The organism is Acinetobacter sp. Q186-3, from assembly GCF_013420655.1.
In the GTDB taxonomy this organism is placed as follows: Bacteria; Pseudomonadota; Gammaproteobacteria; order Pseudomonadales; family Moraxellaceae; genus Acinetobacter; species Acinetobacter indicus.
In genome coordinates this window covers 1-57,671 of record NZ_VOXS01000013.1, presented here as the reverse complement: position 1 = coordinate 57,671, position 57,671 = coordinate 1, and the positions used below count along the sequence as shown (strand labels likewise).

The following is a 57,671-nucleotide window of genomic DNA, read 5'->3' as shown; positions in this document are numbered from 1 at the left end:
CTAACCAGACCGATGGATATTGCGCCAGTTTTTCAGCCAGTACTGGTGCAACATCACCCTGTTTGCTGCCAGAAGTGTAGTCATAAAAACCTTTACCGGTTTTACGGCCCAGTTGCTTGGCAATAAAACGCTGACGGGTAATTACGCTTGGACGGTAACGTGCTTCTTCATAATACTGATGATAAATCGACTCACTGACCGGATGCGATACATCCATGCCGGTTAGATCGCCCAGCTCGAATGGTCCCATCTTAAAACCGATCCCATCACGGTAAATCCGGTCAATGTCATAAAATGGCGTGACATTTTCATTCAGGATAGCATAGGCTTCACTGCCAAAGGCACGGCCGGCATGGTTAATAATAAATCCTGGAGTATCTTTGGCTTTCACTGGACGATGGCCCATCTTGATCGAGAGTTGAGTCAAGGCATCCAGAATATCGGCACGGGTATTAAAGCCTTCAATCACTTCCACCACTTTCATTAGCGGTACCGGATTAAAGAAATGATAGCCTGCAATACGTTCTGGTTGACTGCAGTTGGCTGCAATGGCACTGATCGACAATGAAGACGTATTCGACGCCAGAATTGCTTCCGGTTTGACAATCGCTTCCAGTTGTTGCATCAGCTTCTGTTTGATTTCCAGATTTTCAATAATGGCCTCTACCACCAGATCACAATCTTTTAAATCTTCCAGTTGCTCGGCAATTGAAAGACGGGCAAGATCTTCAGCGGCTTTTTCATGACTGAATTTGCCTTTATCTGCCAGGGTATTCAGGGTTTTGGCCAGTTTTTCCTGAGCCTGCTCTGCAGCGCCAGCTTTGGCATCAAACAGGACCACATCATGGCCAGACTGAATGGCAATTTGGGCAATTCCGGCACCCATGGTACCGACACCAATAATCCCGATTTTCTGAATATGTACAGTCATGCTTATCGTCCCTGATAATTTGGTTTACGTTTTTCAATAAAGGCCTGCATGCCTTCTTTCTGGTCTTCAGAAGCAAACAGCATCTGGAATGATTTGCGTTCCAGGCTTAGCCCCGCATTCAACGGTACATCTTCTGCCAGTAAGGCCACTTCTTTAATCTGTTCCAGGGCAATTGGTGGCAGTTTTGCCAGACCTTCAGCCATCTTGATGGCCGTGGCAATGGTTTCGCTGTCTTCAGTTACTTGAGAGACCAGACCAATTTGATAGGCTTCTGGTGCCGGCACCAGACAGCCGGTCATGATGATGCGCATGGCATGGAATTTCCCCACGGCACGGAACAGGCGCTGTGTACCACCGGCGCCTGGCATGACCCCAACTTTGACTTCAGGCTGACCAAAGGTCGCGCTCTTGCCGGCAATAATAATATCGGCGTGCATGGCCAGTTCACAGCCACCACCTAAGGCATAACCATTAACCGCGGCAATGACCGGTTTGGCGCATTGTGCAATCGCCTGCCAGTAACGCTCAGTACGACGCTGCATCATTTGAATGGTTTCTGCATTGGCCAGCTCTTTCAGGTCGGCACCTGCAGCAAAATCCTGCTCTCCGCCGGTCAGTACAATGGCGCGAATATTGACATCATCATTCAGTTGACGAAAAGCTTCAGCCAGTTTCTGGCGTACTTCAGTATTTAAGGCGTTTTTTGCTTCAGGTCGATGGATTTTCACCAGTGCGACATGAGCATTGATTTGTTCTACTTGAACGACCTGTTCCATGTAAATCTCCATTTATTTTGTATAGCGAAAATTTATTTTGTATAAAAATTAAGGTTTATTCCCCCGGAATGCAAGTTTTTTTGCGGATAAAGCGTAAAAAAGATATTTTTATTAAAAAATAGACAAAAGATCTTGTTATAAACTGTGTTTTATGATTAATTGATTTCGTATAACGAAATTACACGAGATTATTTAATTTTTCTTGAAAATTTTGGCTTGTAGCTGGCTTAGCTTGCAATTGGCTTATCTATAAATAAGACATTGTTTTATATTGATTTAGTTTTTATATCCTGAAACCAGATCAAGATAAACAGAGCATTGAGGTTATAAGCTGGATGGAATTTTACAAGTGAATTGAACCATTCATATAGAAGTAAGTGTTGAGAAACGAAATATTAGTTCATTTGAATAATAAGTATGTATCACAAATGACATAGTTGTTATTTAAATGACGCGATAGCAGACACAACAGGTTCAATCAGGATGTTTGAGCGGTGCTGTTAAAAGAGCGTGTTCTCAAGCCCGAATAAATCAGAAGTCATGCATACATGACTTTGTTAGGCGGTAGCACAGGAGTGCTGCTTTATAAAGTAGAGGATATAACAATGACAACCGAAACAATCGAAACCAGAGAGAATAGGCAACCCATCTCTGCTGAGGAACCAATCAAACAGGCACCCAAACGTCTGTGGGTTACAGCCTTTATCTTTGCGTTCCTGATCTTGCTTTGTGACGGTGCCGATATTGGTATTTTGGCCTTCAGTCTCACCAGTCTGAAAGCAGAATGGGGATTAACCTCAATGCAGGCCGGTGCTTTGGGGAGCTGGTCGTTATTTGGTATGGGAATTGGCGGATTTATTGGCGGCTGGGCCTGTGACCGCTTTGGCCGTGTCCGGGTAATTGTTGTGGCAACAATTTCCTTCTCCATCCTTTCAGCTTATTCAGGTTTTGCACAGTCTTATACTGAATTTGCAATTTTACGTACCCTCTCATGTTTAGGTTTGGGCTGTTTATATATTGCCTGTAATACCTTGATGTCAGAGTATGTCCCAACCAAATATCGTACTACGGTACTGGCTACCCTGATGACTGGTTTTACCCTGGGTTCACTGGTTATCACCATGCTGTCTGGCTGGATTATTCCTGAATACGGCTGGCGTATGCTGTACTGGATCACCATTGCGCCATTGGCTTTAGGTATTCTAATGCACTTCCTGGTTCCTGAGCCTGAGTCTTGGAAGCGCGTGCGTGAAATGAAACGTACTGGCCAGCTTGTGGACACTACCGCGAAAAAAGGTAATCCGTACATCACCATTCTGAAAGACAAGACCCACGGCAAGATGTTTATCTTATGGTCATTTAGTTCTGGTTTCCTGCTGTTCGGTTACTTCGGTGTGAGTAACTGGTTGCCAACCTACCTGGAAGCAGAATTAGGCATTAAATTCAAGGAAATGGCGCTGTACATGATTGGTACCTTCCTGACCATGATTTTCGCCAAAGTCATTGCCGGATATGTGGCAGATAAAATTGGTCGCCGTATTGTGTTCGCTTTCGGCACCATGGGAACTGCGCTGTTTATTCCAGTGGTGGTGTATATGCATACCCCTGAAAATATCGGTGTTTTAATGCTGATCTTTGGTTTCCTGTACGGTATTCCATACGCAATTAATGCAACTTATCTGACCGAGAGTTTCCCAACAACGGTGCGTGGTACAGCGGTTGGTGGTGCATTCAACATTGGCCGTGTAGGTGCCGTATTTGCTCCAATCACCATCGGTTATTTGGCCATGAATGGTTCTATTGGTACCGGCCTGATGGTTATGGGTGCAGCGTACTTCCTGTGCGGTTTAATTCCTGCCCTGTTTATTAAAGACCGCTTATACGATCCTCAAAAGGCAGAATAAGTCCCGGTCTGGAGGGTGAGCATTTATGGTCGCCCTCCCCATTCCATCTTCACGTTCAACAATCATCTTGATTTAAAAATTGCTGCAACCGAAAGGCACATCACCTTTCATTATTTGAAAAAATTTCTTTAGGGATTAAGAAATGAAAAAATTAGTTTTAGCCACTTTATGCGGTATCGCTTCAGGTCAGGTGTTTTCAGCAGAGGTGTCTGAAGATCGTATCCAGTTTTTAGAATCTCAGTTAAAGCAGATTCAGGCCGAACTGGAACAGCAAAAAGCCACTCAATTAGATTTAAAGGCCAAGCAGGAAGAAACCAAAGCCAAGGATGCTAAAACCCTCAGCGCGATGCTGGATAATGTGGATGTCTATGGCCTGATTCGCCTGGATGGTGCAGTTGATTTTGAAAGCACCACAAAATCACGCGGTCGTACCATTAACCAGATTAATCAGGAACTGCATGAGCCAGATTCAGTACGCTCAGCCTTTACACTGGCGGCTAGCCGGGTCGGTTTTCTAGCCAAAGATATTGGCGGTAATCCGAATATTTCTGCACGTGTAGAGGCCGATTTCTGGACCAATGGGGGTAAAGGTGATGGTGGTTTCCGCATCCGTCATGCACATTTTAAATACTATAACTGGACCTTTGGTCAGGCCTGGTCATTAATGTCTACCCCTGAAATCAGCACCGATGCGGTCGACTATAGCTTGTTGCTGGGTGGTTCGGTTTTGCGTACCCCGCAAATCAGTTATGCCTGGAAACTGGATCCGGAAAACACCTGGAATATCGGTCTGGAATATATGGCAAGTGGAGATCGCTCTTCGGCTTTACCAGCTCTTACCACCAAATATGTGCATCAATCTGGACCATTGCATCTGCTGGCACAGGGCTTCGTCAATGAAAAACAAGCCCAGACTGAAACCGGTGATATTAATAAAGTCGGTTGGGGTGTAGGTGTCGGCGGGCGCTATCATCTTGATGATAAAAACTCGATTCAGGGCAACTATTTTCATATGGTCGGTGACCAGCGCATTGCTTCGTTTTTAGTTCAAGGTTCGACTGTCGATGGTGCTGCTTTGGGGGGTGACTATTCTGTCGATACGGAAAATGATGAATTATTGCTGAACTCCTTCGATAGCTTGAATATTGGTTATACCCACAAGTTCACACCAAAATGGCGCAGCAGTATTGCTGCCAGTCTGGTCGAGTTTGATGACTCCAGTGACTATGCCAAAGCCAACCCAACCACCAATAAACGCTTAACCGATTATGTGGCCAATGTGATTTATTCTCCAGTACCACATATTAATTTAGGTGCAGAATACCATCATGGTAAACAGGAAAAATTTAATGGCCAAGAAGCCGATATTTCCCGTGTGAATTTATCTGCCACCTATCGCTTCTAATACTTGAGGAGACACGGATGTCAGCTCAAGGGCAACAACCCTCACGCCGTTTTATGTTTATGATGGCCATGACCTGCGCACTTTGCGCAGGTTGTAATTATTTTAACCAGCCTTTAATTTATTCAATTGCCCAGGACTTGAATATTAGTCTAGAGCAATCGGGCTGGACAGTGGTATTGACACAGATCGGTTATGCAGCCGGTCTGTTTTTATTTGTGCCGTTGGGCGATTTATTTGAAAAGCGTCTGTATATCTGTAGCCTGATGCTATGTACCGGTCTGGCCCTGATTGGACTGTCTGTCAGCGATAATCTCCAGATGCTGTATGGCTTTACCCTATTGGCCTCGTTCTGTTCCATTACCACCCAGATTCTGATTCCTTTTGCTGCAAACCTGAGCCAACGGGAAAAAAGTGCCGAAGTGGTTGGCCTGCTCATGAGTGGCGTACTGGTCGGTATTTTATTTGCACGTACCGTGGCCGGATTAATTTCAACTTTATGGTCCTGGCATGCGGTGTATCTGTTGAGTGGCTGTTCAATTTTACTGCTCAGCATTGCCATGTGGTATCAATTGCCCACGGCCAGAAGTCAGCTAAAAATGAGTATTCTGCAGATTTACCGCTCTTTATTTACCTTCGCCAAAACAGAACCGATGTTGATGCGCCGCAGCTTAATTGGTGGTTTGGCTTTTGGGATGCTCAGTATTATTTTTACCACCATGACCTTTATTCTGGCGGAAGCCCCCTACCATTTTAATGATTTTGAGATTGGGTTGATGGGGATTGTGGGCGTGGTCGGAATCTGGTCATCGCAATGGACCGGGAAGATGATTGGCCGCCACCGGGAAAAATGGCTGGCGCAGCTGGCAACCAGCGGGCTAATTTTAGCCTGGATTCCCCTGTTTTTTGCCCAAGACCGTTTAGAGCTGTATATTTTAGGCTTGATTATTGCCTATTTTGGTATTTCATCTTTACACGTATTAAACCAGAATCTGGTGTATCGCCTTTCAGTTCAAGCGCGTTCGCGTATTAATGCCATTTATATGACCTGCTATTTTTCCGGTGCTGGCCTGGGCGCATTTTTATCTTTAAATTTATGGAAGATGTATGGCTGGTCGGCTTGTGTGCTGTTGGGATGTGCCTTCGCCCTCCTGATTTTTGCGGTAAACCGCTATGATTTAAGCCGGGAAAAGAATTTAATTAATATTCAGCCACAACCCTAATCCAGACCGTCTAGTCATTCTGTCCTTTATACATCGGCTTTAGGACTGATCTTTTCAGACTGCTGTTTTGCGCTTAGCAAGACCGAAGTCTGAACTACTTTAAAGTCGATTCCTAAATAAAAGCTTCACCTCTTAGCGCTTTCACCGCCTCATTTCACCCGCGGAAACGAGATGATCTGGAATCATATCTTTAGGTTTTAAAACTCATGGCACTGGTTTTAGGGTTTTTATTATTAATCTTTTAAAACTTGAGCCCAGCAAGAGTCCTTTTATCCTAGCTTTGATTTCTGCTCGCAATACTAAAATAAGAAATGCAATGTAGAGAATAAAACAAAAAATTTCTCTCCCTTGGTCGGAAATGAGCAGTGCTGCGACCAAGAAAGAAGGTGTGATCCATCTTCATCCTGAGCCATATCTGATACAAGAGATGGCGTTTTTAATCTTCTTTTAAATATGAATAAAACGAATATTTTGTGATTGATCAAAGAGATTTAATAATTTCAATATAAAAAATCGCAGCCGAAGCTGCGATTTTTTAATTACCTAAAGAAGAAATGAGATGATTTTAAGCCACCTGACGCGCATCAATCAGTTTACAACCAGTTTGCTGCTGCAGTTCGTCAAAGCTCAGCCCATCTACCATTTCAAGTACGAAAGCCTGATTGTCTTTCAGCTCAATTACGCATAAATCGGTATAAATACGGTTAACACAGTGTTTACCGGTAATTGGATAAGTCAGTTCATCCACAATTTTAGCTTCGCCATTTTTGGTGACATGCTCCATACAAACATAGACACAGCGCGCACCGACCGCCAGATCCATGGCACCGCCGACGGCTGGCACCGCATCGGAAGCACCAGTATGCCAGTTGGCCAGATCTCCATTAATTGCCACCTGAAATGCACCCATAATACAGATGTCTAAATGTCCGCCGCGCATAATATCGAAGGAATCAGCAGAATTCATAAAGCTGCCGCCTTCAAGCATACTGACCAGCTCTTTTCCTGCATTAATCAGGTCATTGTCTGGCTGTTCATCTGCACCCAAGGCGGTAAAACCCAAGACACCATTTTCAGAATGTAAAATGACTTCCTGCTCCGGTTTTAAATAGCCTGCCACGCGTGTTGGCAAACCAATTCCTAAATTGACAAAAGAGCCGGTTGGAATGTCTTGTGCGACGCGTTGTACAATCTGTTCACGTGTACGTTTTTGAATATTCATTATTTAATATCTCCAACCTGAACCACATGCTGTACAAAAATGCCCGGCGTTACAATAATTTCAGGATCCAGCTCACCCAGCTCGACAATTTCATGCACCTGGGCAATGGTCGTTTTGGCCGCCTTGGCCATAATCGGACCAAAGTTACGTGCGGCCTTGCGGTAGGTTAAATTACCCCAGCGATCAGCCTGATTGGCATAGATCAAGGCATAATCGGCATGAATCGGATATTCCAGCACATAGTCTTTACCGTTAATGTGGCGGGTTTCTTTGCCTTCTGCGATTTTGGTCCCAAAGCCGGTTGGTGTGAAAATGGCGCCTAGTCCTGCACCGGCGGCCTGAATACGACAAGCCAGATTTCCTTGTGGTACCAGTTCCAGTTCAACTTTTCCGGCTTTATACAAATCTTCAAATACAGTGGAATTATTGGCGCGCGGGAAAGAACAGATCATTTTCTTGACCAGTCCAGACAACAGCAAATTGGTCAGTCCACGATCGCCAGACGCTGCATTATTATTGATAATGGTTAATTCTTTCGGACCAAGATCAATTAATGCTTCAATCAGCTCAATCGGTTGCCCTGCCAGACCAAAACCACTGGTCATAATGTGCGCACCATCAGGAATCTGTTTCAGTATTGCTTCGATATCCTGTGTGATTTTATTCATCATCTTGCTTCCTAGCATCTTTTCTATGTTGCGATATACAGATTAATCTGCTTTTTGTGGGTCAAATAAACGATCTTTAATAAAGAGCGCGGGAATCAGACCACAAAGAAAATAGGCAACGCCCATAATCAGTAAACCGGTACCAATTGATCCACCTTGAGCAAAGTAACCAATGGTTAATGGCGCGAAAACTGCACCTAAACGGCCCACGTTGTAGGCACCACCCACCGCGGTCCCACGAACTTTGGTCGAGAAACTTTCCGTCATATAGGTCGCGTTAATACCGTATGGGATGCCATACAGGAAACCGAAGAACAGCATCAACCAAAGGATATTGTCTGGGGTATTGCCAAATACAATAACTGGAATAAAGATCGCGGTGCCCATGGTCCCGAAGGCAAATACAGCACGACGGCCAATACGGTCAGCAATATAACCGGCAATGACTTTGGTACACATCATGATCAGGAATGTGCCAATCATGTACATGGTCATTTCTTTAAACTTGATGCCCAGATCAGATTCTAAATAAGCCGGCAGCCAGTTACTTACACCGTAATAACCAAACTGTAAAAATGCGGTACTGAATGACCAGAGAATGAACATGCGACGGCTTAAGGCATCTTCAAACACCATTTTGAAGGTATTTTTTGGCTTTTCCTGAACAATACCGCTGGCTTTTGCTTCTTGGCGTGCTTTACGCGCATCGAGCCAAGCCTGTGGTTCTGGCACCAAAAAGTGCATCACTACAGCCAATACAATTGGAATAATGGCGATGTAATACAGATAACGCCAGCCATATTCTGGCAATAACCAGCCTGCTAGCGCCGTGGCCACCACCGAACCTAAGGTCCAGCCGGTCATTAAAGCCGCCAGTACCGTCGAGCGATGCTTGGTTGGCACGTATTCTGCCATGAGCGTGTTACAGGCAATATATAAAGCCCCTAAGCCAATTGCAGAGATAAAACGTAACCACTTGAATTGATCATAGCTTTCTGCGAATCCTAACCAGCAGGTTAAGGTTGAAAAGAGCGCAATAGCAATCACAATCACGCGAACTCGCCCAAAGCGGTCACAAGCCCAACCACCAAAAAAGCCACCAATGGCCATTCCAGCAAGTGTCCAGCTACCTAAGGCACCCGCCTGCATATTCGTTAATGAGAATTCCTGTTTAAGACTGGTCAGACTATAGGCCAATAAGGCAATATCTGCCCCATCCACCAATAATGCTAAAAACGAGAAAATAAAGGCTAAAATCCAGACTTTTTTCTTTGGTCTGTTTTCACCTTCCAGCTGGTGTTGTTGGGAACTGATTGTGTTCATAGCGTCCTTAATATTTCTTTAGCATTCCTGTGCCTGCAGAACTTTTGAGATAACTTATCATCCTGTGATGAGATGATGACTGTTATTCAAACCCTGATTCTGGCTTGGAAAATAATTAAAAACATCCAGTTTTTATTTCCATTTTCCGACTTCATTTTTTGGTATTTACTCTTGCCAGATGAAGTTAAATCATGGTCAAAGTCCATAAAACAGCAGGAGTTCTAGCCAGCAAATGCCGGCTAGAGAGGATCAATTTTTTAGTTAACAAACGCAGCAATTCCGGTCTGTGCACGGCCCAGAATTAAGGCATGTACGTCATGGGTACCCTCATAGGTATTCACTACTTCCAGATTCACCAGATGACGCGCTACACCAAATTCATCAGAAATGCCGTTACCACCCATCATGTCACGGGCCAAACGGGCAATATCCAGTGCCTTGCCACAGTTATTACGCTTGATTAAAGATGTTCCTTCAATCGAGGCAATACCTTCATCTTTCATGCGGCCAAAACGTAATGCTGCCTGCAAGCCAAGAGCAATTTCAGTCTGCATATCGGCCAGTTTTTTCTGGATTAACTGATTGGCAGCCAAAGGACGACCAAACTGTTTACGGTCCATGGTGTACTGATGTGCGGTATGCCAGCAGAACTCTGCCGCGCCCATCGCACCCCAGGCAATGCCGTAACGGGCACTGTTCAGACAGGTAAATGGACCTTTTAAGCCACGGACTTCCGGGAAAGCATTTTCTTCTGGGACAAATACGTTATCCATCACAATTTCACCGGTGATGGAAGCACGTAAACCGACCTTACCGTGAATCGCCGGGGCAGACAGCCCTTCCCAGCCTTTTTCCAGAATAAAGCCGCGAATGTCACCGACATTGCCTTCAGGTGAAACCTCTTTGGCCCAAACCACAAATACATCGGCAATTGGACTGTTGGTAATCCACATTTTTGCGCCCGTTAAGCAATAACCGCCATCGACTTTTTTGGCACGGGTAATCATGCTGCCCGGGTCAGAACCATGATCCGGCTCAGTCAGACCAAAACAGCCAATATATTCACCTGTGGCTAATTTTGGTAAATACTTCTGTTTTTGCTCTTCCGAGCCAAATTCATTAATCGGTACCATCACCAGCGAACTTTGTACACTGGCCATAGAGCGGTAACCTGAATCGACGCGTTCGACTTCACGGGCAATCAGACCATAGCTGACATAATTTAAACCGGCACCGCCGTACTGTTCAGGAATGGTTGGGCCTAGTAAGCCTAGCTCGCCCATTTCACGGAAAATGGTCGGATCGGTTTTTTCATGACGAAACTGTTCCAGTACACGTGGCATCAGCTTGTCCTGACAATAGGCCGCAGCAGTATCACGGATCATGCGTTCTTCTGCAGTCAGCTGCTGCTCCAGCAGGAATGGGTCTTGCCAGTCAAATCTAATTTTTGTCATGTCTATCATCCCTTCTTATTTCGATTAAGCAGTCGCTTGTTTAATCATTTCACGTGCAATGATAATTTGCTGAATCTGGGTCGTTCCTTCATATAAACGGAATAAACGCACATCACGATAGAAACGTTCAATTGAATATTCGCTGATATAGCCGGCACCACCATGAATCTGCAAGCAGCGGTCAGCAACGCGGCCACACATTTCAGTGGCAAACATTTTGGCACATGAGGCTTCAACCGTGACATTCTGACCGGCATCACGCTTACGTGCTGCATCTAGCACCATACATTTGGCTGCATAAATTTCAGCTTTTGAGTCGGCTAACATACCCTGAATCAGCTGGAAATTTGCAATTGGCTGACCAAACTGTTTACGTTCCACCGCATAATTTAAGGCATCTTCCAGCATACGTTCTGCCATACCGACGCTATAGCCTGCAATATGCAAACGACCTTTGTCGAGTACACGCATGGCTGTCTTAAAGCCAACGCCTTCAACTCCACCAATCAGCTGATCTTTATGAACGCGGCAATTATCAAAAATTACGTCACAGGTATATGAACCATGCTGACCCATTTTTTTATCAATTTTGCCCAGACTTAAACCTGGCGTACCCGCTTCAACCAAGAAAGCTGAAATACCGCTGGCGCCTTTAATTTCCGGATTGGTACGCGCCATGACCGTGAAAGTGGTGGCACGTGGTGCATTGGTAATAAAACGTTTGGTTCCATTTAAAACGTAGTAATCACCATCTTTTACCGCACTGGTTTTTAAAGATGCTGCATCTGAACCAGAATCTGGCTCAGTCAAACAGAACGAGCCAATGATTTCACCCGTTGCATAACGTGGTAAATACTTTTGCTTTTGCTCTTCTGTACCATCAATTACGATACCGCTTGAACCAATACCATTGTTGGTACCAATTAAAGAGCGGAAAGCAGCAGAAGTCCGGCCCAGCTCCATCGCCACCAGAATTTCTTCTTCCATGGTAATGCCTAAACCGCCGTATTCTTCAGGAATGGTCAGACCGAACAGCCCCAGTTCTTTCATCTGATCAACAATGTGTTCAGGAATGGCATTATTTTCTTCTACTTCATGCTCGAGTGGAACGAGCTCGTTTTTCACAAAATCGCGAATCGTTGATAGAAGTTGATCAAGCATTTCTGGATCACGAATCATAGGAATCTCCGTTTTATCTGGTTTGGGTAAATTCCTTCACCCTTATTTTCATTTCGCAATACGAAATAAATAATCACAAAATTAAGATTTCAGCAAGAAATTTTATGAAAAAATTTATTTTTTCTATAAATAAGCAAATTTTTACTGAATTTCTGTTTTGATTAATATAGAATAAAATTTCATAATACGAAATTATTTCTTTAAAAATTTAAATTTAAGGATGAATATTAATCAGAAATGATTAAGGGACCATAAAATTAGGCACTAAACGATAAAATTCATTGCTTTATTGGAGGTTTTACTCTAAAAGTACAAACGTTACTTTTATCGTGTTATAAAAATTTATCGCAACCTGTTTGGCCGCGATACAGAATAAAAATCATTTATTTTTTGTGCAATTTATCAATAATTTATGTGTTTTATTTTGTATCGTGAAACTAAGTTGCTATCATATTCATTAATTTACTCTATTTATGCTGAACATGACAAAAAATAAAACAGGTGAAATCCCTAACTTTGATGAAATTCGCTTGGATCCGATTTCGCATATTCACCGCGAAAATAATCCGCAGTTCATTGCCTCTATTGCACGTGGACTTGAGATTTTAAGATGCTTCTCGGCGACCAATCAGTTGTTAGGTAATCAGGAAATTGCGCAAATGACCAATTTGCCCAAACCGACCGTGGCGCGTATTACCAGCACCCTGGTTTCTCTGGGCTATTTAAAACAGTTGCCAAATACGACCAAATATCTACTTGATGTAGGCGTACTGGCATTGGGTTATTCGGCATTAAGCAATATTTCTGCGCGAACGCAGGCTCATCCGTTCATGGAAGAAATGTCACGCTATGCCCAGGCGCCGGTCGCCATGGCCACCCGTGACCGTCTGAATATGATTTATCTGGAAGTAGTCCATACTGACACGACCCTGACCATGCGCCGTTCGGTCGGTTCAACATTACCGATTCATTCCAGTGCCATGGGACGTGCCTGCCTAGCCGCTATGGACGTGAAAGAACGTGAATATCTGTTTGACGCGATCAAGAAAAGACACGAAGAGCAATGGACGACCATTAAACGTAATCTGGAACGTGCGATCCGCGACTATCAGGATTATGGCTACTGTCTGTCTTTAGGTGACTGGGCCAAAGATGTCAACTCTGTGGCGGTGCCATTGATTCATCCTAAACATGGTATTTTGACCTTTAACTGCGGCGCGCCTAGTTATCTGTTAAATCAGGAAAAACTGGAAAACGAGATTGGCCCGCGTCTGATTCATATGGTCAACAATATTGCGATGAATCTCAATAATATCTAAGCACATCATAATCAGGGCGACACAGGTCGCTCTTTTTATTTCGTTCGATATAACCTAATTCCAACACCGCCCTTCCCATGCAAAGCAGCTTTTCTCCTGCGCAACAAAGCTCACAAATCTAAACGTTGAATACAGTCCTATTTCAAATAAAAAGTTAAAAAATAAACTTCAAAACCGATTTATATAATGATATAAATATCGTATAGCGAAACAGGATTTCTTATTATGGAAGATATTAACCGAGAAGCCATGGAGTTTGACGTAGTTATCGTAGGTGCTGGCCCTGCGGGTCTGTCTGCGGCGATTAAAATCCGTCAACTTGCAATTGAAAATAACCTGAATGATCTGTCCGTTTGTGTCGTAGAAAAAGGCTCCGAAGTCGGTGCGCACATCTTGTCAGGTGCGGTGCTGGAACCACGTGCCATCAATGAGCTGTTCCCGAACTGGAAAGAAGAAGGTGCACCTTTAAATGTACCGGTGACAGAAGACAAAACTTTCTTCCTGCTGTCTGAAACCACTTCGAAAGAAGCACCACACTGGATGGTGCCAAAAACCATGCACAACGATGGCAACTATGTCATTTCACTCGGCAACGTGGTGCGCTGGTTAGGCCAGAAAGCCGAAGAACTGGAAGTGTCGATTTTCCCGGGCTTTGCGGCATCTGAAATTCTGTACCGTGAAGATGGCACCGTAAAAGGCATTCAAACTGGTGATATGGGTATTGGTAAAGATGGCGAGCCGACCCATAACTTTGCCCCAGGTTATGAACTGCATGCCAAATACACCCTGTTTGCTGAAGGCTGTCGTGGTCACTTAGGCAAACGCCTGATTCAGAAATTTAACTTGGACAAAGATGCCGATCCACAGCACTACGGCATCGGCATTAAAGAACTGTGGGAAATTGATCCGGCCAAACACAAACCAGGTCTGGTGATGCACGGTGCCGGCTGGCCATTGTCTGAAACCGGTTCTTCCGGCGGCTGGTGGCTCTACCACGCGGAAAACAACCAGGTCACGCTGGGGATGATCGTCGATCTGTCTTATGAAAACCCGCACATGTATCCATTTATGGAAATGCAGCGCTGGAAAACTCATCCTCTGATTAAACAGTATCTGGAAGGTGGTAAGCGTATTTCTTATGGCGCACGTGCCGTGACCAAAGGTGGCTTTAACTCGCTGCCGAAATTCACTTTCCCGGGTGGTTCTTTAATTGGTGATGATGCAGGCTTCCTGAACTTTGCCAAAATCAAAGGCTCTCATACCGCAATGAAATCCGGCATGCTTTGTGGTGAGGCAGTCTTTGAAGCAATTGCTGCCGGTGTCGAAAAAGGTGGTGATCTGGCGATTGCCCGCGTGACTGAGGGTGAAGATTTCTTTACAAAAGAATTAACGTCTTATACCGAGAAGTTCAACAACAGCTGGCTGAAAGAAGAGCTCTACAACGCGCGTAACTTTGGCCCGGCAATGCATAAGTTTGGTCAATGGTTTGGTGGTGCGTTTAACTTCATCGACCAGAACATCTTTAAAGTGCCGTTTACTCTGCATGATTTAGTGCCTGACTTCAGTGCGCTGAAAACCGTAGATGCGGTGAGCTTTAAACCGAACTATCCAAAACCGGATGGCAAGCTGACCTTTGACCGTTTATCTTCAGTATTCGTTTCCAACACCGTACATGAAGAAAACCAGCCTGCACACTTGAAGCTAACCAATGCGTCGATTCCAGTCGATGTGAACTTGCCTAAATGGGATGAGCCGGCACAGCGCTACTGCCCTGCGGGTGTGTATGAAATTATGGAAAATGATGATGGTTCCAAGCGCTTCCAGATTAACGCAGCCAACTGCGTACACTGTAAGACTTGCGACATTAAGGATCCATCACAGAACATCACCTGGGTAACACCGGAAGGTGGTGGTGGTCCGAATTACCCGAATATGTAAGGTAATTACGATGAATCAGAACGAAGCTTCTGGCTCATTTACCCAATCCTGAAGACGTTATGAATAACTCTTCACTTTAATTTTGTAGGTAATCCCAGTTCCTTCGGGAGCTGGGATTAATACATTTTAAGCGCGGATTTCATCATCAAAATGGGGCTGTATTGAAACGACAATCGCTGAGCCAAGTGACTCTGATTTTATAATCAGTCCAGCATTTAAAAATCACTGATTTAATTTAAACACTAAACATCAACGCCAAAGACAACAGCAAGCATAAAAATAACATAGCTGAAACCGCCTGCCAGAATCTAACAGGATTTTTATCCAGCAAGGAAGAATGAACCGGCTTTAAAAAATACCGGTTAGGATGCTTAAGGTCATACAGAAATTCTGACAATACCTCATAACGTTCATTTGGCATCAGGGCCAAGGCCTTATGCAAGGCTCCATCAATCCACACCGGAATATCTGGCCGATATTCTAAAATTGAATGATAACGCACCGTTTTTAGCTGTTTTAACGTCTGACAACGCGCCAGTTCGGTGCCATAGGGTAACTGTTTGCTGAGTACATAATACAGTACCACGGCCAGTGAAAACTGGTCTGAACGGGTGGAAACCGGCCGCGAGCAAAAATATTCCGGCGCCATAAAGGCCAAGGTGCCCAAAGCCGCGGCATGTTGCGGCTGTGATTCGGAAATCCCCTTGACCAGGGTCGCACCAAAATCAATCAGTTTTAGCTCTAACTGTGCATTCAGCATGATATTTTCAGGGCGAATATCCTGATGCAGCATGTCCAGCCGGTGAAAAGCCTGCAAGCCTTTAATGATCTGTTCCGTAATCTGGATGGCGGTTTCAAGCGCAATCGGCTGGCGTTGCTGATGCAACCATGTATTTAAGGTCTGGCCAGATAAATATTCATAGGTTTGAAAATAATAAGATTTACTGCGCTGATGCGGATAGGCCGCTAAAACTTGTGGATGCTGAATCCGTTTCGCCACCCACTCTTCCAGCAAAAAACGCTCCAGTGCCTGCGCATCCTGGGTTAAATCCAGTGACGGAATTTTAATGACCAGTTGCTGCTGCCGCGTCTCATCCCAAGCCAGATATAAACGGCTACGATGGTTCTGGTGCAGTACATTTTGAATCCGGTAGCCTTCAAACTGCTGACCTATGCTTAAATCCGGGGCCAGACTTAGCTGGTTGTGACTTGGCTGAAATTGTGACTGGGCCTGCTGTGGCAGCTGCTGTACCTGTACAATTTGCAGGGTTAAATTGTCAGGACTGCCCTGTGCATCAGCCAGATGGACTAGCATTTCTGCTACCTGATCAAGATCTAAAGTTTCGGAATCGTGGAGCGCATCAATGATTTGACTATCCGACAGATATTCATATACACCATCGGTCATCAACAGGAAAATATCATCCTGTGCCAACGGCAGACTTAAATAATCCACCTCTACTTTCTGCGCCACGCCCAAAGCCCGGCTTAAATAGCTTTCCCGGGAAGATAACCAGACCCGATGGTCAACACTGAGCTGTTCCAGCTGCTGCTCACGCAAGCGGTAAATACGGGCATCACCAATATGAAACAGATGTACAGTTTCATGTTTGAATACCAGCGCGCTAAAAGTGCAGACATAGCCGCGGTCTTTATCGACACGGCCCTGACTTTGCTGGGTCTGGGCATAGAGCCAGGAATTGGTGGCACGAATCACCCGATCGACCGAAGTTTTGACACTCCAGGAATCGGGCGTCGAAAAGTAATCGGCCAGAAAACTGGACACTGCGGTTTCACTGGCGATATGACTGACATTGCTGCTGCTGATACCATCGGCAATGGCACAGGCAATGCCCTTTTGCTGTGCCAGATAGCCCTCCGGAACGGCCGCGCCGTGAAAATCCTGATTGCTCTCTTTGCGGCCGGCAGCACTATATTGCCCAAGCCGAATTTGAAGTGAAGTCTGGTGTGAAGATGGCAAAGTGGACATGCACTGTTCTCAACTGGCTGGAATCTTCCCTGATTCCTGAATTCATCCTGTGTGCTTAAAACTTAGAACTCGCGTTTTGGTGCAGTGCGGACATGCGTGGTATAAAGCGCAAGACCAGTTAAAGCCAAACCACCTACGAGGTTCCCCAGCGCTACCGGTAACTCATTCCAGATAAAGTAGTCCATCACCGAGAAATCGCCGCCCATCATCATCGCGAACGGGAACAGGAACATATTCACCACCGAGTGTTCAAAGCCCATGGCAAAGAACAGCATGATCGGCATCCACATCGCAATAAACTTACCACTAACGGTGGTCGACATCATCGCGCCAATCACGCCAAGCGACACCATCCAGTTACACAACATGCCGCGAATAAAAATCGTGATCCAGCCAGCTACGCCATATTCTTTGTAGCCTAGCGTCCGGTCTTCACCAATATGTGCAATCGCCAGACCGACCTTGTTTGGTTCGGTCGAAAAGCCGTAGGTATAGACCGCTGCCATCATCACCGCCACAATCAGCGCACCAGTGAAGTTACCGACAAAGACCACGCCCCAGTTTTTCAGGATTCTGGCCCAGGTCACGCCCGGACGTTTATCCAGCCAGGCCAATGGCGTCAGGACAAATACCCCGGTCAGCAGGTCATAGCCCAGCAGATACAGCATACAAAAGCCCACCGGGAATAATAATGCACCAATTAAAGGCACGCCGGTTTGCACTGCAATGGTGACTGCAAAAACCGCTGCCAGCGCCAGAATAGCCCCGGCCATGGTGGCGCGGATCAGCACATCACGGTTTGCCATATGTAGTTTCGATTCACCGGCATCCACAACTTTGGTTGCAAATTCGGAAGGTGCAAGATAAGCCATTGCGAGTACCCCTCAACGATTGAAATTTAGCGGTGAGATGATTTGCAAATAAAAAGCGCCCAAGACGACTTTCACGTCTTAGGCGCCATTGCCTGAATCATCTAACATGTTTTAAAAATTTATGGCGTCATTGCCATCAGTTCAGTGGAGATACAGCAAGGAACGTACCAACTTTTGGTGAAAGATGAATTTACGCCATGGTCAGATTCAAGATCTGAGCTGATTTTAAGCTGGCATACATTGTGCTTTTCCCTTCTCAGTGTTTTAGCCATAAGCAGTTGAGGAAATAGATATGATTAGCCACCGCCAACAAGTGACAGACATGATTTTATCTGCCAAGGTACTGAACAATATTCAGTGGTCCAGTGTGGCGCAGGAAATTGGTTTATCCAAAGAATGGGTGACGGCAGCCTGTTTGGGGCAAATGGCCTTGAATAAGGAACAGGCCGAAAAAATTGGTCAGATATTTAACCTGAGTGATGAAGCCGTGGCCTGGTTACAGATTGTGCCGTATAAAGGCTCTCTGCCAACCAGCGTTCCGACCGATCCTTTAATTTACCGCTGGTATGAAGTGGTGAATGTCTATGGTTCTACCATTAAAGAGCTGATTCATGAAGAATTTGGCGACGGGATTATGAGCGCAATTGATTTTAGTATAGATATTCAACGGGAAAGCCATGAAAATGGCGACCGGGTAAATGTGGTGCTATCCGGGAAATTTTTGCCGTATAAATCCTATTAAGATGAGTTTGTGTTGAGCTTAAAACTCTAAGCAATCACAAAAATCTGCGCTTACCTTATTCATAAAGATGATCAAGTAAAGATCAAAACCACATTCATTCCCCCATAAAAATAGGCTTAATCTTCCCGGACAAAAACGATTGCTGTTTTATCCGGTCAGATTAAGCCTATGTTTTTTAGCAAGCTGTACTAGTCCGAGGTAAAGCGTCCATAACGGTCGCGTTTACGCGTGCTGGAAGATGAGCTGCGGCCACGGCGATCGTCATCATCATCGTCATCGCGGTTGCGACCACGGCGATTGTCATCGTTTATATGACTTCTGGCGCCGGCACGGCGTGCTTCTTCTGACGTAAACTCATGCGCATTGCCGCTGGCATGGGCTGCGCGCCCACCACGACTGGCAATTTCTCTTTGTTCATCTGGATCCATACTCGCAAATCCACGATTTGAAGTACCCTCATTACGTGTATTGGCCATGATTCACCCTTCCTGTTATTTATTTTGATTGTCTATGTTGCGACTCTTTTAAGATAAGAGTGAAAATTAAGATAAACAGCCGCGCTTTGTTTCAGATCATTGGAATGTAGCAGGTCTTTTTTATTTTAAAAAATTAACAGGCTGTATTTAAAATAGTAAAATTTTATTCTTTTAAATATCTTTTTTAATTTTTTACCATCTTTATATTTCAGCTGTTTTTATTTACAAAATGAAATAATAGACGCGTTAAGATGAAGTGGTTTATTTTCTTAATAATAAAAAATATTTAAATAGAGTCCATAATTTTTAAATATATTCTTTAGTCCCTTGATTTCACTTTCATTGTCTTATGAATTGCGGCTTAAATATAAAAAAAGCCAGTCAGTGAGCGCTGACTGGCGAAAAGGAAGACACAGATAAGTAGCTGAATGTCCGATTTAGTCGACCTGGGTAAAGCGGTTTAAGACAGCAATCGACAGCAGCAATAAGGCCACCAGCGCAAAGACGGTGCTCAGGCCAATGGCTTCACTTAAGAAACCGACCAGCGCCGGGCCACTTAATGAACCGCTATAGGCAATGGTCGATACCAGCGATAAAGCAGCCGCTTTAGGCATAATGTTCTGACGGCCAACACGGGAGAACATCACCGGCACAATATTGGAACAGCCAAAACCGAGTAAGGCATAGCCCAGCAGGACTACTGCCCAGTGCGGCGCCATCACAATAATCCCTAGACCCAAGGCCGCACACAGCGCGCTATAGGTGATGATGTTTTTCTCGCCCCACATTCTTAGTAAGCGACGTCCAGAAAAACGGCCGATGGTCATGGTAATGGCAAAGAAGGTATAGGCCAGACCGGCAAAAGAAGCGTCCATCCCAAAGTTGCTGACCAGATAAATCCCGCTCCAGTCCATTGCTGAGCCTTCTGATAAAAAGGCAATAAAACAGACCAAACCAATTAACAGAATCATCGGGCTTGGGCGAAATTTCTGCTTCGCTGATGGTGCGGTGTCTTCTGGGGCTGTGTCTGATTTTTTCTCAATTTCAGACAGGCTGTTGGGAACGGCCAGAATGGCAATAAAGGCCAGCACCGCGCTCATGATTAAAGCGCTCATTAGCGGTGAAACACCCAATGACAGCAGCACAGTCACAGTCAGCACACCAAGTAAACCGCCCAGACTGCACATACCATGGAAGCTGGACATCATATTTTTCAGGCTGTTCTTTTCAACAATCACCGCCTGTAAATTAATGGCCACCCCAAATGCACCCACCGCGGTCCCAAAGATAAACAGCACAATTGCCATGCTTAAGGCAGTACCAAATACCGTCAGTAACGGCAAAATGATCATCGCTGCAACCAGCGCAATCCCGATTAAAATACGGCAGCCAATACGCTGGATTAACAGACCGGCCGCAGGCATGGCCAGCATCGATCCAATCCCCATACAGAGTAGCAACAGGCCAAAGTCTGCATGGTTTAAAGAAAGACGTTGTTGTGCAAATGGAATGAGCGGTGCCCAAGATGCCGTACTTAAACCCAGACCAAAAAAGCTGAGTTTGGTTGCCAGACCTTGTGCATTGAGCTGGGCAGATGCATCGACGACTGTGGTTTTGGAAAACAACATGTATGTGCCACCTTCTAAAAACAGGGCATCCCATTCCAAAAAATTGTCCATAGAAAAACCCCTGCACACTTATAGAAAAATCTATAAACTTGCAGGGGCTTTTGTTGGCGGAATTATACACAATTCACAGCACTGTACAGCCCTTTTTTGTCTATTTTACAAACAATTTTGTAATGACAAAAAGTACTTCATTTTTCTCATTTTTTTGAAAAATTCCAGCTGCAATATTTTTATATAATCATTTAAAAACAAATGCTTAATAGGTTGATTGTTTTATTCAATCAGTTTAATGAGTTTTAGTGATTGCCTGAAAATTGGCTTACATACAGATACACAGCCCTGCCCTTTCAGTTTTGATTATTCCGACCGCTCAACCAGCTAGCTGTTTCAGGATTAAGCGTTTAAACCAATAAGTAGCTAGAGATCTTCTGTAGTTTATAATTTTTATTTAAAAATAATAAAATTAGATTTATAAATATATGATTTTTGATTATCTCAACTCATCTATTTCAATATAACAATAGCTTTAATTATTTAAATTTAGCCTCAATCATTTAGATATTTCATAATGTGTAATATATATCTGCATGTAGTGAATTGTTATACTCTATGGCGGAGTTGTTTCGATTTTAAATAAAGCTATTTTTATCTCTTTGAGGCGTTTAAATTAAATAGAGATATTTATTTCATCTGAATTGGAGTAATAAAAATGGCTGATATTAATTTAAATAACATTCAGAAACATAGCGAAGTTATTGCCTCATGCGGCACCCATGTCGGTACGGTCGATCATCTGGAAGGCAGCGATAAAATCAAACTGACCAAGCAGGATTCTGGCGATGGGATGCACCATTACATTCCGATCTCTTGGGTGGAAGAAATTCGTGGCAACCAGATTATCCTGAACAAGAATTCTGAAGAAGTCACCCGTCAGTGGGAAGCGGTATAACTTCTAAAAAGCACGATCTGCCCAGACTCGTGCTTTTTTATCGCTAACGATTTCATCTGATTGAGCAAAACAATAAATCGACCCTAAAATTTGGAGAACTCCATGAATCATTATCCTGACAGCCCATCTCCGCAAGAGAAACAGGAGCATCAGCCCGGTGTGCAATATAAAATGACGCCCGAACCTGAAATTATTAAAAGCAATTATCAGGGCAGTCAAAAACTCAAAGACAAGGTGGCCTTAATTACCGGCGGTGATAGCGGCATCGGCCGCTCCGTGGCAGTGCTGTTTGCCCGCGAAGGTGCCAATATTATTATTCCCTATTTAGAAGAAGATCAGGATGCGCAAGACACCAAGCGACTGGTTGAGCAGGAAGGTCGTCAATGTCTGCTGATTCAGTGTGACATGCGCCAACATGCGGCAGTGCAGCAGATGGTCGATCTGGCTTTGCAGCAGTTTCCGCATATTAATATTCTGGTCAATAATGCTGCTGTGCAATATCCACAAAAAACCATTGAAGATATTAATCCCGAACAGCTGCATAAAACCTTTGAAACCAACCTCTACCCGCTGTTTTATGTGACCCAGCTGCTGATTCCTCAAATGCAGGCCGGTGACAGTATTATCAATACCACCAGTATCACCAGCTATCAGGGCCATAATGAGCTGATTGATTATGCCAGCACCAAAGGGGCAATTACCGCTTTTACCCGTAGCCTGTCGACCAACCTGCTAAAAAATAAAACCGGGATTCGGGTGAATGGTGTCGCACCCGGCCCAATCTGGACGCCGTTAATTCCAAGCAGTTTTGATGAAGAACAGCTAAAAGGTTTTGGTGAAGATACCCCCATGGGCCGCATGGGTCAGCCAAGTGAAGTTGCGCCGGCTTATCTGTTTTTAGCCTCCGATGAAGCCAGCTATATTTCCGGTCAGGTGATTCATGTCAATGGCGGTACTATTGTCAATGGTTAACGGCATTTAAAGGCACACAAGCAATGTAGATAACATTTTGAGTTTTATTGAAACATGCAGATCTATACAGGAGTGAAACTGATGTCTAGAGGTGATAAGTCGGCCTATACCGACAAGCAGAAACGTCAGGCCCGCCATATTATTGAATCGGAAAAAGAGCGAGGCCATTCCGAAGAAGAAGCAGAACGCATTGGCTGGTCTACCGTCAATAAACAGGATGGCGGCGGTAAAAAGAAATCTCACTAAATGCCCTTCTGTTCTGCTGGAACCCTTTTAAACTTCTATAAAAATGCCAATCCTTAGGATTAGCATTTTGTTAGGTGATGACAAGTAGATCATCAGATTTTATTGAATCTGCTGCAGCGCCTGCGGGAATAAAAACTGGGTCAGTTGACGCGTGGCCCATAAACCAGTGGGATTATGATGCTGATGCGGCGCCAAGTAAGGCAACAGCAGATTGATTTTTTCTTCCGCGTTACGCGCCAGCTTCAGTTGTTGCTGCAAGGCCTGCTGTTCGCTGGAATTGAAATAATCGACAATATAATCATCGGCCTGCTGCACTGGCGTTATGGCTTTGAACGGCGCACGGCGTTCGGTATAGGCTTGAGCAATCCAGTCATAAATAATCTGCTGTTCAGCGACTGAAAATACACCGAACATTTTGCCTTCTTCATTGTGAATCAGCTGCCAGAAGCGGCTTTCACTCGGATGCTGGCCGCGTTTAATCCACTGTTTATCCTGTAATACCTGAAGGAACTCGACCACTTTCTGGTCATTGCTGAGCCATTCATTCACCGATGCTTGAGCAAAGCGGCAGCGGTTATTATGAATCAGCTTGCCGACTACAGCTTTTTTCTTGAAAATCTTTTCAATTAGCGGGGTTAAATCACTGTTTTTAATAATTTCCGTAGAGCCTAGGCCAACATCATTCAGGGCATAGCCACGTTTCAGTTTTTCAATAAACTCTGTTTTATTGGCGGCCTGACTATAGGCATATTCCAGCGCAGCGACTGAACGATGCGCGTGACCATTGTCCAGGTTATCAATGGTAATGTGCACATTAAAATACTGATGATCCAGCCCCAGCTCGGCCAGTTCATAATTACTGATCAGCAAATGCAACGGCAACTGTTCATAGCCTAAATTAAAACCAATCACTTCCGGCAGATATTGCTGCGGCGCATAGGCCAGCGCCAGTTGTACCACGGGCTGATAATAGTATTCATCTTCCAGTCCTTCGACCAGATCTTGCAGATTCAGACTGCTGAGCAATTGCTGATACATCGACACGTGATTGGCTTTGGCTGAACCGAGGCCCAGCTCTTCCAGATAAATCATAATCAGATGCTGAAAATTCGGATCAGACCAATGTTTTAAGGTGCTATACAGCCAGGAACCATCGACATATTTTACTGGCGCGACTTTCACCAGAAAGTCATAGGCTGCTGCTACATGCTGAAAGTATTCACGCTGACCACCAGCCTGACGCCGGCTTAAATACTGCTGATAGCGTTCACAATTCTGCATATTCTGCTGAAAAAGCCAGTCTTTGATCTGGACTGGCTCATCGGGTAAAGGAATAGATGGGGGATCTATCTGGTGAAGCTCGCGCTGTAAAAGCTGGGCCGAAAGCTTTTCTTTTTCTGGTGCTGGCGTGCTTTCATCCAGAAAGAAATGAAACAGCTCCCGATAGCTTTTTTGTCGTTCGAGTTTTAAGGGGCGATAACTGTTCTGAGAGACAACTGACATCTTGTTATTTTCCATTATTTTTCACTCAAACCAGCTTAGGAGATTCGCCAAAATCACCATAGTTCAGTTTTGTTAAACCACGTTAACTTGCCAGCTGCTCAAAAATAAAGCGCAGAGATATCAGAAACTTATAAAGATAATTCAGTTACATAATCGGCAAGACCGGGCGTTTTTCTGTAAAAATAGCTCATGCTCCTGTAGCGCTGTTGCACTCAAGTTTGAGTCTTGAGTAAAAAATGCAGCAGTTATGCAAAATAAAAAAGACCAAAAGACATCTTATCTTCTGGTCTTATAAAAGCTGGCTAAAATCTGCTGTTACCGGAATTTGGCTTTCAGCTGGGCCAGACAGGTACGAATCAGGTGACCGCCCTGCCCGATTTTGTCCTGCCAGTGATTTGGCACCGAACACTTGGCCAGACGCACCCAGACACTGGAAAACTGCTGGATAAAATTGGCTTCATTATAATGAATACCATATTCTGCACACAGCGCTTTAATTTTTGGCGCTACTTCGGCATAACGGTTGGCCGGCATATCCGGAAATAAATGGTGCTCAATCTGATGGCTTAAATTTCCACTTAAAATATGCAGCCACTGGGTGCCACTAAAATTACTCGAACCGCGAATCTGGCGGATATACCATTCAGCCCGGCTTTCATTTTCGGTGTTGTCGGCTTCAAAATTTTCCGCATCTTCAGTGAAATGGCCGTTAAAGATCACCGCGGATGCCCACAGGCTGCGAATCACATTGGCGACAGCATTGCCGGCAAAAACCGGAATGGCATTTGGCCCGGCAAGCAGCGGGAAAAAGACATAATCTTTGACCACCTGACGGCGCATTTTCTTTCTTAAACCGGCCGCTTCATCCCAGACCTGTTTCCAGGTTTTGGTTTTATAAACCAGTACATCTTCTAAATGCAGACGTTGCAGCCCCACATACCATTCAAAAAATACCATCAGCTGAATGGCCAGCGGAATATTCATCAAAAAACGCGGTTCCCATTTTTGTGCTTCGCTAACCCGTAGCAAGCCATAGCCGACATCGTGGTCTTTGTCGACAATATTGGTATAGGTGTGATGAATATAGTTATGGGTATATTTCCAGTCGTCTCCGGTGGCAATGGTGTCCCAGTCATAACTGGCACCGTTCAGGGTCGGATCATTCATCCAGTCAAACTGGCCATGCATGACGTTATGACCCAGCTCCATATTTTCAACAATTTTGGATAATCCGAGTAAACCAGTCCCCAATAACCATACTGGCGGAATCCAGCCGCCAAACATCAGCATCCCACGTGAGGCAATTTCACTATAGCGGACAAAATTACGGATTTTATAAATATACTGGGCATCTTTTTCCCCCAGATTGTCCATGACTTCACGGCGGATGGCTTCCACTTTGGCACCAAATTCCTGAATCTGAGCCTCGGTTAAATATTTTGACTTGCTGTTCGGATGTAACGCGGCAGGCATATTCATGTGATGTTCCCTCCAGATTATAAGTTAATCACGACAGGACTGATTGCCTGCGTCACACAAAGTTTGATTTGGGTATTATGGTTATGGTTAATTTCACCGGTCAGCAGATTACGCACGCTGCCGCTGACTTTGGTACAGGAACAGGTATTGCAAATACCCATGCGACAGCCATGGGCCGGTCTTAACCCGGCGGCTTCGGCACTGTCCAGCAAATTACTGTTGGCCTGAAAATCCTGCTGCGAGCGCAAGAACTGCACCGGCTGCGCCTCCAGAGTTTCATCTGCGGTCATTTGAAAATACTCGGAATGAAACTGCTCGCTTAAATCCAGCTGCTGACAAATCTGCTGGGCGGCCTGCATCATCGAGGCTGAACCACAAGCATAAATATGTCGCTCACCCAGTTGCTCGACCGTGTTTTGCAGTAAGCTCAAAGACAGATGCTGATGCTGTTCTACGGTATTAAAATGATGATATTTAAAATGCGGATACATCAGCGCCAGGGTTTTAATTTCGGCATGGAAGGCATCATCCCGGGTGAAATACAGCAGGTCTATCGGCTGGGTCGAGCTGACCACGGCTTTTTGTAATAAGGAATAAATGGCGGTAATCCCACTGCCCGATGCAATAAAACATAAAGATGGAACTTGTGTCGGCAGCACAAAATTGCCCTGCGGCTGGGACAGCTCCACCACAGCCCCTGCCGGTAACCGGGTCAAGGCATTGGACATTTTGCCTTGCCGTTTGATGGCCAGAATCACATCGCCGTTATCGAGCAAAGTGACAATGGAATAGCTGCGCTGCTGGCGGACCCCATTCATCGCCAGCGTGATCAGAATACTTTGTCCGGCCTGAAAACGCTGTGCCTGAAAATTCTGGTTGGGACGTAAATGAATTTTATAAAAGTCTGGACTTAATGCCTGAATTTCAACAACGCAGGCTTTGACTTTTTTCAATGCCCAGACTGGATTTATTTTTTCTGCAATAAAATCAATAAAATCTTCTCGAATCCACTCGGGTTTATACTCTACAGAAGTGCTCATAGCGGCCTCATGATTTTTTCAGTGAACGGATGTTCTTTTTTTAATGTTCATGCCCACTATATAGATTCATGATCTCGATTCCATGTGAATGCAGGACAAAACTTGTCTTTTCCTTATGTTTTAGCTGGTTTTGTCTGACAAGATTCTGCACTTTTTCGGTCCCAACTTCGATGGGAGAAGTTTTATTGTTCTGATTTGCTTTTGTGCAGGCGCAGGATTTTTCATGAAAATGTCGTATGCTTTTGTCAGACTCGGTGAAAATGCCTGATATTTTTGCTGTAATTGTCCCCCACATTAGACTTAAGTCCAAAAAAGTCTAAAAACAAAAAAGCCAGAAGTGTCCTTCCGGCTTTTTTAATCTATAGCGTGTAATTAGAAGTTATAGATGGCCACCATATTAATACGGTTGTCTTCACCTGTTTTGCTGCCATTGGCCGCAGGGACTACTGCTTCACGCTCACCATAGACATATTCCAGACCTAAGCTAACTGGCTTGATCGGGCTATAGAAGACATTGGCCCATGCCTGCCATAAGTCTTTGTTAACGCCAGTTCGTTTATCTGCTGGAGTCGCTGCCAGATAATCAGCATCCTGATCAAAGCTCATATAGCCATAACCCACTGTGCCGCGAAGTTTTTCATTAAACTTCTGGGTCAGACCGACAGTAATCGAATCAAACTCGCTTTGCTCCAGACCATTCGCCCCCTGGATGGTGCCGGTATTGGCAAAAGACACAAAACTGCTATCACCCTTCACATGGTAGTAGTCTGCTTTTAAAGTCGTGCTTGGGGTCACATCATATTTAGCACCCAAGCCCACACCCCACGCCATTTCTTCATCAGAATTGATGCGTTTTTCATGGCCCATGGCACGTGCGCTCACGCTCATGTTATCGGCGAACTGATGATTTAAGCGCGCAGTTAAAGCCGGTAAACGCTGGGTGATGCTGTTATCTTTTGGGTCTTCAGCAGCCACCACCAGATTGGTTTGCGGGCTGAATTTCGCGGTATAACGCACTTGCGGGGTACGTTTAACTGCGCCACCGGCATAGGCCAAAGCATCGACTGTTTCCGGCATATAATCCGGTACCGCAAAGTTTGACCAAGTTTGACCAATTAACCAGTTGCCATAATTTAAGTAAGCATGACGAATACGTAAGTTATCAAAATTTGAACCGCCCAAGAAGTCGACTTCAATTTTACCTTTTACGTCTTGATCACCCACAGGGCTTTTGAAATCCAAACCTAAACGTGTAGCAGAAAGCGTTGATCTTAAACGATCACTACTTTCATTATTGCCTTCTAACGCTACGGCATTAATATGGTTATATGGCAAATCTCGGCTACTGCCCTCAACCTGATAAGAACCATCCATACGGACGTTTCCATACAGGTTAAATTCAGCATTACCCAGCGTCATACCCAAGCCGCGCTTTTCAGTGCTGGCTTTTTGTGCAACAGGTGGTTGTACCGCAGTATTGGCAAGTTGGTTTAAATTCGCTTGAACCGTTTGATTTTGTTGAGCATATTGATGAACAAGTGCTTTCAGTTGTTGCACTTCCTGACGAAGCTGCTCAACTTCCTGGCTGCTTTGCGCATTGGCCATTACACTCATTGTTAAACCGACAGCAATTACTAAAGGTTTGATCATCATTGTTTTCATGGGCACACTTATCCTGTGACTATCCGTTTTTGTCGTTCCTGACAAAGTTTCATTGTTTTAAAGTTTGGCTAGCCTGAAGAACTCAAGCTAGCGGTTTGCTCAGAGATTAATGTGCAGAGCTTTTGACTGCTTTGACATTGCTGTTGGCGAAGCTTTCCTGCTTGGCTTTGGCACCATCTACCGAGACTTTCAGATTTACCATAAAGATCGCTACGGCTGCAATTAGACCAGGGATGGCAATCATCATGAAATTCATCTGGTGTGGCAGGTTTAAAGTCAGCAGTGCACCAGTCAGCACAGGCCCGACAATCGCGCCGATCCGGCCAATTCCAGAGGCCCAACCCATACCGGTTGAACGTACTGTAGTCGGGTAAAACTGTGCGACGAAAGTATATAGTAAAATTTGTGATCCAATGGTGGCTGCACCGGCAATGGCAATTAAGGTATACAGCACTGGCTGTGGACTGTTAAAGCCAAGCAGGATTAGCGCAATTGCCCCCACGGTGAACATAATGGTCAATACCGGTTTCAGATGGAAACGATCTGACAAGGCACCGCCACCAATTGCACCGACCATACCGCCAATATTCAGCGCGAACAGGAACAGCATACTTGCACCGAGTGAATAACCGGCCTGAATCATCAGTTTTGGTAACCAGCTGCCCAATGCATAGACCATTAACAGACACATGAAGAACGCAACCCAGAACATTAAGGTACTGAAGGTACGACCTTGCTGGAACAGTGCACGTAATGGGGCTTCATCACCGGCCATCACTTCATTCAGCACAAACTGGGTATTTGGCGCAATATTCTGTTCTGGAGCAATTTTTTGTACAAAGGTGCGGACCTGTTCTGTTTCACCTTTTTTAGTGAGGAACATCAGGGATTCTGGCAAGAATTTCCACAGCAGCGGTAACAGCAATAATGGTGTACCGGCTAGGTAGAACATGATTTTCCAGCCATAATCTGCCACCAGCCATGCACCTAACAAGGCAGAGGTCATCCCGCCAATGGCATAGCCACTGAACATCACGGCAACCAGAGTACTCCGAATCCGTTTTGGTGCGTATTCGGTCATCAGTGCCACCACGTTTGGCATCACGCCGCCAATACCTAAACCGGCAAGGAAACGTAAAATACCAAACTCAATCGGGTTACTGGCAAAAGCGCCCAGGAAGGTAAAGCCACTGAAAATGGCCACACAGATCATAATGGTCTTTTTTCGGCCCAGTTTATCGGAGAGCGTTCCGAAACTCATGGCACCGAACATCATCCCGAACAGCGCGGTACTGGCCAATAGCCCTGCCTCTACCGCACCAAGTGACCATTCCTGCATCAATAGTGGTAAAGCCACCCCGTAAATAACCAGGTCATAGCCGTCGAAGATAATAATTAATAAACACCATAAAAGTACGCCCCAGTGAAATGGCGTAAATTTCGCGTTATCAACCACCGTATTGATGTTTACTGAATCTGTTGTATTCACGATAAGCCTCCTGCTTGTGAAACCGTCCAAATTTTTGTAAACAATGACCCAATGCGTTATTTTTGTCCAAAACCGATTGCATATATATTCATACCTAAAAAGTTAGGCGAAAAAATTAGTTTTATAAACAATTGTTTATGTTTTAAACAATCTATCTTTATGTAAGAAATATAAATTAAAGTTTATTTTTAAGCTGTGAAACATAAAAAAAGGTCTGAACAAAAGCGCGCCGTTCAGACCTGTTGCAACTTTATCTATATAAAGGATGGAAAGAGCTAAACTTCAACGCCCTTAAATTACAGTACGATCATATTTAATCGCTTCCAGATCATAGACCTGATAAATACTGTCAAACAGCGAGCGGATATCTTCGCTTTCATCCATACTGCGAATCGCCAGGAAAATCGGGCTTTTAGCAGCATCATCGAGTAAAGGAATATAGTTCAAATGCGGCAACTGTATGGTACGCGCGCTTTCCGGGACTATACACATACCTTCGCCGGCAGCTACCAGCCCCAAAGCCAGCTGAATTTCACGCACTTCTTTTAAACTGCGCGGCTCCAGACTGTATTCGGAAAACAGGCCGCGCACTTGGGTCGAAAAATTCGGTTTGGGATGGTTTGGATAGAGAAAAATATTTTCTTCGACAATATCTGAAAGGTATATACCCTGCCGCTTTGTTGCAAATAGATGACTGTCATGCACCGCCACCATGAGCGGTTCTTCACGCAATAAAATACGTCGAATGGCCGGATCGGAAATGCGTAAACGGCCAAATCCGACATCTATACGACCTTCCTTTAAGGCCTGAATCTGGTTGGTGGTGGTCATTTCAACCAGTTCTATCTTTAAATTAGGATGTTGTTGGCGGAATAAATAGACTATTCTGGGGAGTAAACCATAAAGTAAAGAGCCCACAAAACCAATGGTCACGGTTTTCTCGACCATTCCCACCCGCTTGGTCATGGTTTTGATCTCTTCCGCATTAGACAAAAGTTTTACGGCATGCTGATAGAAAAATTGGCCTGCCGGAGTGGTCTGTAATGGGCGGCTACCGCGCTCAAATAGCTGAATTCCAAGCTCACTTTCCAGATTTTGGATCTGACGGCTTAAAGGTGGTTGCGCAATAAACAGTTTTTCAGCTGCTTTGGTAAAACTCTGTTCTTCTACCACAGCAACAAAGTATCTGAGATGTCTAAGTTCCATACCCTTTCCATACCTTTAGAATATAATAAAATGCCAAAATGATCTTCGACAGTGCGTTTCTATTCTTTTAAGGTATATCACATCAGATACACAACGCAAGATTGCGAAGAGTAAAGTGATGTATAAATCCATTGAAACCATGCTTGTCGAGATTCCGACCATTCGTCCACACAAAATGGCGGTGGCGACAATGCAGACGCAAACCCTGGTATTGGTAAAGATCTCCACAGACGATGGTTTTGTGGGCTGGGGCGAAGCAACCACAATTGGTGGATTAGGCTACGGTGAAGAAAGCCCAGAAAGCGTAAAAACCAATATTGATACTTACTTCGCACCTTTACTAAAAACATTGGCTGGTTTGAACTTTGCACAAACCATGCGCGCCCTGAAAAAGAATATTAACGGCAACCGTTTTGCCAAATGTGCCATCCAGACTGCTTTACTGGACATTCAGGCACAGCGCCTCGGTTTACCACTGAGTGAAATTCTTGGTGGCCGTTTACGTGACAGCGTTCCTGTTCTTTGGGTATTGGCTTCAGGCAATACTGAAAAAGACATCGCTGAAGCGCAGAAGATGATTGAAATCAAACGTCACAATGTGTTCAAGCTGAAAATCGGTTCTCGTCCGGTTGAAGAAGATGTTGAACACGTGCTGGCAATCAAAAAAGCATTAGGCAAAGACGTTTCTATTCGTGTTGACGTCAACCGTGCCTGGTCAGAGCTTGAAGCCATTAAAGGTATTCAGCTGCTGCAAGATGGCGGTGTTGACCTGATTGAACAGCCATGCGGCATTGAAAACCTCGATGCGATGCGTCGCCTCACCCGCCGTTTCGATATTGCCATTATGGCAGACGAATCGTTAATGGGTCCAAACAGCGCTTACCAGATTGCCCGTAACAATGGCGCATCAGTTTTTGCAGTTAAAGTGGCGCAGTCCGGCGGCCTGATTGAAGGATGTGAGGTTGGCAAAATTGCCAAGCTGGCCAATATCGACCTATACGGCGGCACCATGCTGGAAGGCCCGGTAGGAACCATTGCTTCAGCGCATGTGTTCTCGACTTTTGAAAGCCTGGCTTACGGCACCGAACTGTTTGGTCCATTGCTACTGACGGAAGAAATTTTAAAAACACCATTGCAATATCAAAACTTTGAATTGGTGTTACCAACCACTGCCGGTTTAGGTATTGAACTGGATGAAGACAAGCTTGACCGCTTACGTCGTCAATAAAGGAGCTAGACATGCTTTTCCACGTACGCATGGATGTCAATATTCCACTCGATATGCCAGCTGAACGCGCTAATGAAATTAAAGCCGTTGAAAAGGCATATTCGCAGGAATTACAGCGCCAAGGTAAATGGCGTCATATCTGGCGCATTACAGGCCAGTATTCAAACATCAGTATTTTTGATGTTGAGAGCAACGAAGAACTGCACAACCTGCTGCAAGGTCTGCCGTTGTATCCATACATGAATATTGAAGTGATGGCGCTTAACCGCCACCCATCTTCTGTCCGTGATGATGACACCTGATTCACAGTTCATATCGGTATTTTAAGAATTTAAAGCCGCTATCGGGGTAGCGACTTTAGAAATCCAAAGGGTAAATAAACAAGGATTGTGGCCAGCCAGATCAGCCAGCCAAACAAGCATTCAGGCAGCCACGACAACTATATACATACATTCAAGGAGTAATTGTATGGATCGTCAAACAATTGAAAACGTAGTTAAGGCTTGTAACGTCGACACTGCAGAGGGTCCGGTAAATCCACGCGTTCAACAGGTTGTGGTACGTCTTGTAACTGATCTTTTCCAAGCGATTGAAGACCTGGATTTAAGCCAGTCTGAAGTATGGAAAGGTATTGAAACCATTATTGACATCGCCAAAGCAGATGAATTTGCATTAATGGGTTCTGCAGTTGGTCTGGAACACTTCCTTGATCTTCGTGCTGACGAAGCAGATGCCAAAGCAGGCCTGACTGGCGGTACGCCACGTACAATTGAAGGTCCTTTATATGTTGCAGGCGCACCTGAATCAGTAGGTTTTGCACGTATGGACGACGGTTCTGAAGAAGGTCAAATCGCAACATTAATCATTGAAGGTCAAGTGACTGACACTGATGGCAACATCCTGCCAGGCGCGAAGGTAGAAATGTGGCACGCCAACAGCCATGGTAACTACTCTTTCTTAGACAAGTCGCAATCACACTTCAACCTGCGTCGCAGCATTTTAGCAGACGACCAAGGTAACTACGTTGCACAAACTACCATGCCTGTAGGTTATGGCCTGAACCCAGAAGGTCCTTTACAAGGCGTATTGAACCAGATCGCGCGTCACGGTCAACGTCCTGCACACGTGCACTACTTCATCTCTGCACCGGGTCACCGTAAATTGACAACTCAATTCAACATTGAGGGTGACAAATACTTATGGGACGACTTCGCATTCGGTACACGTGAAGGTCTGGTAGCCGTTGCTGAAGATGTGACTGATGAAGCTGAAATCGCGCGTCGTGGCTTGAAAGGTCCGTTCAAATACATCCGTTTTGATGTAGTTCTTCAGAAAGATAAAGAAGGTGCTCCTTCTACTGAAGTTGAACGCCGCCGCGCAAGCGCTTAATCATACAGGGAACCGAAATGTCTACTCCCAGACATTTCGGTGACTTACCCAAATTTGGAAAGTCGGAGAACGGACATGCCTCGTATTCCAGTAATTAACACCAGCCATTTAGATCGTATTGACGAATTACTTGTTGAAAACTATGAAACAGGTGAATTCAAGCTACATCGTTCAGTATTTACAGACCAGGCCATTTTTGACCTTGAAATGAAATATATTTTCGAGGGAAACTGGGTGTACTTGGCACATGAAAGCCAAATTCCAAATAACAACGATTATTACACCACTCATATGGGCCGCCAGCCGATCATCATTGCACGTAACCGTAACGGTGAACTGAATGCCATGATCAATGCCTGTTCACACCGTGGTGCGCAGCTTTGCCGTTACAAACGCGGTAACAAAGCGACTTATACCTGCCCTTTCCACGGCTGGACATTTAACAACTCAGGCAAACTTTTAAAAGTAAAAGATCCGGCAGATGCAGGTTATTCAGACTGCTTCAACCAAGACGGTTCACACGACCTGAAAAAAGTTGCCCGTTTTGAAAACTACAAAGGTTTCTTGTTCGGTAGCTTAAACCCGGATGTTCCACCACTAGAAGAATATCTTGGCGAAGCCACCAAAATTATTGACATGATCGTGGGTCAGTCTGACCAGGGTCTGGAAGTATTACGCGGCTCATCAACCTATACCTATGAAGGTAACTGGAAGCTGACTGCTGAAAACGGTGCCGATGGTTACCACGTGTCTGCAGTACACTGGAACTATGCTGCAACCACTCAACAACGTAAAGAAAAGCAAGGTGGCGACAACATTCGTGCCATGAGCGCGGGTGCCTGGGGTAAACAAGGCGGCGGTTCATACGGATTCGAAAATGGTCACATGCTGCTTTGGACACAATGGGCCAACCCGGAAGACCGTCCAAACTTTGCCAAAAAAGATGAATATACCGAGAAATTCGGTGCGCCAATGGCGAAATGGATGATCGAGCGTTCTCGTAACCTGTGTATCTATCCAAACGTCTACTTCATGGACCAGTTCGGTTCACAGATTCGTGTACTTCGTCCATTGTCTCCAACCAAAACTGAAGTGACCATTTACTGTATCGCTCCTGTCGGTGAAGACGCTGATGCACGTGCACGTCGTATCCGTCAGTATGAAGACTTCTTCAACGCTTCAGGTATGGCAACTCCAGATGACTTGGAAGAGTTCCGTGCATGTCAAGCGGGTTATGCCGGTATTGCCCTGGAATGGAACGACATGAGCCGTGGTGCCAAACACTGGATCCAAGGTCCGGATGATGCGGCTAACGAAATTGGTTTAAAACCAAAACTTTCAGGCATTAAAACTGAAGATGAAGGTTTATACCTTGCTCAACACGAATTCTGGCTCAAACTTATGAAAAAAGCGATTGCTGACGAGAAAGAGCTTGCTGCAACTGAAGGAGAAAACGCATGAGCGCGATTACTTTAGAAAATATTGCTCAATTCCTCTACCGTGAAGCACGTTTTTTAGACGATGAGCAATGGGACGACTGGTTACAGTGCTATGCGCCAAATGTAGAATTCTGGATGCCAGCCTGGGATGACGATGACAAACTGACTGAAGATCCACAGTCTGAAATTTCACTGATCTACTACCCGGATCGTCAAGGCCTTGAAGACCGTGTGTTCCGTATTAAAACTGAACGCTCTTCTGCCACCATGCCGGATACCCGTACCAGCCACAACATCAGCAATATTGAAGTGGTTGAGCAAAACGGTGATTTAGTCACAGTGCGTTTTAACTGGAACACTTTAAGTTTCCGTTACAAAACCAACTACAGCTACTTCGGCATGTCACGTTATGTGATCGATTTCTCTGGCGAAGAACCAAAAATCGTGAACAAGTATGTGGTTCTGAAGAACGACTACATCAACCAAGTAATTGATATTTACCATCTGTAAGCCCTGCTGTTTTAGCTTACTGATGTGGCCTTCAGCCAAACGGAAACTTGGCTGAAGGTTGAAAATGTTTCAAAGATTTTTATAGGATTCCAGCCATGTCAAACCACAATGTTGCACTTCAATTTGAAGACGGTGTTACTCGTTTCATTACAGTTGCACAAGGTGAAACTCTATCCGATGCAGCTTACCGTCAAAAGATCAATATCCCTCTGGATTGCCGTGACGGTGCATGTGGTACCTGTCGAGCGTTTTGTGAATCAGGTACGTATGACATGCCTGAAGAAACCTATATTGAAGATGCATTAACACCTGAAGAAGCAGAAGAAGGTTATATCCTTGCCTGCCAATGCCGCCCGACTTCAGATGCGGTGTTCCAGATTCAGGCATCTTCAGATGTATGTAAAACTGAAATTCACGCGTTCGAAGGTACTTTATCTCGCGTTGAGAACCTGTCTGACTCAACCATTACCTTTGATATCCAGCTTGACGAAGGTCAGCCTGATATCCACTTCCTGGCCGGTCAATATGTCAATGTCGGTATTCCAGGAACAGCTGAAACCCGTTCTTATTCATTCAGCTCTAAACCGGGCAACCGTTTAACCGGTTTCGTAGTACGTAACGTACCAAACGGCAAAATGAGCGAATTCTTGAGCAAAAATGCCAAAGCTGGCGATAAAATGACCTTTACCGGTCCATTTGGTAGCTTCTACTTACGTAACGTGGTGCGTCCGGTACTGATGCTTGCGGGTGGTACAGGTATTGCCCCGTTCATGTCAATGCTGCAAGTACTGGAAGAAAAAGGTTCAGATCAGCCAGTGCGTCTGGTGTTTGGTGTGACCAATGACTTTGACCTGGTTGCGCTGGAAAAACTGAACGAACTGCAAGCCAAATTCCCATGGTTCGAATACCGCACTGTTGTGGCAAACCCGGAATCTGCACATGAGCGTAAAGGCTATGTGACTGGTCATATTGACAACGAATGGCTCAATGGCGGCGATGTTGATGTGTATCTGTGTGGTCCAGTACCAATGGTTGAAGCGGTACGCGGCTGGTTAGATGGCGAAGGTGTAAAACCGGCCAACTTCCTGTTCGAAAAATTCTCTGCTAACTAAAAATCGAGTAATCCCGCAATGTCTGATCGTCAAAGATTTTTAAATAAAGTGGTGATTGTGACTGGTGCTGCCCAAGGCATCGGTCGCGGGGTTGCCCTGCAAGTGGCAGCCGAAGGCGCCCAGGTGGTCATGGCCGACCGTTCTGAATATGTCGCAGAAGTGCTGGCAGAGATTCAGGCCGCCGGTGGTGATGCGGTCACCATTAATGCTGACCTGGAAACCTATGCTGGCGCGCAGTCAGTGGTTGCCAAAGCCATCGACACTTACGGCCGCGTTGATATTTTAATCAACAACGTCGGCGGTGCCATCTGGATGAAACCTTTCCAGGAATTTTCTGAAGAAGAAATTATCAAGGAAGTGAACCGTTCACTGTTCCCAACCATGTGGTGCTGCCGCGCAGTATTGCCGGAAATGCTGAAAAATCAGAAAGGCACCATTGTAAACGTTTCATCTATTGCCACCTGTGGTATTAACCGTATTCCTTACTCTGCCTCTAAAGGCGGCGTCAATGCCCTGACCAAATCGCTGGCTTTTGCACATGCGAAAGATGGTATTCGTGTTAATGCCGTGGCAACCGGTGGAACTGAAGCGCCACCACGTAAAGTGCCACGTAACACTGCCCCATTGTCTGAACAAGAACAGGCATGGATGCAGGAAGTGGTTGATCAGACCATTGATCGCACCTTCCTCGGCCGTTACGGCACCATTCAAGAACAAGTCAATGCCATTTTATTCCTGGCATCTGACGATGCGTCATATGTGACAGGCACAGTTGTTCCTGTCGGCGGTGGTGATCAGGGTTAACCTGATCATCTTTTTTTGTACAGGATCATTGCCAGACTTGCACGGAGGCAAACAATGAGTCACCTGTTAGATACCTTAAGAAAAGACTGGTCCCTATCAGCCACAGTTGCAGGATTTTTAGCTGTACTGATTTCCTATGCCGGTCCTTTAATCATCTTCTTCCAGGCAGCCCAACAGGCTCAAGTGTCCAATGCCATGATGATTTCATGGATTTGGGGCATTTCTATTGGCGCAGCCGTTGCCGGTATCTTCCTTTCAATTAAATTCAAAGTTCCGGTGGTTACCGCCTGGTCGGCACCCGGAACGGCCTTGCTGGTCACCCTCTTTCCTGATATTTCCCTGAACGAAGCCGTTGCAGCCTACATCACCTCAGCCGTGGTGATTTTCATTATTGGGATTACCGGTTATTTCGACAAATTGCTGGCCTTAATTCCGCAAGCGGTTGCAGCGGGCATGATGGCCGGCATTTTGTGCCAGTTTGGCTTTGGCCTGTTTACTGCCAGTAATAACATGCCGTTTATTGTATTTGGCATGTTGCTGGTGTTCTTACTGGCCAAACGTTTTAGTCCGCGCTATGCCATGCTGTACGTGCTATTGACCGGAATTGGCCTGAGCCTGTTGCTCGGCACCATGAATCCGGTCGAAATGAGTTTTAGCCTGGCAGTGCCGCAGTTTATTGCGCCGGAATGGACCTGGAACTCGACCCTTAACCTGGCCTTACCGCTGATTTTAGTCAGCCTGTCTGGTCAGTTTCTACCGGGGATGGCCATTTTAAAGCTCAGTGGCTACGACACGCCGGCTAAACCCATTATTACCACCACCAGTATCGCTTCGCTGGCGGTGGCGTGTGTTGGCGGGATCACTATTGTCCTGGCCTCAATTACCGCCGCGCTGTGCATGGGCAAAGACGCGCATGAACTGAAAGAAAAGCGCTATATCGCCGGGATTGCCAACGGCCTGTTCTACATTTTAGGCGGTTTATTTGCCGGCAGCATTGTGATGCTGTTTAGCCTGCTCCCGAAAGAATTGGTGGCAGCATTGGCCGGTCTGGCACTTCTAGGAGCCATTGGCATCAATTTAAATGCCGCCATGCATCAGGAAAACCAGCGTGACGCAGCACTTATTACCTTCCTGGCAACTGCATCGGGTATGCAGTTTTTAGGTCTCAGCTCAGTTTTTTGGGGAATTTGTCTGGGTATTCTGGCTCATGTCATTTTAAGCAGAACCGGTTTATCAGCACTGACCTCACCTTCAAGCCCAAGCAAAAGCACGGGTCAATGAAGTTTGTTTGACTAGGAAACAACTATGATTGATAAAAGCTCAGCATCTTTAAAAGATGTGCTCTCTCAAATTAAAGATGGTTCAACCATCATGATTGGTGGTTTCGGTACAGCAGGTCAGCCTGCTGAACTGATTGATGGCCTGATTGAACTGGGCATCAAGGATTTGGTCATCGTCAATAACAATGCCGGTAATGGCGACTACGGTTTGGCCAAATTACTTAAAGCAGGCGCTGTACGTAAAATCATCTGCTCGTTCCCTCGTCAGTCTGACTCTTATATTTTTGATGAACTGTATCGTGCTGGCAAAATCGAGCTGGAACTGGTGCCGCAAGGTAACCTGGCTTGCCGTATTCAGGCTGCAGGTATGGGTTTAGGCCCAATCTACACCCCAACTGGCTTTGGTACTTTACTGGCTGAAGGTAAACCGACCTTAAATTACGAAGGCAAAGACTTCGTTCTGGAAAACCCGATTAAAGCCGATTTCGCTTTAATTAAAGCCTACAAAGGCGACCGTTGGGGCAACCTCGTTTACCGTAAATCGGCACGTAACTTTGGCCCGATTATGGCCATGGCGGCAGATGTTACCATTGCACAGGTCGTTGAAGTGGTTGAACTGGGTGAGCTTGATCCTGAGCACATCATCACTCCGGGTATTTTTGTACAACATGTGGTGTCAGTTGCTGACAAACAGCCTGAACAATCAGCATAAATACGTGAAGGAGAACACGATGAGCTATACCAAATTAACACGTGACCAGATTGCTGAACGCGTTGCCCAAGACATTCCAGATGGTGCCTATGTCAACCTCGGGATTGGCCTGCCAACCAAAATTTCAAACTACCTGCCTGCAGATAAAGATGTATTCCTGCATTCTGAAAACGGTTTATTGGCCTTTGGTCCAAAACCTGCGCCAGGTGAAGAAGATCCGGAACTGATCAATGCCGGTAAAGAATATGTAACTATGCTGACCGGTGGCTGTTTCTTCCATCATGGGGATTCTTTCGCGATGATGCGTGGCGGTCACTTGGACATCGCCGTATTGGGTGCCTTCCAGATTGCAGAAAATGGTGACCTGGCCAACTGGCATACTGGTGCCCCGGATGCAATTCCTGCGGTGGGTGGTGCAATGGACCTTGCAGTTGGTGCCAAGAAAGTCTTTATCACCACGGATCACGTCACCAAAAAAGGCGAGCCAAAAATTGTAGCGGAGCTGAGCTATCCAGCAACTGGCCTGAAATGTGTAGATCGTATTTATACCGACCTGTGCGTGATTGATGTGACTGCTGAAGGCATGAAAGTGATTGAGAAAGTTGACGGTCTGTCATTTGAAGAGCTGCAATCCCTGACCGGTGCGAAGCTGATTGATGCGACACAGGGTTAAGTAATCCCTCTCAAGCTCCCTGAGCGAGTTTTAAAGCACGGCTTTAAAAACTCAGCGCAAGCAAGGGAGGAGAAGTCCCCCTTTTTTAAAGGGGGATTTAGGGGGATTAAAAAAGAATTTAGGAAACAGAAAAAATGAAAAACGCATATATCATTGATGCTATTCGCACCCCATTCGGTCGCTACGCAGGTGGACTTGCTCCTGTACGTACAGATGACCTGGGTGCCATTCCCATTCAGGCGCTGATGGAGCGTAACCCAAGTGTTAACTGGGAAAAAGTAGATGACGTGATTTACGGCTGTGCCAACCAGGCCGGCGAAGACAACCGTAACGTGGGTCGTATGTCTGCGCTATTAGCTGGCGTACCGCATCAGGTGCCTGCAACAACTTTAAACCGTTTATGTGGTTCATCACTGGATGCGGTTGCCATGGCGGCGCGTACCATTAAAGCTGGTGAAGCACATCTGATTGTGGCGGGTGGTGTAGAAAGCATGTCACGTGCACCATTTGTGATGGGTAAATCTGAATCTGCCTATGGCCGTAGCCAGAAAATTGAAGACACCACCATGGGCTGGCGCTTCATTAACCCGAAACTGAAAGAAATGTATGGTGTTGAAACCATGCCTCAAACTGCTGAAAACGTGGCAGAACAGTTCAACATTAACCGTGAAGATCAGGACAAGTTTGCGTTTGAAAGCCAGCAACGTACTGCTGCTGCCCAAGCCAAAGGTTTCTTTAAAAATGAAATCGTACCTGTGGTCATTCCACAGCGTAAAGGCGAACCAGTTGTGGTCGATACCGATGAGCATCCACGTGCATCAACCACGTTAGAAGGTCTGGCGAAACTCAAACCTGTGGTCAAAGCCGATGGTACTGTGACTGCCGGTAATGCCTCAGGTATTAACGATGGTGCAGCAGCATTATTAATTGCCTCTGATGAAGCGGTAGCGGAATACGGTTTAAAACCACGTGCCAAAATTATTGGTGCAACTGTGGTGGGTGTGGAACCACGCATTATGGGCTTTGGTCCAGCGCCAGCCATTAAAAAACTGTTGGCCCAAACCGGTCTGACGTTAGAGCAGATGGATGTGATTGAGCTAAACGAAGCTTTTGCTGCTCAAGCACTGGCGTGTACCCGTGACCTTGGTCTGGAAGATGGTGCCGCGAAAGTGAACCCGAATGGTGGCGCCATTTCACTGGGTCATCCACTCGGTGCATCAGGTGCGCGTCTGGTCACCACGGCCCTGAACCAGCTGGAAGCCACTGGCGGCAAATATGGCCTGTGCTCAATGTGTATTGGTGTCGGTCAAGGCATCGCTTTGATTATTGAACGCGTTTAAAGATACGATAACAAATTAAATTTCCCCTCCCTTTTTTAAAGGGAGGTCGGGAGGGATTCAATGCCAACATTTACATCTCAAGATGCTGAAATTAATTACCAAACCTTTGGTGATGCGACAAAACCTGCGCTGGTATTTTCTAACTCGCTAGGTACCAACTTTAAAATGTGGCAACCGCAAATTGACCACTTCCAGCAGGACTTTTTTGTCATTTGCTATGACACCCGTGGTCACGGCGCATCTTCTGCTCCACAAGGTCCATATACGCTTGACCAGCTCGGCCAAGACGTGGTGAATCTGCTCGATCATTTAAATATTGAAAAAGCAGCCTTCTGTGGGATTTCGATGGGTGGTTTGACCGGTCAGTGGCTGGCAATTAACAAGCCTGAACGTTTTAGCCATGTTGTGGTCTGTAATACAGCCGCTAAAATTGGTCAGGAACAGGCTTGGAATGAGCGTGCCGCACTGGTCCGGGAACAAGGTTTGGCCCCTATTGCATCAACGGCGGCCGGTCGTTGGTTTACCGAACCCTTTATCCAAAGTAACGCAGCAACTGTAGCGACTCTTTCAAACGACCTGGGAGCTGGCAGCCCTGAGGGTTATGCAAGCTGCTGCGAAGCTTTGGCTAAAGCGGATGTACGTGAACAGTTAAAAGACATTCAGGTACCGGTATTCATTGTTGCTGGTCAGCAAGACCCGGTAACAACTGTAGCCGATGGTGAATTTATGCAACAACGCATTGCCAACGCTGAACTGTTTGAAATTAATGCTTCGCATATTTCCAATATTGAACAGCCAGAAGCCTTTAATCAGGCGGTGCAGGCGTTTATTCAACGCTAAACCCAGCTCGGTTGAAAGCATTTAAAAAAAGATAATCTCCGGATTATCTTTTTTTGTTTTTAGGCAATTTTTAAAAAGATTGATGATTCTACTGAGATGCCCTGCCCATCTACTTCAACTTTAAGCCCAGATCACCAGCATCGCGGCAATCACCACCAGTACCAAGCCCAGATGATCGGTTCGGGCCAGTTTTTCCTTAAAGAAAAAGGCAGAAATCAGCAAGCTAAATAGAATTTCAATCTGTCCCAAAGTTTTGACCAAGGCCACAGTCTGCATACTCATGGCACTAAACCAGCCAAGGGAGGCCAGAAAACTGCAAATACTCACCTTAAAGGTCAGTCCCAGTCGCTGCCACATGGCCTGTAAGGTATGCCGGCTAAACAGCCCCAAATACAACAACATGCTGATACATTGCAGCCCGATCACAAAACATAATACCCAGCCGGCACGATGTAAAAAGGGTAAATTCTCCAGTTCCAGACTCGCTTCACGCACCAGCAGTGAGGTAATGGCAAAACTGAGACCACTGCCCACCCCAATCGCCAACGTGCTGACAGAAAGCTTGGTATTGGCCGGCCCTTTACTGAGTAAAAAGACTGCCACGCCGCCTAATACGACGCCAACCCAGCCCAGCAGACTTAAATATTCGCCCAGTAGTGCCACGCCAATTAAAGCCGCCAGAATCGCCTCGCTTTTGGCCAGTCCGACCCCAATGGCATAGTTTTTCTGCTTGAACAGCTGCACCATGAGAATGGTGGCCAGAATCTGGCAAAAAGCCGCCACAGCAATATACAGCCAGAATTTCCCGCTAAAGCTAACCGGCGTTGCGGCAGGCTGCTGCAGATATAAAAAACTCAAATAACCGACCGCAAACGGCAAGGCAAAAATAAAGCGTGCAAGCGTGACGCCATAAACGTCGACCGTCATGCTGAGCTGTTTTTGAAAGGCATTGCGCCAGGCCTGCATAAATGCAGCCATCAGGGTAAAAAGAATCCAGGTACTGGCCATGCGAGTATGAAAAATATGATCGGGAATAAGGTTTAATCTACTCCTTTCATGGCGCATATTCGACCATTTTTCATTCATTTACCGTGGCTTTGCTGAATAAATCTCCAATTCTGTCTATTTGCAGCTTTTATGTTCCTTTTAATCCGGAATGCAATGACTGCAAGGCACATGCTTGCCGTTTGCATCCACATGGTTTTTCGACTCAAAATGAGGCTAAGCGACTGATCGCATCAGGCAACTTTGTAAATCTGCTACAATTTTATAGCGGGTTTCAAATACCCTCCTGACTCAATCTATGTTTAGATAAATGGACGTATCCTGCAGGCTGAGGATCAAGAATGAAGTATTTTGAATGTGCGGTATGCCATCAGCAGATTTTTTTTGGTGCCTCATTTTGTGAATATTGCAAGGCACCCATTGGCTTTGTTGCCTCCGAAAAAGATATGGGCACCTTTCGTAAGGATAGCGACAATGAATGGGTCAGCCTGAATGAAAGCTATCGTAATCAGAAATTTAAGCCCTGTTTTAATTATAGTCACTATCAGGTCTGCAACTGGATGATTCCCGTCGATGATGAAAATATCTATTGCGAATCCTGCCAGCTTACCCACACCATCCCCAATTTAGATGAACCGGAAAATATCCAGTACTGGCGTTATCTGGAACAGGCTAAACGGCGGTTTTTATATCTGGCGCAGCGCATGAATATTATGCCGCGGCCAAAACGTTCTGAAGATGACCGCTATGGCCTGCGCTATGAATTTTTAATGCCCATGGAAGGCCAACCGGTGCTGACCGGCCACGCCAATGGTCTGATTACCCTCAATGCCATTGAAGCCGATGTGGTGTACCGGGAAACCACGCGCGTAACCATGGGAGAAAACTACCGCACCCTGCTCGGCCATTTTCGCCATGAAAGCGGCCATTATTATTTTGATGTGATGCAAAACCGCCATCCGGAACTGGTCGATGAATTCCGCTACTATTTTGGTGATGAACGTCAGGATTATGGCATGGCACTCAAACGCCATTATGAACAAGGCCCGCCCTCCGACTGGCAGGACAGCTATATCAGCACCTATGCCACCACCCATCCCTGGGAAGACTGGGCTGAAACCTGGGCGCATTATCTGCACATGATGGATACTTTAGAAACCGCCTATTTTGCCGGAATCCGGGTGCAAGGTAACGGCCGTACCCTGGCCAATCTGTACTTTACCGAATGCCCGATTGGCGGCAAGGATATTGAACACATTTTAGAAAACTGGATTGCCCTGACCTTTAATCTGAATGCGCTGAATCGCAGTATCGGGCTGGATGATGCCTATCCGTTTAAACTGACCGAGCCGGTAAAAGACAAGCTGCGTTTTATTCACCGGCATGTGCTGGATAAAGCCTTTAAATCCAATCAGGCCAGTCATCCTGCCTAAACTCGCCTTCAATTCAATGAGATTTGCTACACGATATAGCGTTTACTTAGACCCCATTCGGCCAGAATCCGGCGGTATAAGGCCGAGGAGCGATCTGCCTCAAAATGGGCTTCCATGCTTAAATCCAGCGGCAGCTCTTCCGGTTTCTGGCTTTCCACCATGTCCTGATCTTCGGCAAAAATCTGCGCATTAAAATCGTAAACCGCTTGCAGGTCACCGGTGGTATCAAAATTCCGGGTTAAAGGCACAAATAGCCGGGTCTGATTGGCCGATACCGGACAGCAGGCATTTAAGATTTTCAAGATGCCATCATTCGGAAAATAAATGGTCAAGGTCGCTGCAAAGGGTGGATAAACCTCAAATTCACGCGTCCATAAAAAGCCTTCGGGTGCTAAATGCTGCATGCCATGCGGATAATTACTGACATTGGAAATATAGATACTTTTCAGGCCATAGTCAGTGCGTTCGGTATGATATTTCGGCACCACCGGATTGTCCCGATCGGCAAAGGCCTGATGATGTACCCAGGCAAAATGTGCAACATCAATAAAGCCTTCTAACTGACGGCCGCTGGAACCGGCAATATCCACACTGGGCGGTAAAATGGATTGATGCTCCGCATCTTCCCAGGTGTCCAGCACCGGAAAATTGGCTGCCTGTTCATCCCGCCCGAACAGGCTGGTCCAGACCAGACCATATTTCAGCACCACCGGAAACATGGTCAGGCTAAAACGCTCCGAAATCTGGGTCAGGTCGGGCTGGGCCGGAATTTTGGTGCATTTGCCGGCCCGGTTATAGTGCAACCCATGGTAAGGACAGACAATTTCATCGCCCTCCACCCAGCCTTTGCTTAAAGGCACACCGCGATGCGGGCAAATATCCCGTACCAGCTGGATGTCACCGCTTTCTGTCCGGTACAGCGCCATTTTCACATCCAATAAAGTCACCTGTTGCGGCTGGCTGCTGACATCCTGAATTCGTGCCACCGGATACCAATGCTGCGCCAGAATATGCCAGTCACTGGCATCAAAGCGGCTGTCATGGGGTTGGGCAAACAGGTTGATTACAGGAATCGCATTCATAGGCTGGCTCACTTTTAAGCTATACAGGGTCAAGAACAAACGGAAATCCGCGGTTTTCTCATGTCGTTTATTGTTAATTTCCTGTTTTAAATTAAGAGCTTCTGCTTTTTCTGTCTATTAGAATGTTTTTGATGATCTGTTCTAAATATTCGAACACTTTAGTCAAAATTGGCCTGAACTGGCGCAGATCTTGCTCTTTTAAAATCTATCAATATCACGCTGGCCAGGTCTTAAATGGTGAATACCCCATTTTCGCGTTTTTCAGAATATTTTATTGCGGTGGCGCAAACCGGCAGCTTGCGTAAGGCAGCCGAACAGCTGTTTATTTCGGTATCTGCCGTGCATCGACAAATTGTACTGGCCGAGCAGGAACTTGGGATTGCACTATTTGAACGTCTGAATCATGGGCTACGGCTGACTTTGGCCGGAGAGTTACTGTATGCCGATCTGTTAAAATGGCAAAAGGAATTTCAGCAGACCCGCATCCGTTTTGATGAAATTCAGGGCCTGCATCGTGGCAGCATTGAATTTGGCTTAATTTCAGCGCTCAGCGAAAGTTTTGTGCTGCATTCCATGCAACACATGAGGCAGCATTATCCCTGGATTGATTTTCACGTGCATGTGCTGGACAGTGAAAAAGTCGCGCAGATGATTCAGGCCGCGGAGCTGGATTTTGGCCTGCTGCTGAATCCGCAAGCGCATCCGCATTTAGAAGTGGTGGCTTTTGTGGAAATTCCGCTGGGTTTTGTGATTCCAGTTGAGCATCCTCTGGCAGAACAAACACCGCTGTATTTTTCCGATACCTTGCCTTATGCCCATTTAATGCCAGCACCACCGCTGATTATTCATGAATATGTCAGCGCGCTGTATAAGCACCATCAGTTTAGTCCGCGTAGCCGCATCGAATGTAATGACATTCGCATGTTAATGTCATTGTTAAAGCAGAATTTGGGGCTGGGGCTAATGAGTTATTTAGATGCTCTGCCGCTCCTGGAACATCAAACAGCCATCTTTAAACCGGTTCAGGACAAAGGTTTATATCCACTGACGCTGGCCCTGTGTGTGGCACCGAAACGACAGCTTTCCCGGATTGCGCAAATCATGATGAAACAGTTAACCGAGCAGATGGAGCAGCTACAACAGCAAATTGCCGAGCTTTAACAAACCGGCTGAATCAAAGGTACTACCTTGTCCCGTTGCAAACTGCTGATGCCCTGCACTTTTTGCATTTGATACACCGTGGCCTGAAGTTCCAGCAGTTCTTCCGGATGATGGGTCACATAGATCATGCCCAGCTGCAGTTCGCGCTGAATGCGTTTTAAAAATGGCAGTATCTGCTGTTTTAACTGCTGATCCAGTCCGCTTAAGGGTTCATCCAGCAGCAATAACTGCGGTGCAGATAATAAAGCCCGGCCAATCGAAACGCGCTGTGCTTCCCCGCCGGATAATTGATGCGCTTTGCGTCGAATCAGCCTGGACAGTTCTAACAGCTCGACAATCTGCTCAAATTCAAATTTACGCTGTGTCAACGGCTGTAAACCTTCTGCATATCTTAAATTCTGCTCAACATTCAAATGCGGAAATAACAGGGCCTTTTGGAAAATCAGGGCAATTTTACGTTGATGCACGGGCACAAATATCTGCTGCTGGGTATCGAGCAATAAACGGTGATTCAGCACAATCCGGCCCTGTTGCGGCCGTAACAGTCCGGCCAGCAGATGCAGAAAGCTGGTTTTCCCGGAACCGGAGGGCCCCAGAATCCCGACAATCTGCTCTGCACAGGTCAGCTGCAGCTGTAATTTGAACTGCGCATTCTGATAATCGATCTGACAATCCAGCATCAGTTTTGCCCCAATTTACGTTGATATCTGTGCAGAATAAAATAATTGGCCAGTAAGGCGGCAAAAGCCAAGCCGGTGGATAACAGCACCAGACGCATGGCAGCAGCTTCGCCATCAGGCTGTTGAATGAGCGTATAAATAGCGATGGGAATGGTGCGGGTTTCATCCGGGATATTGCCAACAAAGGTAATGGTGGCGCCAAATTCACCCAGACTGCGGCTAAAGCCCAGAATACTGCCCATAAGAATCCCGGGCAGCACCAGCGGTAAGCTAATACTGAAAAAGACTTTCAGCGGCGCAGCCCCAAGTGAGGCTGCCACCTGTTCCAGCTGTGGATTTAACATTTGAAAAGACAAACGAATCGGTTGAACCAGCAAGGGAAACGCCACCAGCATGGCAGCCAGTACTGCGCCTTTCCAGTTAAATGCCAGCTCAATACCCCAGTGGGCCAAAACCTGTCCAATCCAGCCTTGCGGGCTAAACAGCACCAGCAATGCATAGCCCAGCACTACCGGCGGCAAAACCATCGGCAGTTGTAACATGGCTTCAAGCAAAAACTTGCTGCGAAATTCATAGCGTGCCAGCATCCAGCCCAGACAAATTGCAAATGGCAGGCAAAACAAGGTCGCGACACTGGCCACTTTAGCAGACAGATACAAGGCACTTAGTTCTTCGGGACTGAGCATCAAAGCAGCAACCTAGGGACGAAAACCATGTTGAACAAAAATCTTGTGAGCCGCGACGCTACCCAGATAGCGCCGGAACTTGACCGCCTGACGATTCTTTTCACCCTGTTTGGTTAAAGCCGCGGTATAGACAATGTCCGGATGGGTCTGCACCGGAAACGCACCCAGCACTTTTACTTTATCGCTACTGACGGCATCGCTGCGATAAACAATGCCGACCTGACAGGCACCGCGCTCGACAAAGGCCAAAGCAGCCCGGGCATCCGACGCGCCAATAATGCGTTTTTCCAGCCGTTTATACCAGCCCAGCTTGGTCAGACTATGTTTGGCATATTTTCCAACCGCCACCGAATCGACCTGTCCGGTACACAGCCGGCCCGTAAAGGCCTGAGGAAAATTAAAGGTAGGATGCGCCCGAAACGGAATCCGCGCATCTTTCAGGGCAATTGCCACCAGCTGGTTATAAATAATTGGTTTGACCTGACTGGCTTTGACCTTGTTGCGTTTCACCAGATAGGTCATCCAGTCCTGATCGGCCGGAAAATAAAGATCGACTTTTGCACCGCGGACAATATGTTTGGCCAGGGTCGATGAAGCGCCAAAAACCGGTACTATCTTGGCTTCTGGATATTGCAGCTGATAATGCCGAATCACATCCGTCAATGCCGGGCCCAGACTTGCAGCTGCATACACCTGAACGGAATTGGCTCGACTGAATGTGCTTAAGCACAAGGCGACACAGATTAAACCAAGTTGGATGGTCTTCAAAACGCACTCCCTCAATGCTGTATGAATATTCCCTTTAAGCATTGGCCTTTTTGAATCGGCTGATGGGCCGGCACACGCACCAGACAGTTGGCATACATCAGATTACTGAGCATATGCGACTGCTGCTTGGCTAAACTGTGCAATTTCAACACCCCATCTTCAAAACAGGCGGCCATTCTTAAAATCCTTTCTCTCGCATCGGGCTTTAAGTCATGTTGTATTTGCCCTGTCCACCACGCGGGCGGCTGACTTTGCCCTTGTAATACTTCTAATAAAGTTTGCGTATAGATCGAGATTCCAACATATACCGCCGCAGGATTGCCCGGCAATGCCAATAAGTGACAAAATTTGTTAGCCGATTTTCGGTATCTGGCGAAAAAAACCGGTTTCCCCGGCTTCTGTTTCACTTTCCAGAACACCTGCTCAAAGCCTACATTTAAAGCCACCGGACGGATAAAATCATAATCACCAACCGAAATTCCGCCAGTGCTGATGATGACATCATACTCCTCCTGAAGTTGCTGAAAGTATCGGATTAAGGCAATTTCATTATCTTCCACATGCACAATATGCACAGGTTGATGCCGTGCCTGACACCAGGATGCAATTAAAGGCGCATTGGCATCAAAAATTTTTCCTGCTTGCAGATCTGCAGCCGACTGCGCGACTTCATCGCCGGTAATCAGCACGGCAACTTTAGGCTGCTGATAGACCTGTACCTGATCAATACCGGCCATGCTTAAGGCGGCAATTGCGCCGATATTTAAATATTGTCCGGCTGATGCCAGTAACTGACCTTGGCTAATTTCTTCGCCCACATCCCGGATATCGGCATGCAGTTTGAGCGCAGTCTCTAGCTGAATCAGATGGCTCGACATCCGCTGTACAATTTCCTGACGTGCCACCGTGGTGGTGCCGGCAGGAATGGGCGCGCCGGTAAAAATACGCATCGCCTGTCCACGCTGCAGCGTCACATCGGCTGATTGACCTGCCCGGATTTCACCGACCAGCTGGAACTGCGCGCCTGGCGCTATCTCTCCATCGCTACACAGGGCATAACCATCGACTGCACTTTGGGAAAATAAAGGCAGATCAATCCCCGCATAAATATCTTCAGCTAAATAGCGATGCAAGCCCTGTTGTAGCTGCAGGGTTTCCACCTCCAGACAGGGCGTTGCCGCAATTATCTTGTCCAACGCCTGATCCAGACTGATCAGCCCGCTTTCTGCACCACAGCCTGACATTATTGATAGCCTCCTGCATGTGGAATATTTTTCTGCACATCAAAGACATGCACCAAGGCCGGTAATACCGCCAGCAAGGATTCCTTCGCGCCTTGACGGCTGCCCGGTAAAGTCATCACCAGACTATTTTCAATATAGCCAGCCACTCCACGGCTTAAAGCCGCATACGGCGTGCGTTTCTGGCCAAAACTGCGCGAGGCTTCCATCAGCCCCGGAATTTCCCGTTCTAATAGCGGAGCCAGGGTTTCTACGGTTAAATCTTTCGGGCCAAGACCGGTGCCGCCAACGGTTAAAATCAGCGGATACTGATTTTTCTGCTGTTCAATTAAAGCCAGCAGCTGTTCCGGGCTATCCGGAATCACCTGATACTGAACCTGCTGGAAATTGGCCTCTGCCAATATTTCCAGAATATTCTGGCCGGCGGTATCCGGTTTTTTACCCGCGGCGACGGTATCGGACAGCACAATCACCGAGGCTGGCATCGGCTGCGCCAAGACCCGGCTAAAATGGGATTTACCGCCTTTTTTCTGCTGTAATTTGCATTGATCCAGACACAAATCTTCCGGTTCACAATGCGGTTTCAGCATGTCGTATAAGGTCAGTCCGGCCAGACTGGCTGCGGTTAAGGCTTCCATCTCGACACCGGTCGGACCAATAGTTTCTACCGTGGCAATAATCTCGACATGCTGTTCATGCAGTTCATAATCCACATCGGCCCGGTAAATGGGTAAAGGATGGCACAGCGGAATCAGCTCATCGGTACGTTTGGCTGCCAGAATACCGGCAATACGCGCAGTTTTCAGCGCATCGCCTTTTTCGGTATTTCCCTGACGCAGCAGCTCGATACAATGCGGCGGCGCATATAAAATGGCGCTGGCCACCGCAGTACGATAGGTTTCGGCTTTCATGCCTACATTTTTCATGATGGTATTCCGGAATTATTGATTTAAAAAAATTAGGCTTAACATCAAATTTAAAGCGGCCATTGATAGGCGTTTTCGCCTGCATGGGAGTGATTGCAGCAATCGGTTTGCGTATTCGCTTCCACTGGCGGATGATCTTTACGAATACAACAGCCTTCGACATACTGGCTGCTGCCATCGCAATAAAATTCTTCTTTCCAGACCGGGACTTCATATTTGACCCGCTCTACCGCCACCTCGCAGGCCTGAAAGGCTTCACGGCGATGCGGCGCATACGCCATGGCAATAATTGCGGTTTCACCAATGGCTAAATCCCCAATCCGGTGGATGACCCGCACATAAGACACGCCATATTGCTGCTGAATTTCCTGCTCAATCTGCCGGATCATTTTTTCTGCCACCGGTGCATAGGCGGTATATTTCAGCGACTGCACTGCCTTACCTTCATGATGGTTGCGAACTGTGCCCACAAAAATGCCAATGCCACCACATTCGGGAAAGTGCTGAATCTCATCGAAGCTGGACTGGCTGAGTGGCATATCCTGAATCCGGGCAAACTGTTTTATATGCTGCATCGTTTAACCTCCTGCCACCGGTGACAGCAACACCAGCGTGGTACTGTGCTGCAAGGTCTGCTGGCGCGGCACAATATCTTCACCAATCGCGCAGGCACACCGCTCGACCAGAGCTGCCGCCGCCGGATAACTGTGGTTTAACTGCAGCAACAAGTCCGCAATGGCCGTACCGGGCAGACACTGCATCTGCACGGTTTCTGGCAACGCCTGTTTTACAGCGCCAAAGGCTTCAATCTGAATCAGGATATCGTGCATACTTAACCTCCAATCATATACATGCTGATTTTCCGGGCGCTCCCGGCAGTGGTTGTGGCTTGAGAATGAATGGCATGAAAGCCGGCTTTTTTCTGCCAGATATAGCTTTGTAATTGCTGCAGTAACTGCTCACGTGCCACGGGCGCCGTGTGAGTCTGTAGCTGTTCAATCAATACTTTTAAGGGCACAGGCTGTTCGGCAAACAGGCAGTTATACAGTTCACCCTGGGCACTTAAACGCAACCGGTCACACTGGCCACAAAAGGCATGACTGATGGTGGAAATAATCCCTACCGGGTGGCCATCGACCCGATATTCCCGTGCCGGATTCGCGCCTTGGCTGTCGATGGCTTCGACCGGAAAATGCAGGCTTAAACGCTGCAAAATTTCCTGTTCGGTCACTACATGTGCGGCGCTCCAGCGTCCATCACCATCCAGCGGCATAAATTCAATAAAACGCAGCGGAATCTGCTCGGCTTTGCTCCACTGCAAAAGCGGCACCATCTGGTCGTCATTAATGCCTTTAATGAGCACGCTATTTAGTTTGACAGGCAAATGCGCCTGCTGGGCGGCCTGAATCCCGTCAAGTACCGGCTTTAACTGTTTTTGGGTTAGCGTAAAAAACTGCTGCGGATCTAAACTGTCGAGGCTGATATTTAAATCATCCAGACCGGCCTGTTTTAATTCCTGCGCATAGCGGCTTAAATAATGGCCATTTGTGGTCATGGAAATTCTCTCCAGCCCCAATTGGCGTAGCGGCTGTAAATCCCGGATAAAATGCACCACCCCCTGACGCATCAACGGTTCGCCGCCGGTAATCCGAATATGCTGAATCCCCTGCTCAACCATCAACTGGCAAAACTGCAGCAAGGCTTCAAAACTCAGCAACTGATGTTTCTTCATCCATTCAGGATGTTCAGGCATACAGTAGACGCATTTAAAATTGCAGCGATCGGTCACAGAAATCCGCAGTTTGCGTTTGCTCCGGCCAAACTGATCCTGAAAATATGCGGGTCTCACGGGAATCTGGGGATTGATCACGCCTGTTATCCTCTGGGCAATTGCTTCATGGCTGTGCAATAGGCAATAGGTTTGCACGGATCACATGCCGCGCTTTAGGCTTGAATTTGCAATTAATGTTCCAACTTTGGGCTTTTGATAAAGAGAGTGTTTAAATTCTGCCCAGCACACGCTAGAAGCGAAGAAATGAGATGATTTTTAAAGAAATTTCAGCTGACGATACTGTTGCAGTTCATCCAGCGAGTTAATACTGTGAAAAAATAGCGCACGATTTTTAAATTTTGCCACCTGAGCATGCATTTCTGCGAAACAATGCTTTAAACTGCGCTGATGTTGTGCAAGATGCGCGCGAAGTGTGGGCAAACTGCTGCGTTTCATCAGACAAAATGGATACAGCGCCTGCCCGTTCATCATCACATAGGCCACGTCGGCCTGCGGCTGTCTGGCCAGACGCTGATGCAACCGTGGCAGCACATCGGGCGGAATATAGGTCACATCACAGGGAACAAACAGCACATAGTCGGCCTGTACATGGCCCCAGGCGCTTTTCATCCCCATCAACGGCCCTAAAAAACCGCCTTCATCATCATGATAACAATGCAGATGCGGCAGCAATCTGGCATAAATGGAACGATCACGATGGCTATTGATCCACAATTGCTGAATTTCAGCCTTGAAGCGTCGCTGGATTTTAAGCAGCTGGATGTCATCATCAAACTTTTGCAGCAGCTTGTTCATGCCATTCATGCGGCGGGCTTGGCCGCCCGCCAGAATGACCAGATCCGTGGCAGGATAATCAGCCTGCATGGTGGTGGAGTTGCGATTCATGGCATTTCCTCCACCTGACAGGCTTTAATCAGCCCACGGATTTCCGGTAAACATGAGCCACAATTGCCGCCAGCTTTTAAACAGGCCGTGATCTGTTTTTCATGGCTTAACTGCTGCTCCCGAATGGTCTGGATAATGCGGTTTTTGCCAACTTTAAAGCAGCTACATACCAGCGGTCCTTCATTGTTCTGTACCGACATCGCCTGTCCGGCCAGCAAGGCTTTGCGATGCGTGGCACTTAAACGCTCACGTTTAAACAGGCTGGCAACCCAGTCCCGATCGGGCAATAAAGCGTTGGGTGCAATATACAGGCTGGCAATTAAAATCCCGTCCTGTAACACCACACTATGGCTGATGAATGCCGATGGATCTTCCAGCTGCAGCCATTCAAAGCGGCTATCTTCCAGCTGCAGCAGCTGTTTAATCTGTGCGGCGGTATGTTTAAATTTTTTCCGGTCGGCCAGTTCATAACGAACCGCTTTGGCGGTCTGAATCTTGCTCCACCACGCTACCTGCGCCAAAGTAATCTGAACTGCCGCTTCATGCCCATGGCGAATATACAGCACGCCCTGCCAGTCGGTATAAAATGGCTGGATGCTGACCGGGGTATGTTTAAATTCCGGTTCGCCAGAAATGACATCCACCACCGGATTGACCACTTTTCCAATTCGCGCATCGGAAGCGACCTGATCATTCCAGTGAATAGGCGCAAACAGCTGACCACGACGAATACCAGTCGAGACTTCAACCCGCAATACACAGCTGCCCCAGCGGGATTTCAGCTCCACCAGTTCCCCATCTTTCAGGCCATATTTCAGTGCATCATTGGGGTGAATTTCACAATAGGGCTCGGCTTTGTGAGTGCTTAAATTGGCCGATAAACCGGTACGGCTCATGGTGTGCCACTGATCACGAATCCGGCCAGTATTCAGAATGAGAGGATAATCTTCACAAGCGCCATGTACCGGGTCGATGGCCTGAGTGGCAATAAAACGGGCTTTGCCATTTGGAAAACTAAACTGTCCCTGGGTAAACAGCTGTTCCACCGGTGGATTCTGCTGAGGCGTTAATACTGGCCATTGCAACGGCTGCAGCTGTTCATACTGTTGCAGGCTTAGCTGGCTCAGACCGCTTAAATTAAAGTAGCGAAATAGCGGATAGTCCTGACGCTGTGTCACCGGACCATTTTCACAGGCCGATAAAGCCGCATGTTCCAGAAAAATCTCATGCACATGCTGATAATCGAAACCGCGAAAGCCCATGGCCTTGGCCACCTGACTGATCGCCCACCAGTCAGCTTTGGCTTCACCCGGCGCATCTAAAAAGGCATGTTGCCTTGAAATACGGCGTTCCGAATTGGTGACAGTTCCATCTTTTTCGCCCCAGCCTAAAGCTGGAAGTAATACATCAGCATATTGAGTAGTATCCGTATCCTGACAGATATCAGAGACCACTACGAATTCACATTTATCCAGAGCACACTTCACTTGATCGGCATCGGGCAAGCTGACGACCGGATTTGTGGCCATGATCCAGATGGCTTTGATCTTGCCGCTTTCGACTGCCTGGAATAGATCAACTGCCTTAAAACCCGCTTGCTTGGCAATATATGGACTTTGCCAGAAGTTTTGCACCAGCTGTTGATGCTCCGGATTCTCTAAATCCAGATGGGCTGCCAGCATATTGGCCAAGCCACCGACTTCACGGCCGCCCATGGCATTCGGTTGTCCGGTCATGGAAAACGGTGCTGCGCCCGGCTTGCCAATTTTGCCGGTCAACAGATGACAATTGATAATACTGTTGGCTTTATTGACCCCTTGTGAAGACTGGTTCACCCCCATCGAAAACAGGGTCATGACTTTGTCAGTCTGGGCAAATTTTTCAAAAAATAGCTGTAATTTCTCGGCAGAAATCCCGGTACGCGCTGCCACATTTTCCAGCTGCTGCTCCGCGGCGCTGGCTTCTAACGCCTGCTGCAAGCCTTCGGTATAGGCAGCGGTAAAATTGTGGTCCTGATGACCATTTTGCTGTAAGTACTGCAGCAAGCCGTTAAACAGCGCCACATCTTGCCCGAGCATAATCGGCAAATGTAAATCGGCCGCTTCACAGGTCGCGGTAAAGCGTGGGTCGACCACCACCACAAACAGATTGCGCTGTTCTTTGGCCTGCATCATGCGCTGATACAGAACCGGATGGCACCAGGCAGTATTGGAACCGACCAGCACCACCATCTCGGTCTGTTCAAAATCTGCATAGCTGGCAGGCACCAGATCTTCACCAAAGGCCCGTTTATGCGCCGCCACCGCAGAGGACATACACAGCCGCGAGTTGGTATCAATATTAGCCGTGCCCAAATAACCTTTGACGAATTTATTGACCACATAATAGTCTTCGGTCAGCAATTGCCCAGAAACATAAAAAGCAATACTTTCCGGACCATACTGCTCGATACAATGCTGGAATTTTTGCACAATTTCGGTGGTGGCAGTCTGCCAGTCTGTTGGCTGACGGTTGTCCTTACGGCCCAGCATTGGGGTTAATACCCGTGTCTCTAGCCCCAAGGTATCGGCCAGATTGCTACCTTTAATACACAGCTTGCCAAAGTTGGCTGGATGCTGCACATCGCCTTCGACTTTCACCTGCACGCCTTGTGGTGAATGGCTGACATGAGCCCTCACCCCACAACCAACCCCACAATAAGGACAGGTGGTTTGCATAGTCATCGTTTTTAATTCTGTGGAGCTTTCAAGTTCCACAACGGGAATGCTGTTCATGGATGCTCCTTAGGTGCTGAAACACAATTTAATTCTTTTCAAAAAGATTCATTCCAACGCTGTCTTTTCAATGCAACTCATTTATCTGGATTAAGCTTCGGTTCGACCTACTTTTCTTTCGGGAAAAGTAGGCAAAACCTGAGCCACACTGTGGCGTAAGAACCGCAAAACTCGCCTTCATCGGGCATTTATAGTCAAACTACTTTATTATTCATACAAGATTCGAAAAAAACTCGAAATAACTCATCGACTGAGTCGATCAACCATTCTTTACGCTTACGTTTAACCCATGCCCACATCTGTTCTATAGGATTTAAA

At 46.4% G+C, this 57,671-nt stretch carries 51 protein-coding genes and 1 pseudogene (1 of these 52 running past the window's edge); 23 read left to right on the top strand and 29 right to left on the bottom strand.

The genetic code is table 11. The features are described from left to right. Together FTT64_RS11060 and FTT64_RS11055 are read right to left on the bottom strand one after the other, a co-directional pair. On the bottom strand, positions 1 to 931 hold the 5' portion of the coding sequence (locus tag FTT64_RS11060; protein WP_180182389.1) for a 3-hydroxyacyl-CoA dehydrogenase. 590 nt of this gene lie to the left of the window's left edge; only the first 931 of its 1,521 coding nucleotides appear in the window; the start codon lies at positions 929 to 931; its stop codon lies beyond the left edge, outside the window. Between the two features lie 2 nt (positions 932 to 933). Beyond that, on the bottom strand, positions 934 to 1,707 hold the full coding sequence (locus FTT64_RS11055) for an enoyl-CoA hydratase (protein ID WP_127799140.1): 774 nt from the start codon (positions 1,705 to 1,707) through the stop codon (positions 934 to 936). Positions 1,708 to 2,312: 605 nt separating this feature from the next. On the opposite strand from FTT64_RS11055, the gene FTT64_RS11050 reads away from it, so the two are divergent. The 3 genes from FTT64_RS11050 (at position 2,313) to FTT64_RS11040 (ending at position 6,236) form a co-directional block, all read left to right on the top strand. Next, entirely contained in the window at positions 2,313 to 3,611 is a 1,299-nt protein-coding gene (locus FTT64_RS11050) for an MFS transporter (protein ID WP_005178018.1), read from the top strand. 142 nt (positions 3,612 to 3,753) lie between these two features. Beyond that, positions 3,754 to 5,016 carry a DcaP family trimeric outer membrane transporter gene (locus FTT64_RS11045; protein WP_005178021.1) on the top strand — a complete coding sequence of 421 codons (1,263 nt, stop codon included), beginning with the start codon at positions 3,754 to 3,756 and terminating at the stop codon, positions 5,014 to 5,016. A 17-nt stretch (positions 5,017 to 5,033) separates the two neighbouring features. Next, positions 5,034 to 6,236: an MFS transporter gene (locus FTT64_RS11040; protein WP_180182388.1), complete on the top strand. Its 1,203-nt coding sequence runs from the start codon at positions 5,034 to 5,036 to the stop codon at positions 6,234 to 6,236. A 565-nt stretch (positions 6,237 to 6,801) separates the two neighbouring features. Here the strand turns inward: FTT64_RS11040 and FTT64_RS11035 are convergent. The 5 genes from FTT64_RS11035 to FTT64_RS11015 all read right to left on the bottom strand — a co-directional run bounded on the left by FTT64_RS11035 (position 6,802) and on the right by FTT64_RS11015 (position 12,082). Further along, positions 6,802 to 7,458 carry a 3-oxoacid CoA-transferase subunit B gene (locus FTT64_RS11035; protein WP_005178031.1) on the bottom strand — a complete coding sequence of 219 codons (657 nt, stop codon included), beginning with the start codon at positions 7,456 to 7,458 and terminating at the stop codon, positions 6,802 to 6,804. Further along, on the bottom strand, positions 7,458 to 8,129 hold the full coding sequence (locus tag FTT64_RS11030) for a 3-oxoacid CoA-transferase subunit A (protein ID WP_005178033.1): 672 nt from the start codon (positions 8,127 to 8,129) through the stop codon (positions 7,458 to 7,460). The genes FTT64_RS11035 and FTT64_RS11030 overlap by 1 nt, the downstream gene beginning before the upstream one ends. Positions 8,130 to 8,168: 39 nt before the next feature. Further along, complete coding sequence (locus tag FTT64_RS11025) at positions 8,169 to 9,449, bottom strand: MFS transporter (RefSeq protein ID WP_005178035.1); 1,281 nt, start codon at positions 9,447 to 9,449, stop codon at positions 8,169 to 8,171. A 257-nt stretch (positions 9,450 to 9,706) separates the two neighbouring features. Further along, positions 9,707 to 10,912 (bottom strand): acyl-CoA dehydrogenase, encoded by a 1,206-nt coding sequence (locus tag FTT64_RS11020; protein WP_180182387.1) that lies wholly within the window; start codon positions 10,910 to 10,912, stop codon positions 9,707 to 9,709. 15 nt (positions 10,913 to 10,927) lie between these two features. Beyond that, a complete protein-coding gene (locus FTT64_RS11015) occupies positions 10,928 to 12,082 on the bottom strand; it encodes an acyl-CoA dehydrogenase family protein (protein ID WP_005178038.1) in 1,155 nt (384 codons plus the stop codon). Between the two features lie 482 nt (positions 12,083 to 12,564). On the opposite strand from FTT64_RS11015, the gene FTT64_RS11010 reads away from it, so the two are divergent. After that, positions 12,565 to 13,401 (top strand): IclR family transcriptional regulator, encoded by an 837-nt coding sequence (locus FTT64_RS11010; RefSeq protein WP_034597686.1) that lies wholly within the window; start codon positions 12,565 to 12,567, stop codon positions 13,399 to 13,401. Between the two features lie 225 nt (positions 13,402 to 13,626). Next, positions 13,627 to 15,339 carry an electron transfer flavoprotein-ubiquinone oxidoreductase gene (locus FTT64_RS11005; RefSeq protein WP_180182386.1) on the top strand — a complete coding sequence of 571 codons (1,713 nt, stop codon included), beginning with the start codon at positions 13,627 to 13,629 and terminating at the stop codon, positions 15,337 to 15,339. Between the two features lie 235 nt (positions 15,340 to 15,574). Here the strand turns inward: FTT64_RS11005 and FTT64_RS11000 are convergent, their stop codons facing one another. Continuing rightward, a complete protein-coding gene (locus tag FTT64_RS11000; protein WP_180182385.1) occupies positions 15,575 to 17,329 on the bottom strand; it encodes a bifunctional protein-serine/threonine kinase/phosphatase in 1,755 nt (584 codons plus the stop codon). A gap of 62 nt (positions 17,330 to 17,391) precedes the next feature. After that, positions 17,392 to 18,201: a formate/nitrite transporter family protein gene (locus tag FTT64_RS10995; RefSeq protein ID WP_005178046.1), complete on the bottom strand. Its 810-nt coding sequence runs from the start codon at positions 18,199 to 18,201 to the stop codon at positions 17,392 to 17,394. A 292-nt stretch (positions 18,202 to 18,493) separates the two neighbouring features. Between FTT64_RS10995 and cynS the strand changes: the two genes are divergently transcribed. Beyond that, positions 18,494 to 18,943, top strand: a complete 450-nt coding sequence (gene cynS, locus FTT64_RS10990) for a cyanase (protein ID WP_180182384.1) — start codon at positions 18,494 to 18,496, stop codon at positions 18,941 to 18,943. Between the two features lie 209 nt (positions 18,944 to 19,152). Here cynS and FTT64_RS10985 read toward each other — a convergent pair. Then, a pseudogene (locus FTT64_RS10985) lies at positions 19,153 to 19,419 on the bottom strand (KGG domain-containing protein); the annotation flags it as partial. Between the two features lie 437 nt (positions 19,420 to 19,856). Continuing rightward, the gene (locus FTT64_RS10980) at positions 19,857 to 21,098 is read right to left on the bottom strand and encodes an MFS transporter (protein WP_016658127.1); all 1,242 of its coding nucleotides are present in this window, start codon (positions 21,096 to 21,098) and stop codon (positions 19,857 to 19,859) included. Between the two features lie 658 nt (positions 21,099 to 21,756). Between FTT64_RS10980 and FTT64_RS10975 the strand changes: the two genes are divergently transcribed. The 3 genes from FTT64_RS10975 to FTT64_RS10965 all read left to right on the top strand — a co-directional run bounded on the left by FTT64_RS10975 (position 21,757) and on the right by FTT64_RS10965 (position 23,214). Further along, on the top strand, positions 21,757 to 21,996 hold the full coding sequence (locus FTT64_RS10975) for a DUF2171 domain-containing protein (RefSeq protein ID WP_104471337.1): 240 nt from the start codon (positions 21,757 to 21,759) through the stop codon (positions 21,994 to 21,996). A 90-nt stretch (positions 21,997 to 22,086) separates the two neighbouring features. Further along, the gene (locus FTT64_RS10970) at positions 22,087 to 22,968 is read left to right on the top strand and encodes an SDR family oxidoreductase (protein ID WP_227554616.1); all 882 of its coding nucleotides are present in this window, start codon (positions 22,087 to 22,089) and stop codon (positions 22,966 to 22,968) included. Positions 22,969 to 23,049: 81 nt separating this feature from the next. Then, positions 23,050 to 23,214 (top strand): hypothetical protein, encoded by a 165-nt coding sequence (locus FTT64_RS10965; protein WP_016658124.1) that lies wholly within the window; start codon positions 23,050 to 23,052, stop codon positions 23,212 to 23,214. A gap of 99 nt (positions 23,215 to 23,313) precedes the next feature. Here FTT64_RS10965 and FTT64_RS10960 read toward each other — a convergent pair whose 3' ends face one another. From FTT64_RS10960 to FTT64_RS10935, 6 genes are all read right to left on the bottom strand, one after another. Continuing rightward, positions 23,314 to 24,717: an iron-containing redox enzyme family protein gene (locus FTT64_RS10960; RefSeq protein ID WP_227554615.1), complete on the bottom strand. Its 1,404-nt coding sequence runs from the start codon at positions 24,715 to 24,717 to the stop codon at positions 23,314 to 23,316. 315 nt (positions 24,718 to 25,032) lie between these two features. After that, positions 25,033 to 26,196 (bottom strand): fatty acid desaturase, encoded by a 1,164-nt coding sequence (locus tag FTT64_RS10955; RefSeq protein WP_373685942.1) that lies wholly within the window; start codon positions 26,194 to 26,196, stop codon positions 25,033 to 25,035. Between the two features lie 17 nt (positions 26,197 to 26,213). Further along, positions 26,214 to 27,236 (bottom strand): ferredoxin reductase, encoded by a 1,023-nt coding sequence (locus FTT64_RS10950; RefSeq protein WP_180182380.1) that lies wholly within the window; start codon positions 27,234 to 27,236, stop codon positions 26,214 to 26,216. Between the two features lie 372 nt (positions 27,237 to 27,608). Continuing rightward, positions 27,609 to 28,898: a DcaP family trimeric outer membrane transporter gene (locus FTT64_RS10945; RefSeq protein ID WP_104470194.1), complete on the bottom strand. Its 1,290-nt coding sequence runs from the start codon at positions 28,896 to 28,898 to the stop codon at positions 27,609 to 27,611. Positions 28,899 to 29,004: 106 nt separating this feature from the next. Continuing rightward, positions 29,005 to 30,387, bottom strand: coding sequence for an aromatic acid/H+ symport family MFS transporter (locus tag FTT64_RS10940; RefSeq protein ID WP_005178072.1), 1,383 nt, complete (start codon positions 30,385 to 30,387; stop codon positions 29,005 to 29,007). Positions 30,388 to 30,678: 291 nt separating this feature from the next. Continuing rightward, on the bottom strand, positions 30,679 to 31,593 hold the full coding sequence (locus FTT64_RS10935; protein WP_005178075.1) for a LysR family transcriptional regulator: 915 nt from the start codon (positions 31,591 to 31,593) through the stop codon (positions 30,679 to 30,681). A 118-nt stretch (positions 31,594 to 31,711) separates the two neighbouring features. On the opposite strand from FTT64_RS10935, the gene FTT64_RS10930 reads away from it, so the two are divergent. The 12 genes from FTT64_RS10930 to pcaD all read left to right on the top strand — a co-directional run bounded on the left by FTT64_RS10930 (position 31,712) and on the right by pcaD (position 42,920). Further along, complete coding sequence (locus tag FTT64_RS10930) at positions 31,712 to 32,821, top strand: muconate/chloromuconate family cycloisomerase (RefSeq protein ID WP_016658119.1); 1,110 nt, start codon at positions 31,712 to 31,714, stop codon at positions 32,819 to 32,821. 11 nt (positions 32,822 to 32,832) lie between these two features. Next, positions 32,833 to 33,123 (top strand): muconolactone Delta-isomerase, encoded by a 291-nt coding sequence (catC, locus tag FTT64_RS10925; RefSeq protein ID WP_005178078.1) that lies wholly within the window; start codon positions 32,833 to 32,835, stop codon positions 33,121 to 33,123. A 166-nt stretch (positions 33,124 to 33,289) separates the two neighbouring features. After that, the gene (gene catA / locus FTT64_RS10920) at positions 33,290 to 34,210 is read left to right on the top strand and encodes a catechol 1,2-dioxygenase (RefSeq protein ID WP_180182379.1); all 921 of its coding nucleotides are present in this window, start codon (positions 33,290 to 33,292) and stop codon (positions 34,208 to 34,210) included. Positions 34,211 to 34,285: 75 nt separating this feature from the next. Beyond that, positions 34,286 to 35,671, top strand: a complete 1,386-nt coding sequence (benA, locus tag FTT64_RS10915; RefSeq protein ID WP_005178080.1) for a benzoate 1,2-dioxygenase large subunit — start codon at positions 34,286 to 34,288, stop codon at positions 35,669 to 35,671. Then, complete coding sequence (benB, locus tag FTT64_RS10910; protein ID WP_171431902.1) at positions 35,668 to 36,159, top strand: benzoate 1,2-dioxygenase small subunit; 492 nt, start codon at positions 35,668 to 35,670, stop codon at positions 36,157 to 36,159. Before benA ends, benB begins: the two co-directional genes overlap by 4 nt. 95 nt (positions 36,160 to 36,254) lie before the next feature. Continuing rightward, on the top strand, positions 36,255 to 37,271 hold the full coding sequence (gene benC, locus FTT64_RS10905; RefSeq protein WP_005178083.1) for a benzoate 1,2-dioxygenase electron transfer component BenC: 1,017 nt from the start codon (positions 36,255 to 36,257) through the stop codon (positions 37,269 to 37,271). 18 nt (positions 37,272 to 37,289) lie between these two features. After that, positions 37,290 to 38,075, top strand: coding sequence for a benzoate diol dehydrogenase BenD (benD, locus tag FTT64_RS10900; RefSeq protein WP_005178084.1), 786 nt, complete (start codon positions 37,290 to 37,292; stop codon positions 38,073 to 38,075). Between the two features lie 54 nt (positions 38,076 to 38,129). Further along, positions 38,130 to 39,356: a benzoate/H(+) symporter BenE gene (gene benE, locus FTT64_RS10895; protein WP_005178085.1), complete on the top strand. Its 1,227-nt coding sequence runs from the start codon at positions 38,130 to 38,132 to the stop codon at positions 39,354 to 39,356. A gap of 24 nt (positions 39,357 to 39,380) precedes the next feature. Next, positions 39,381 to 40,067 (top strand): 3-oxoacid CoA-transferase subunit A, encoded by a 687-nt coding sequence (locus tag FTT64_RS10890; RefSeq protein WP_180182378.1) that lies wholly within the window; start codon positions 39,381 to 39,383, stop codon positions 40,065 to 40,067. 19 nt (positions 40,068 to 40,086) lie between these two features. Then, complete coding sequence (locus FTT64_RS10885) at positions 40,087 to 40,740, top strand: 3-oxoacid CoA-transferase subunit B (RefSeq protein WP_016658115.1); 654 nt, start codon at positions 40,087 to 40,089, stop codon at positions 40,738 to 40,740. A gap of 134 nt (positions 40,741 to 40,874) precedes the next feature. Further along, positions 40,875 to 42,080 (top strand): 3-oxoadipyl-CoA thiolase, encoded by a 1,206-nt coding sequence (gene pcaF / locus FTT64_RS10880; RefSeq protein ID WP_163145792.1) that lies wholly within the window; start codon positions 40,875 to 40,877, stop codon positions 42,078 to 42,080. A 60-nt stretch (positions 42,081 to 42,140) separates the two neighbouring features. After that, positions 42,141 to 42,920, top strand: coding sequence for a 3-oxoadipate enol-lactonase (pcaD, locus tag FTT64_RS10875; RefSeq protein WP_005178103.1), 780 nt, complete (start codon positions 42,141 to 42,143; stop codon positions 42,918 to 42,920). Between the two features lie 120 nt (positions 42,921 to 43,040). Here pcaD and FTT64_RS10870 read toward each other — a convergent pair whose 3' ends face one another. Continuing rightward, positions 43,041 to 43,928: a DMT family transporter gene (locus tag FTT64_RS10870; protein WP_005178106.1), complete on the bottom strand. Its 888-nt coding sequence runs from the start codon at positions 43,926 to 43,928 to the stop codon at positions 43,041 to 43,043. Positions 43,929 to 44,266: 338 nt separating this feature from the next. Here FTT64_RS10870 and FTT64_RS10865 point away from each other — a divergent pair, with 338 nt between their 5' ends. Then, on the top strand, positions 44,267 to 45,358 hold the full coding sequence (locus FTT64_RS10865) for a putative zinc-binding metallopeptidase (protein ID WP_168397673.1): 1,092 nt from the start codon (positions 44,267 to 44,269) through the stop codon (positions 45,356 to 45,358). Positions 45,359 to 45,384: 26 nt separating this feature from the next. On the opposite strand, the gene FTT64_RS10860 is transcribed toward FTT64_RS10865, so the two are convergent. Then, complete coding sequence (locus tag FTT64_RS10860) at positions 45,385 to 46,440, bottom strand: aromatic ring-hydroxylating dioxygenase subunit alpha (protein ID WP_180182377.1); 1,056 nt, start codon at positions 46,438 to 46,440, stop codon at positions 45,385 to 45,387. 237 nt (positions 46,441 to 46,677) lie between these two features. Between FTT64_RS10860 and FTT64_RS10855 the strand changes: the two genes are divergently transcribed. Beyond that, positions 46,678 to 47,601, top strand: a complete 924-nt coding sequence (locus FTT64_RS10855; protein ID WP_180182394.1) for a LysR family transcriptional regulator — start codon at positions 46,678 to 46,680, stop codon at positions 47,599 to 47,601. Here FTT64_RS10855 and FTT64_RS10850 read toward each other — a convergent pair. The 10 genes from FTT64_RS10850 to FTT64_RS10805 form a co-directional block, all read right to left on the bottom strand. Beyond that, positions 47,598 to 48,281, bottom strand: coding sequence for an ATP-binding cassette domain-containing protein (locus tag FTT64_RS10850; protein ID WP_180182376.1), 684 nt, complete (start codon positions 48,279 to 48,281; stop codon positions 47,598 to 47,600). The two genes, FTT64_RS10855 and FTT64_RS10850, sit on opposite strands and share 4 nt — an antisense overlap. Continuing rightward, a complete protein-coding gene (gene modB / locus FTT64_RS10845; protein WP_180182375.1) occupies positions 48,281 to 48,967 on the bottom strand; it encodes a molybdate ABC transporter permease subunit in 687 nt (228 codons plus the stop codon). Before modB ends, FTT64_RS10850 begins: the two co-directional genes overlap by 1 nt. Positions 48,968 to 48,979: 12 nt before the next feature. Continuing rightward, on the bottom strand, positions 48,980 to 49,735 hold the full coding sequence (modA, locus tag FTT64_RS10840; RefSeq protein ID WP_180182374.1) for a molybdate ABC transporter substrate-binding protein: 756 nt from the start codon (positions 49,733 to 49,735) through the stop codon (positions 48,980 to 48,982). A gap of 11 nt (positions 49,736 to 49,746) precedes the next feature. After that, positions 49,747 to 50,979, bottom strand: coding sequence for a molybdopterin molybdotransferase MoeA (locus FTT64_RS10835; RefSeq protein ID WP_180182373.1), 1,233 nt, complete (start codon positions 50,977 to 50,979; stop codon positions 49,747 to 49,749). After that, the gene (gene moaCB, locus FTT64_RS10830; protein ID WP_005178124.1) at positions 50,979 to 51,902 is read right to left on the bottom strand and encodes a bifunctional molybdenum cofactor biosynthesis protein MoaC/MoaB; all 924 of its coding nucleotides are present in this window, start codon (positions 51,900 to 51,902) and stop codon (positions 50,979 to 50,981) included. Before moaCB ends, FTT64_RS10835 begins: the two co-directional genes overlap by 1 nt. A 50-nt stretch (positions 51,903 to 51,952) precedes the next feature. After that, complete coding sequence (locus FTT64_RS10825) at positions 51,953 to 52,477, bottom strand: molybdenum cofactor biosynthesis protein MoaE (RefSeq protein ID WP_180182372.1); 525 nt, start codon at positions 52,475 to 52,477, stop codon at positions 51,953 to 51,955. A 3-nt stretch (positions 52,478 to 52,480) separates the two neighbouring features. After that, entirely contained in the window at positions 52,481 to 52,732 is a 252-nt protein-coding gene (locus FTT64_RS10820; protein WP_045794773.1) for a MoaD/ThiS family protein, read from the bottom strand. A 2-nt stretch (positions 52,733 to 52,734) separates the two neighbouring features. Further along, positions 52,735 to 53,772 (bottom strand): GTP 3',8-cyclase MoaA, encoded by a 1,038-nt coding sequence (moaA, locus tag FTT64_RS10815; protein ID WP_180182371.1) that lies wholly within the window; start codon positions 53,770 to 53,772, stop codon positions 52,735 to 52,737. Positions 53,773 to 53,949: 177 nt separating this feature from the next. Continuing rightward, positions 53,950 to 54,579: a molybdenum cofactor guanylyltransferase gene (locus FTT64_RS10810; protein WP_104470178.1), complete on the bottom strand. Its 630-nt coding sequence runs from the start codon at positions 54,577 to 54,579 to the stop codon at positions 53,950 to 53,952. Next, positions 54,576 to 57,353, bottom strand: a complete 2,778-nt coding sequence (locus tag FTT64_RS10805) for a nitrate reductase (RefSeq protein ID WP_180182370.1) — start codon at positions 57,351 to 57,353, stop codon at positions 54,576 to 54,578. Before FTT64_RS10805 ends, FTT64_RS10810 begins: the two co-directional genes overlap by 4 nt. Positions 57,354 to 57,671 lie beyond the last annotated feature (318 nt).

Bases quoted from the DNA above. Each gene is read 5' to 3' on its own strand.
- FTT64_RS11055 (WP_127799140.1), bottom strand. From the start codon at position 1,707: ATGGAACAGGTCGTTCAAGTAGAACAAATCAATGCTCATGTCGCACTG.
- FTT64_RS11050 (WP_005178018.1), top strand. From the start codon at position 2,313: ATGACAACCGAAACAATCGAAACCAGAGAGAATAGGCAACCCATCTCT.
- FTT64_RS11045 (WP_005178021.1), top strand. From the start codon at position 3,754: ATGAAAAAATTAGTTTTAGCCACTTTATGCGGTATCGCTTCAGGTCAG.
- FTT64_RS11040 (WP_180182388.1), top strand. From the start codon at position 5,034: ATGTCAGCTCAAGGGCAACAACCCTCACGCCGTTTTATGTTTATGATG.
- FTT64_RS11035 (WP_005178031.1), bottom strand. From the start codon at position 7,458: ATGAATATTCAAAAACGTACACGTGAACAGATTGTACAACGCGTCGCA.
- FTT64_RS11030 (WP_005178033.1), bottom strand. From the start codon at position 8,129: ATGATGAATAAAATCACACAGGATATCGAAGCAATACTGAAACAGATT.
- FTT64_RS11025 (WP_005178035.1), bottom strand. From the start codon at position 9,449: ATGAACACAATCAGTTCCCAACAACACCAGCTGGAAGGTGAAAACAGA.
- FTT64_RS11020 (WP_180182387.1), bottom strand. From the start codon at position 10,912: ATGATAGACATGACAAAAATTAGATTTGACTGGCAAGACCCATTCCTG.
- FTT64_RS11015 (WP_005178038.1), bottom strand. From the start codon at position 12,082: ATGATTCGTGATCCAGAAATGCTTGATCAACTTCTATCAACGATTCGC.
- FTT64_RS11010 (WP_034597686.1), top strand. From the start codon at position 12,565: ATGACAAAAAATAAAACAGGTGAAATCCCTAACTTTGATGAAATTCGC.
- FTT64_RS11005 (WP_180182386.1), top strand. From the start codon at position 13,627: ATGGAAGATATTAACCGAGAAGCCATGGAGTTTGACGTAGTTATCGTA.
- FTT64_RS11000 (WP_180182385.1), bottom strand. From the start codon at position 17,329: ATGTCCACTTTGCCATCTTCACACCAGACTTCACTTCAAATTCGGCTT.
- FTT64_RS10995 (WP_005178046.1), bottom strand. From the start codon at position 18,201: ATGGCTTATCTTGCACCTTCCGAATTTGCAACCAAAGTTGTGGATGCC.
- cynS (WP_180182384.1), top strand. From the start codon at position 18,494: ATGATTAGCCACCGCCAACAAGTGACAGACATGATTTTATCTGCCAAG.
- FTT64_RS10980 (WP_016658127.1), bottom strand. From the start codon at position 21,098: ATGGACAATTTTTTGGAATGGGATGCCCTGTTTTTAGAAGGTGGCACA.
- FTT64_RS10975 (WP_104471337.1), top strand. From the start codon at position 21,757: ATGGCTGATATTAATTTAAATAACATTCAGAAACATAGCGAAGTTATT.
- FTT64_RS10965 (WP_016658124.1), top strand. From the start codon at position 23,050: ATGTCTAGAGGTGATAAGTCGGCCTATACCGACAAGCAGAAACGTCAG.
- FTT64_RS10960 (WP_227554615.1), bottom strand. From the start codon at position 24,717: ATGTCAGTTGTCTCTCAGAACAGTTATCGCCCCTTAAAACTCGAACGA.
- FTT64_RS10955 (WP_373685942.1), bottom strand. From the start codon at position 26,196: ATGAATATGCCTGCCGCGTTACATCCGAACAGCAAGTCAAAATATTTA.
- FTT64_RS10950 (WP_180182380.1), bottom strand. From the start codon at position 27,236: ATGAGCACTTCTGTAGAGTATAAACCCGAGTGGATTCGAGAAGATTTT.
- FTT64_RS10945 (WP_104470194.1), bottom strand. From the start codon at position 28,898: ATGAAAACAATGATGATCAAACCTTTAGTAATTGCTGTCGGTTTAACA.
- FTT64_RS10935 (WP_005178075.1), bottom strand. From the start codon at position 31,593: ATGGAACTTAGACATCTCAGATACTTTGTTGCTGTGGTAGAAGAACAG.
- FTT64_RS10930 (WP_016658119.1), top strand. From the start codon at position 31,712: ATGTATAAATCCATTGAAACCATGCTTGTCGAGATTCCGACCATTCGT.
- catC (WP_005178078.1), top strand. From the start codon at position 32,833: ATGCTTTTCCACGTACGCATGGATGTCAATATTCCACTCGATATGCCA.
- catA (WP_180182379.1), top strand. From the start codon at position 33,290: ATGGATCGTCAAACAATTGAAAACGTAGTTAAGGCTTGTAACGTCGAC.
- benA (WP_005178080.1), top strand. From the start codon at position 34,286: ATGCCTCGTATTCCAGTAATTAACACCAGCCATTTAGATCGTATTGAC.
- benB (WP_171431902.1), top strand. From the start codon at position 35,668: ATGAGCGCGATTACTTTAGAAAATATTGCTCAATTCCTCTACCGTGAA.
- benC (WP_005178083.1), top strand. From the start codon at position 36,255: ATGTCAAACCACAATGTTGCACTTCAATTTGAAGACGGTGTTACTCGT.
- benD (WP_005178084.1), top strand. From the start codon at position 37,290: ATGTCTGATCGTCAAAGATTTTTAAATAAAGTGGTGATTGTGACTGGT.
- benE (WP_005178085.1), top strand. From the start codon at position 38,130: ATGAGTCACCTGTTAGATACCTTAAGAAAAGACTGGTCCCTATCAGCC.
- FTT64_RS10890 (WP_180182378.1), top strand. From the start codon at position 39,381: ATGATTGATAAAAGCTCAGCATCTTTAAAAGATGTGCTCTCTCAAATT.
- FTT64_RS10885 (WP_016658115.1), top strand. From the start codon at position 40,087: ATGAGCTATACCAAATTAACACGTGACCAGATTGCTGAACGCGTTGCC.
- pcaF (WP_163145792.1), top strand. From the start codon at position 40,875: ATGAAAAACGCATATATCATTGATGCTATTCGCACCCCATTCGGTCGC.
- pcaD (WP_005178103.1), top strand. From the start codon at position 42,141: ATGCCAACATTTACATCTCAAGATGCTGAAATTAATTACCAAACCTTT.
- FTT64_RS10870 (WP_005178106.1), bottom strand. From the start codon at position 43,928: ATGGCCAGTACCTGGATTCTTTTTACCCTGATGGCTGCATTTATGCAG.
- FTT64_RS10865 (WP_168397673.1), top strand. From the start codon at position 44,267: ATGAAGTATTTTGAATGTGCGGTATGCCATCAGCAGATTTTTTTTGGT.
- FTT64_RS10860 (WP_180182377.1), bottom strand. From the start codon at position 46,440: ATGAATGCGATTCCTGTAATCAACCTGTTTGCCCAACCCCATGACAGC.
- FTT64_RS10850 (WP_180182376.1), bottom strand. From the start codon at position 48,281: ATGCTGGATTGTCAGATCGATTATCAGAATGCGCAGTTCAAATTACAG.
- modB (WP_180182375.1), bottom strand. From the start codon at position 48,967: ATGCTCAGTCCCGAAGAACTAAGTGCCTTGTATCTGTCTGCTAAAGTG.
- FTT64_RS10835 (WP_180182373.1), bottom strand. From the start codon at position 50,979: ATGTCAGGCTGTGGTGCAGAAAGCGGGCTGATCAGTCTGGATCAGGCG.
- moaCB (WP_005178124.1), bottom strand. From the start codon at position 51,902: ATGAAAAATGTAGGCATGAAAGCCGAAACCTATCGTACTGCGGTGGCC.
- FTT64_RS10825 (WP_180182372.1), bottom strand. From the start codon at position 52,477: ATGCAGCATATAAAACAGTTTGCCCGGATTCAGGATATGCCACTCAGC.
- FTT64_RS10820 (WP_045794773.1), bottom strand. From the start codon at position 52,732: ATGCACGATATCCTGATTCAGATTGAAGCCTTTGGCGCTGTAAAACAG.
- FTT64_RS10810 (WP_104470178.1), bottom strand. From the start codon at position 54,579: ATGAATCGCAACTCCACCACCATGCAGGCTGATTATCCTGCCACGGAT.
- FTT64_RS10805 (WP_180182370.1), bottom strand. From the start codon at position 57,353: ATGAACAGCATTCCCGTTGTGGAACTTGAAAGCTCCACAGAATTAAAA.